General features: G+C 59.3%; 56 protein-coding genes and 1 tRNA gene (1 of these 57 only partly in view). 28 read left to right on the top strand and 29 right to left on the bottom strand.

The annotated features are described in order from the left end of the window. On the top strand, positions 1-422 hold the 3' portion of the coding sequence (locus E4662_RS19085; RefSeq protein WP_136443223.1) for a prephenate/arogenate dehydrogenase family protein. Its footprint begins 499 nt before the window's first position; the window shows 422 of its 921 coding nt (coding positions 500-921); the start codon falls outside the window, past its left edge; the stop codon is at positions 420-422. 104 nt (positions 423-526) lie between these two features. Further along, positions 527-1,090: an extensin-like domain-containing protein gene (locus E4662_RS19080; protein WP_240705252.1), complete on the top strand. Its 564-nt coding sequence runs from the start codon at positions 527-529 to the stop codon at positions 1,088-1,090. Between the two features lie 47 nt (positions 1,091-1,137). Here E4662_RS19080 and E4662_RS19075 read toward each other — a convergent pair whose 3' ends face one another. The 4 genes from E4662_RS19075 to E4662_RS19060 form a co-directional block, all read right to left on the bottom strand. Continuing rightward, positions 1,138-2,808, bottom strand: a complete 1,671-nt coding sequence (locus E4662_RS19075; protein ID WP_136443221.1) for a flotillin family protein — start codon at positions 2,806-2,808, stop codon at positions 1,138-1,140. Between the two features lie 18 nt (positions 2,809-2,826). Further along, positions 2,827-3,564 (bottom strand): OB-fold-containig protein, encoded by a 738-nt coding sequence (locus tag E4662_RS19070; protein WP_136443220.1) that lies wholly within the window; start codon positions 3,562-3,564, stop codon positions 2,827-2,829. A gap of 159 nt (positions 3,565-3,723) precedes the next feature. Beyond that, positions 3,724-4,623 carry a sterol desaturase family protein gene (locus E4662_RS19065; RefSeq protein ID WP_136443219.1) on the bottom strand — a complete coding sequence of 300 codons (900 nt, stop codon included), beginning with the start codon at positions 4,621-4,623 and terminating at the stop codon, positions 3,724-3,726. After that, on the bottom strand, positions 4,620-5,012 hold the full coding sequence (locus E4662_RS19060) for a hypothetical protein (protein ID WP_136443218.1): 393 nt from the start codon (positions 5,010-5,012) through the stop codon (positions 4,620-4,622). Before E4662_RS19060 ends, E4662_RS19065 begins: the two co-directional genes overlap by 4 nt. A 223-nt stretch (positions 5,013-5,235) precedes the next feature. On the opposite strand from E4662_RS19060, the gene E4662_RS19055 reads away from it, so the two are divergent. Beyond that, positions 5,236-5,427: a hypothetical protein gene (locus E4662_RS19055; protein WP_136443217.1), complete on the top strand. Its 192-nt coding sequence runs from the start codon at positions 5,236-5,238 to the stop codon at positions 5,425-5,427. Between the two features lie 103 nt (positions 5,428-5,530). Here E4662_RS19055 and E4662_RS19050 read toward each other — a convergent pair whose 3' ends face one another. Beyond that, positions 5,531-6,085, bottom strand: coding sequence for a TlpA family protein disulfide reductase (locus E4662_RS19050; protein ID WP_136443216.1), 555 nt, complete (start codon positions 6,083-6,085; stop codon positions 5,531-5,533). A 21-nt stretch (positions 6,086-6,106) separates the two neighbouring features. On the opposite strand from E4662_RS19050, the gene argH reads away from it, so the two are divergent. From argH to E4662_RS19030, 4 genes are all read left to right on the top strand, one after another. Continuing rightward, on the top strand, positions 6,107-7,498 hold the full coding sequence (argH, locus tag E4662_RS19045; protein WP_136443215.1) for an argininosuccinate lyase: 1,392 nt from the start codon (positions 6,107-6,109) through the stop codon (positions 7,496-7,498). 94 nt (positions 7,499-7,592) lie between these two features. After that, positions 7,593-7,898 carry a DUF2834 domain-containing protein gene (locus E4662_RS19040; RefSeq protein WP_420819280.1) on the top strand — a complete coding sequence of 102 codons (306 nt, stop codon included), beginning with the start codon at positions 7,593-7,595 and terminating at the stop codon, positions 7,896-7,898. 80 nt (positions 7,899-7,978) lie between these two features. Next, positions 7,979-9,247, top strand: a complete 1,269-nt coding sequence (lysA, locus tag E4662_RS19035; protein ID WP_136443213.1) for a diaminopimelate decarboxylase — start codon at positions 7,979-7,981, stop codon at positions 9,245-9,247. Positions 9,248-9,285: 38 nt separating this feature from the next. Beyond that, positions 9,286-11,898 carry a DUF4175 domain-containing protein gene (locus E4662_RS19030; RefSeq protein ID WP_136443212.1) on the top strand — a complete coding sequence of 871 codons (2,613 nt, stop codon included), beginning with the start codon at positions 9,286-9,288 and terminating at the stop codon, positions 11,896-11,898. 3 nt (positions 11,899-11,901) lie between these two features. On the opposite strand, the gene arfB is transcribed toward E4662_RS19030, so the two are convergent. From arfB to E4662_RS18990, 8 genes are all read right to left on the bottom strand, one after another. Next, a complete protein-coding gene (gene arfB / locus E4662_RS19025; protein ID WP_136443459.1) occupies positions 11,902-12,321 on the bottom strand; it encodes an alternative ribosome rescue aminoacyl-tRNA hydrolase ArfB in 420 nt (139 codons plus the stop codon). A gap of 310 nt (positions 12,322-12,631) precedes the next feature. After that, entirely contained in the window at positions 12,632-13,282 is a 651-nt protein-coding gene (locus tag E4662_RS19020; RefSeq protein ID WP_136443211.1) for a queuosine precursor transporter, read from the bottom strand. Positions 13,283-13,385: 103 nt separating this feature from the next. After that, on the bottom strand, positions 13,386-14,276 hold the full coding sequence (locus tag E4662_RS19015) for an esterase-like activity of phytase family protein (protein WP_136443210.1): 891 nt from the start codon (positions 14,274-14,276) through the stop codon (positions 13,386-13,388). Between the two features lie 11 nt (positions 14,277-14,287). Then, the gene (gene mepA, locus E4662_RS19010; RefSeq protein WP_136443209.1) at positions 14,288-15,208 is read right to left on the bottom strand and encodes a penicillin-insensitive murein endopeptidase; all 921 of its coding nucleotides are present in this window, start codon (positions 15,206-15,208) and stop codon (positions 14,288-14,290) included. Beyond that, positions 15,205-16,608, bottom strand: a complete 1,404-nt coding sequence (locus E4662_RS19005; RefSeq protein ID WP_136443208.1) for an MFS transporter — start codon at positions 16,606-16,608, stop codon at positions 15,205-15,207. Before E4662_RS19005 ends, mepA begins: the two co-directional genes overlap by 4 nt. 98 nt (positions 16,609-16,706) lie before the next feature. Further along, a complete protein-coding gene (locus tag E4662_RS19000) occupies positions 16,707-17,300 on the bottom strand; it encodes a DUF1523 family protein (protein ID WP_136443207.1) in 594 nt (197 codons plus the stop codon). Between the two features lie 10 nt (positions 17,301-17,310). After that, positions 17,311-17,577, bottom strand: a complete 267-nt coding sequence (locus E4662_RS18995) for a hypothetical protein (protein ID WP_136443206.1) — start codon at positions 17,575-17,577, stop codon at positions 17,311-17,313. Positions 17,578-17,643: 66 nt separating this feature from the next. Beyond that, the gene (locus E4662_RS18990; RefSeq protein WP_136443205.1) at positions 17,644-18,033 is read right to left on the bottom strand and encodes a hypothetical protein; all 390 of its coding nucleotides are present in this window, start codon (positions 18,031-18,033) and stop codon (positions 17,644-17,646) included. Between the two features lie 50 nt (positions 18,034-18,083). Here E4662_RS18990 and E4662_RS18985 point away from each other — a divergent pair, with 50 nt between their 5' ends. After that, positions 18,084-18,635, top strand: a complete 552-nt coding sequence (locus tag E4662_RS18985; RefSeq protein ID WP_136443204.1) for a hypothetical protein — start codon at positions 18,084-18,086, stop codon at positions 18,633-18,635. 67 nt (positions 18,636-18,702) lie between these two features. Here E4662_RS18985 and E4662_RS18980 read toward each other — a convergent pair whose 3' ends face one another. From E4662_RS18980 to E4662_RS18970, 3 genes are read right to left on the bottom strand one after another with little or no spacing between them, the layout of a single operon-like run. Then, positions 18,703-19,074 (bottom strand): hypothetical protein, encoded by a 372-nt coding sequence (locus E4662_RS18980; protein ID WP_240705251.1) that lies wholly within the window; start codon positions 19,072-19,074, stop codon positions 18,703-18,705. Next, entirely contained in the window at positions 19,071-19,979 is a 909-nt protein-coding gene (locus tag E4662_RS18975; protein WP_136443203.1) for a hypothetical protein, read from the bottom strand. The genes E4662_RS18980 and E4662_RS18975 overlap by 4 nt, the downstream gene beginning before the upstream one ends. 1 nt (position 19,980) lies before the next feature. Further along, positions 19,981-21,456, bottom strand: coding sequence for an NAD-dependent succinate-semialdehyde dehydrogenase (locus E4662_RS18970; RefSeq protein WP_136443202.1), 1,476 nt, complete (start codon positions 21,454-21,456; stop codon positions 19,981-19,983). A gap of 106 nt (positions 21,457-21,562) precedes the next feature. Here E4662_RS18970 and E4662_RS18965 point away from each other — a divergent pair, with 106 nt between their 5' ends. Further along, positions 21,563-22,351 (top strand): alpha/beta hydrolase, encoded by a 789-nt coding sequence (locus E4662_RS18965; RefSeq protein WP_136443201.1) that lies wholly within the window; start codon positions 21,563-21,565, stop codon positions 22,349-22,351. 36 nt (positions 22,352-22,387) lie between these two features. On the opposite strand, the gene E4662_RS18960 is transcribed toward E4662_RS18965, so the two are convergent. Beyond that, positions 22,388-23,566 carry an acetyl-CoA C-acyltransferase family protein gene (locus E4662_RS18960; protein WP_136443200.1) on the bottom strand — a complete coding sequence of 393 codons (1,179 nt, stop codon included), beginning with the start codon at positions 23,564-23,566 and terminating at the stop codon, positions 22,388-22,390. A 170-nt stretch (positions 23,567-23,736) separates the two neighbouring features. Here E4662_RS18960 and E4662_RS18955 point away from each other — a divergent pair, with 170 nt between their 5' ends. After that, on the top strand, positions 23,737-24,690 hold the full coding sequence (locus E4662_RS18955; protein WP_136443199.1) for a PLP-dependent cysteine synthase family protein: 954 nt from the start codon (positions 23,737-23,739) through the stop codon (positions 24,688-24,690). 260 nt (positions 24,691-24,950) lie between these two features. On the opposite strand, the gene E4662_RS18950 is transcribed toward E4662_RS18955, so the two are convergent. Next, positions 24,951-26,315, bottom strand: coding sequence for a mechanosensitive ion channel family protein (locus tag E4662_RS18950; protein ID WP_136443198.1), 1,365 nt, complete (start codon positions 26,313-26,315; stop codon positions 24,951-24,953). A gap of 761 nt (positions 26,316-27,076) precedes the next feature. Here E4662_RS18950 and leuC point away from each other — a divergent pair. Both leuC and leuD read left to right on the top strand, forming a co-directional pair. After that, complete coding sequence (leuC, locus tag E4662_RS18945) at positions 27,077-28,495, top strand: 3-isopropylmalate dehydratase large subunit (protein WP_136443197.1); 1,419 nt, start codon at positions 27,077-27,079, stop codon at positions 28,493-28,495. A gap of 12 nt (positions 28,496-28,507) precedes the next feature. Then, entirely contained in the window at positions 28,508-29,113 is a 606-nt protein-coding gene (gene leuD, locus E4662_RS18940; RefSeq protein ID WP_136443196.1) for a 3-isopropylmalate dehydratase small subunit, read from the top strand. 66 nt (positions 29,114-29,179) lie between these two features. Here the strand turns inward: leuD and E4662_RS18935 are convergent, their stop codons facing one another. Then, positions 29,180-29,812 carry an isopropylmalate isomerase gene (locus tag E4662_RS18935; RefSeq protein WP_206080314.1) on the bottom strand — a complete coding sequence of 211 codons (633 nt, stop codon included), beginning with the start codon at positions 29,810-29,812 and terminating at the stop codon, positions 29,180-29,182. Positions 29,813-30,370: 558 nt separating this feature from the next. Between E4662_RS18935 and E4662_RS18930 the strand changes: the two genes are divergently transcribed. Continuing rightward, a complete protein-coding gene (locus E4662_RS18930) occupies positions 30,371-31,204 on the top strand; it encodes a hypothetical protein (protein ID WP_136443195.1) in 834 nt (277 codons plus the stop codon). A gap of 98 nt (positions 31,205-31,302) precedes the next feature. After that, positions 31,303-32,151, top strand: a complete 849-nt coding sequence (locus E4662_RS18925) for an endonuclease/exonuclease/phosphatase family protein (protein WP_168798019.1) — start codon at positions 31,303-31,305, stop codon at positions 32,149-32,151. Here E4662_RS18925 and E4662_RS18920 read toward each other — a convergent pair. Beyond that, positions 32,084-33,010: a Rossmann-fold NAD(P)-binding domain-containing protein gene (locus tag E4662_RS18920; RefSeq protein WP_136443193.1), complete on the bottom strand. Its 927-nt coding sequence runs from the start codon at positions 33,008-33,010 to the stop codon at positions 32,084-32,086. The two genes, E4662_RS18925 and E4662_RS18920, sit on opposite strands and share 68 nt — an antisense overlap. 94 nt (positions 33,011-33,104) lie before the next feature. Here E4662_RS18920 and E4662_RS18915 point away from each other — a divergent pair, with 94 nt between their 5' ends. From E4662_RS18915 to E4662_RS18895, 5 genes are all read left to right on the top strand, one after another. After that, entirely contained in the window at positions 33,105-33,998 is an 894-nt protein-coding gene (locus E4662_RS18915; RefSeq protein WP_136443192.1) for a LysR family transcriptional regulator, read from the top strand. A gap of 60 nt (positions 33,999-34,058) precedes the next feature. Next, positions 34,059-35,162: a 3-isopropylmalate dehydrogenase gene (leuB, locus tag E4662_RS18910; protein WP_136443191.1), complete on the top strand. Its 1,104-nt coding sequence runs from the start codon at positions 34,059-34,061 to the stop codon at positions 35,160-35,162. Between the two features lie 3 nt (positions 35,163-35,165). Then, positions 35,166-35,738, top strand: a complete 573-nt coding sequence (locus tag E4662_RS18905; RefSeq protein WP_136443190.1) for a GNAT family N-acetyltransferase — start codon at positions 35,166-35,168, stop codon at positions 35,736-35,738. A gap of 77 nt (positions 35,739-35,815) precedes the next feature. Next, a complete protein-coding gene (locus E4662_RS18900; protein WP_136443189.1) occupies positions 35,816-36,766 on the top strand; it encodes a DMT family transporter in 951 nt (316 codons plus the stop codon). A 43-nt stretch (positions 36,767-36,809) separates the two neighbouring features. Beyond that, positions 36,810-36,886: transfer RNA gene (locus tag E4662_RS18895), tRNA-Pro, on the top strand. Positions 36,887-36,989: 103 nt separating this feature from the next. Here the strand turns inward: E4662_RS18895 and E4662_RS18890 are convergent. After that, positions 36,990-37,835, bottom strand: coding sequence for an enoyl-CoA hydratase/isomerase family protein (locus E4662_RS18890; RefSeq protein ID WP_136443188.1), 846 nt, complete (start codon positions 37,833-37,835; stop codon positions 36,990-36,992). 561 nt (positions 37,836-38,396) lie between these two features. Here E4662_RS18890 and E4662_RS18885 point away from each other — a divergent pair. Continuing rightward, the gene (locus E4662_RS18885) at positions 38,397-39,959 is read left to right on the top strand and encodes a sigma-54-dependent Fis family transcriptional regulator (RefSeq protein ID WP_168798021.1); all 1,563 of its coding nucleotides are present in this window, start codon (positions 38,397-38,399) and stop codon (positions 39,957-39,959) included. A 20-nt stretch (positions 39,960-39,979) separates the two neighbouring features. On the opposite strand, the gene E4662_RS18880 is transcribed toward E4662_RS18885, so the two are convergent. The 5 genes from E4662_RS18880 to E4662_RS18860 all read right to left on the bottom strand — a co-directional run bounded on the left by E4662_RS18880 (position 39,980) and on the right by E4662_RS18860 (position 43,503). Further along, entirely contained in the window at positions 39,980-40,342 is a 363-nt protein-coding gene (locus E4662_RS18880) for a putative quinol monooxygenase (protein ID WP_136443186.1), read from the bottom strand. A gap of 162 nt (positions 40,343-40,504) precedes the next feature. Then, positions 40,505-41,185: a 2-oxo acid dehydrogenase subunit E2 gene (locus E4662_RS18875; protein WP_136443185.1), complete on the bottom strand. Its 681-nt coding sequence runs from the start codon at positions 41,183-41,185 to the stop codon at positions 40,505-40,507. Then, positions 41,182-41,415, bottom strand: a complete 234-nt coding sequence (locus E4662_RS18870) for a lipoyl domain-containing protein (protein WP_136443184.1) — start codon at positions 41,413-41,415, stop codon at positions 41,182-41,184. The genes E4662_RS18875 and E4662_RS18870 overlap by 4 nt, the downstream gene beginning before the upstream one ends. A gap of 68 nt (positions 41,416-41,483) precedes the next feature. Further along, positions 41,484-42,503 carry an alpha-ketoacid dehydrogenase subunit beta gene (locus tag E4662_RS18865; protein WP_136443183.1) on the bottom strand — a complete coding sequence of 340 codons (1,020 nt, stop codon included), beginning with the start codon at positions 42,501-42,503 and terminating at the stop codon, positions 41,484-41,486. A 13-nt stretch (positions 42,504-42,516) separates the two neighbouring features. Further along, positions 42,517-43,503 (bottom strand): thiamine pyrophosphate-dependent dehydrogenase E1 component subunit alpha, encoded by a 987-nt coding sequence (locus E4662_RS18860; RefSeq protein WP_240705250.1) that lies wholly within the window; start codon positions 43,501-43,503, stop codon positions 42,517-42,519. A gap of 885 nt (positions 43,504-44,388) precedes the next feature. Between E4662_RS18860 and dctP the strand changes: the two genes are divergently transcribed. The 8 genes from dctP to E4662_RS18820 all read left to right on the top strand — a co-directional run bounded on the left by dctP (position 44,389) and on the right by E4662_RS18820 (position 54,504). Further along, a complete protein-coding gene (dctP, locus tag E4662_RS18855; RefSeq protein WP_168798020.1) occupies positions 44,389-45,390 on the top strand; it encodes a TRAP transporter substrate-binding protein DctP in 1,002 nt (333 codons plus the stop codon). Between the two features lie 8 nt (positions 45,391-45,398). Next, on the top strand, positions 45,399-47,411 hold the full coding sequence (locus E4662_RS18850) for a TRAP transporter large permease (RefSeq protein WP_136443181.1): 2,013 nt from the start codon (positions 45,399-45,401) through the stop codon (positions 47,409-47,411). 4 nt (positions 47,412-47,415) lie between these two features. After that, on the top strand, positions 47,416-48,618 hold the full coding sequence (locus E4662_RS18845; protein WP_136443180.1) for a serine hydrolase domain-containing protein: 1,203 nt from the start codon (positions 47,416-47,418) through the stop codon (positions 48,616-48,618). A 29-nt stretch (positions 48,619-48,647) separates the two neighbouring features. Further along, on the top strand, positions 48,648-50,138 hold the full coding sequence (locus E4662_RS18840; protein WP_136443179.1) for an amidohydrolase family protein: 1,491 nt from the start codon (positions 48,648-48,650) through the stop codon (positions 50,136-50,138). 90 nt (positions 50,139-50,228) lie between these two features. Next, positions 50,229-50,696, top strand: a complete 468-nt coding sequence (locus E4662_RS18835) for a c-type cytochrome (RefSeq protein WP_136443178.1) — start codon at positions 50,229-50,231, stop codon at positions 50,694-50,696. Between the two features lie 23 nt (positions 50,697-50,719). Beyond that, positions 50,720-51,286, top strand: a complete 567-nt coding sequence (locus E4662_RS18830; protein ID WP_136443177.1) for a peroxidase-related enzyme — start codon at positions 50,720-50,722, stop codon at positions 51,284-51,286. A gap of 48 nt (positions 51,287-51,334) precedes the next feature. After that, on the top strand, positions 51,335-52,828 hold the full coding sequence (locus E4662_RS18825) for a CoA-acylating methylmalonate-semialdehyde dehydrogenase (RefSeq protein WP_206080319.1): 1,494 nt from the start codon (positions 51,335-51,337) through the stop codon (positions 52,826-52,828). A gap of 14 nt (positions 52,829-52,842) precedes the next feature. Beyond that, positions 52,843-54,504 carry a GMC family oxidoreductase gene (locus tag E4662_RS18820; protein ID WP_136443175.1) on the top strand — a complete coding sequence of 554 codons (1,662 nt, stop codon included), beginning with the start codon at positions 52,843-52,845 and terminating at the stop codon, positions 54,502-54,504. 23 nt (positions 54,505-54,527) lie between these two features. On the opposite strand, the gene E4662_RS18815 is transcribed toward E4662_RS18820, so the two are convergent. The 3 genes from E4662_RS18815 to E4662_RS24540 all read right to left on the bottom strand — a co-directional run. Beyond that, the gene (locus E4662_RS18815) at positions 54,528-55,469 is read right to left on the bottom strand and encodes a helix-turn-helix transcriptional regulator (protein WP_136443174.1); all 942 of its coding nucleotides are present in this window, start codon (positions 55,467-55,469) and stop codon (positions 54,528-54,530) included. Between the two features lie 350 nt (positions 55,470-55,819). Beyond that, positions 55,820-56,194, bottom strand: a complete 375-nt coding sequence (locus E4662_RS18810) for a Fur family transcriptional regulator (protein ID WP_206080313.1) — start codon at positions 56,192-56,194, stop codon at positions 55,820-55,822. A gap of 357 nt (positions 56,195-56,551) precedes the next feature. After that, on the bottom strand, positions 56,552-56,685 hold a 134-nt coding region (locus E4662_RS24540; protein WP_168797845.1), incomplete at its 5' end, for a biotin/lipoyl-containing protein.

The raw sequence follows: 56,685 nt of genomic DNA, 5'->3' as shown, positions 1-56,685 counted from the left end.
AGGAGCTCGGGGCCAACACAGAACGCATGGAGGTCGCGCATCACGACCTGGTTTGCGCTGTTGTCAGCCATGTCCCGCACTTGATCGCTTACACGATGGTTGGGGTTGCGGACGATTTGCGCCGGGTTTCCGATCAGGAAGTGATCAAGTTTTCTGCGGCCGGTTTCCGCGATTTTACCCGCATCGCCGCGAGCGACCCGACCATGTGGCGCGATGTCTTTCTGACCAACAAGCAGGCGACGATCGAGATTTTGGGCCGGTTCACCGAGGAACTCATGGCGCTGCAGCGGGCCATTCGAACCGGCGACGGTGAGCAGCTTCACGCCTATTTCACCCACACGCGGGCCATCCGCCGTGGCATTCTGGATGCAGGTCAGGATACTGATGCTCCGGATTTTGGTCGCGCAAAGGTGGATCGGTGAAGGTTTATGGGTTTGGTCTTTGTTTGGTGATGGCTCTGGCCTCCTGTGGAGGCAGTCGTGACGAGCCAAAGGAACAGAGTGATCTGGAAGGGGTGCGAGGCTTCTTGCAGCAAGCTTTCGCATCCTCTCGAAACAGCACTGTCGAGGGCGGCGGCCTGTGTGGTGATCCGCTTCTGATCGGTGAGCCGATTGGCGATGTGCCCGGCAGCGGTGTTTGTGGTGTCGAAGACGCGGTTCGGCTGCGCGCGGTCGGGGATGTCGCCCTGAGCCAGCCAGCGACGATCAACTGCCGCACCGCCAGAGCGCTCTCCACCTGGGTTGAGACCGGAGCGAAACCAGCGGTTGGCAAACGCGGCGGCGGTTTGAGCCGGCTTCACGTCTCAGCGCATTACGTCTGCCGAACCCGAAACCATCAGCCCGGTGCCCGGATTTCAGAGCATGGCAAAGGCAACGCCATCGACATCAACGCGGTCTATTTGCAGGATGGAACGGAGATTTCAGTTCTGCGGGACTGGGGCGGCGGGAAGAATGGTAAAGCTCTGAAAGCCATGCATAAGTCCGCTTGCGGCACATTTGGCACGGTGCTGGGTCCGAACTCGGACCGCTTCCACAAGGACCATTTCCACTTCGACACGGCGCAATACCGCTCCGGATCGTACTGCCGCTGACCAACAAAAGACGCCCCGGCCTTCGCACAAGCCCGGGGCGGTTTGGTTCAGTTGTCGCTCGGCGGCGGGGTGCCGTCCGCCGGGGCTGATTTCGACGCGGGGACATCGCCCAGCACGCCGTTGACCATCCCTTCGATGGTGCCATCCATCGACACGCCAAGCTCTTCGCCCAGTTTCTTCAGGGCAGGCATCTGGACGGCCATGCCCATGACGGAGTCGAGCGCCTGATTGACCACGGGTTTTTCACCGCCTTCGCCCGAGCCGCCGCCATTCGCGCCACCGAGACCTCCAACCTGATGGATGCGAATCGAATCGATCTTCTCCACCGGCTTCATGGTCTGGGCGAGGATTTCCGGCATGGCCTCGAGACGGGCCAGCGCGATCTTCATGGCGATAATGCCTTCGGACAGTGCGTTCTCGGCATCCGTGATGGCACGTGTACCCTCGGCCTCGGCCAGCATGTCCTTCTTCTTGGCTTCCGCGCGAATGGTGATTGCGTCCGCGTCGGCCTGTGCTTCCTCGCGGCGGGCATCGGCGCGGTCTTGCGCGGCGTCTTTTTCAGCCTGAGCGGAAAGCCGGACCTTGGTGGCCTCACGCTCTGCCTCACGGGCGGCTTCGATCAGGGCAATCTGCTTGAGACGCTCGGCCTCGGCCACCTGCTTGGCGGTCAAAACAGCTTCTTCTGCCTTGGTTGCCTCAGCGCGGGCGAGATCAGCCGAAGCGCGGGCGCGGCTTTCTTCCTCGGATTTCTGCGCGATGATCACCTGACGTTCCTGATCGGCGACCTCAAGTTCGCGCTCTTTGGCGATCTCGGCTTCGCGGATGTTCTTTTCGCGCAGGATTTCCGCGCTGCGGATCGCCTCTTCACGGGCGATGCGGGAGCGTTCGGTTTCGCGCAGCGAATCCTCGCGGCGGGCCGCGATTTCAGCCTCTTGAGCAGCCTGCATGGTTTGAACCTGCTGGATTTGCTCAATGCTGGCCTGTTTTTCGTCGCGTTCAATCGCGAGGCGCTGGCGCTCTGCTTCCATCCCGGCGCGGCGCACGGACACCTCGGCTTCCGCATCGATCTGGGCACGTTCTTTTTTGGACGTGGCGATCACCTCGGCCAAGCGGCGCATACCTACCGCGTTAAACGCGTTGTTCTCATCGAGCGCCTCAAACGGGGTCTGGTCGAGTGCAGTCAGCGAGACGGATTCCAAGGACAGGCCGTTTTTCAGAAGGTCCTCGGACACGGTGTTTTGCACTTCCTGAACAAAATCCGCGCGGTTTTCATGCAGGCTGTCCATGGTCATCTGAGCGGCCACGGCGCGCAGGCCGTCAATCAGCTTGCCTTCGATCATTTCGCGAAGTTGTTCGACGTCAAAGGTGCGGTCGCCAAGCGTCTGGGCGGCGCGGGCGATGCCTTCGTCGGTGGGCTGAACGGAAACGTAGAATTCCACGCCCACGTCCACGCGCATGCGGTCCTGGGTGATCAAGGCTCCGTCGCCATCGCGCTTCACTTCAAGACGAAGGGTCTTCATGTTGACCGGCGAGACTTCGTGCAGCAGCGGAACCACGAGCGTGCCGCCATCCATGATGACTTTCTTGCCGCCCGCACCGGTGCGGACAAGGCTCACTTCTCGGGTGGCGCGGCGGTAGAGGCGGGCCAGAACAAGGCCGATAAGAAGGAGAAAGGCGAGGGCGGCAACGACGATGATGCCGAGGGTAACAAGATCCATGTCTTTGAAACTCCTATATTATTGATTGAGAGGAATGATGCGGTAGCCGCCGTCGCGCTTGTGGCGCAGGACGAGGACTTCGCTTCCCTGGGAAATCTGCGCATCGTCGCGAAGCGGTTCGGCGCGCAGGTAATGGGTGTTGCCGTAGCGGTCCGTGACGCGCACCTCGGCCGGTTTGCCACGTGCGGCAGTGCCTTGCGTGACGGTGCCGGGGCGGCGTCCCAAATGACGCTCGGACAGGCTTTGAGTTTCGGTTTTCGGCAAAAGCCGGGCGAAAAGCGCGCCAAAATGGCGGGCAAAGAGAATGGCTATGATCCCGGCAGGGACGGCTGCGATGAGCGCGGGAACAGCAGTGCCAAGCACTAGTGTTACAATGGACTGAATGACCAGACCGGTCGCGCCGAAGGCAAGCAGGATGGAGGCTAGCCAGATCAGTGCCGGCATTTTTCCAAAGCCGAGCCATGCGGCAATCCCGCCCGTTGCAGCGGCGCCATCCGGCGTTTCGATCTCCGGGTCGATGTCGAGATCGGGCAGCTCGAAATCGCCGGCGTCCACGTCGAGCGCGTCGAAATCAATGTCCAGATCGCCAATATCCATGTCAGGGCCATCGACATCGAAATCGGGCCCATCGCCGCCAGCGCCCAGAAGTGTCCCTCCCAGAATGGCAAAAACGAGCTCGAGAGCGAGCAGCCCAAAAAGCAAGGCAAGCGCGACGGTGAATGGGACGTAAGGTCCTGTCAGATATAATTCAAACATGGCTATCTATAGCTGTGTGTACTGTTGTATACATTTGATATGGGGTCATCACGGGTTTGTTACAAGGCGCTGCGCCGAAATTCGCATGGCACTGCAACGGTTTGGTCGCAGGATGGATGAAAACCCAAGCTCAGGGTAGTCAGGTTTTCCGCGTCTCGATCAGCCGCGTTTCGTGGCACGTGTCTTTATCTGGTCCGAGGTCTCGCGAGAGCCATCATGCGACCAGCCGGGCGGGGCGACGGCGTAGAGCAAACGCTGTTTCAAGCTAAGGCCAGGTTGCCGAATGTCGCGCCAGATCCCGACCCATTCGTGAAAGGCAACACGGATCGGATTGAAAGTACCAATGTTATGAACGAGGCCATAATCGGGTTTTTCTTGCGGGTCTTCGGGTACAAAGCTGCCGAACATCTTGTCCCAGACAATGAAAACCCCGGCGTAATTGGCATCAAGGTAACGCGGATTGCGGCCGTGGTGGACGCGATGGTGAGAAGGCGTGTTCATAACCGCCTCGAACCATTTCGGCATTTTTCCAATGGCTTCGGTATGGATCCAGAACTGGTAGATCAGGTTCAACCCGCCACAGAACAGCACCATCGCCGGATGAAACCCGAGCAGAATTAGCGGAGCGCGAACAACCATCATGAAGGTGAACGTGTAGGTCCACGTCTGACGCAGCGCGGTGCTCAGATTGTAGTGTTGAGATGAGTGATGGTTGACGTGACTGGCCCAGACCCAACGGATGCGGTGCCCAAAGCGGTGCACCCAGTAATACCGCAGATCGTCGAGCACAAAGCACAGGACGACAATCGGGATCGAGGCGCCAAGATCAAGCGGGGTCAGGTTCCACAGAACCATGAAGAAACCCCAGGCGACAAACCCAAGAGCGATCCCGGCGGCAACATTGCCCGCGCCCATGATCAGGGATGTCACCGTATCCCGTGTCTCGTAACGACCGCCCCGCCCGGTCATTCGGATCCAGAACAACTCGGCAAAAATGGCCGCGATGAAGAACGGAACAGCGAAGGAGACAACATCAGGGTAGGTCAGCGCGTCCGTCATCCAATCTCACCAATCTGAGCCGCCCAGTCGCGGGCTTCGTCTGGTTCGAGCTCCAGCTGAACACCCGGCGCGGCATAATCGGGCAGTTCGAGCGTGAGCCCCGTAACCGTTTGCGAAACGACTGCCCCGGCGAGGAACCGCGCCGTGCTGTCCGCGCCAATGGCCCAGACGAGGCCAAGACCCTCTTCGCTTCGGATCAGCGCAGCAGACTTGTTGGCGGCGAGAGACGTTTGGAGGACGGACGCGCGCGGGTATTCGCGGGACCAGGCGTAGACGGCTTCTTTGTCCGTTTCGAACCGGCGCGGTTTGTTCATACCCATCAGGACCGTCGCGATCATGATGGCGAAAATGCCACCGACGACCAAAGGAACAAGTAGATGTAACGGCATGCACGCCCTCCCTGCTCGCATTGTGCGCAGAGTGGCAGAACTGTCAAAACTGGCGTTGCGTCAGGTTTGTTGTTGTCATGAGGGGGACAATCGCTCTGTTGCGGCGGGATTGTGTATAACTATATGGTAAATATGGGAAATATGGCGAAATGGGGTTGCGCGGCGTCACATTTTCGTCCAATTCTCCTAACTGTGGGTGGGGGCCCGCGACCCGGAGAAACAAATGCGTATCTCGATCTTTGTCCTCATCCTGGCTTCCCAGAGTTTAGCCTTGGTGAGTGTTCCCTCAGAGATTGGTGTCCGTATGGATGTCTCCGGGTCGGACCACCTTGCGCATGACAGCAAAGACAAAGCTGACGACAGCAAGAAAAAGAAAAAGATCTGGATCCGGCGCAAACGCACTGTGATCGTCTGAAGTCTCTCTCTCTCTCTCTCTCTCTCTCTCTCTCTCTCTTCAATGCTTACGACAAAGGGCGGTCCGTGTGGCCGCCCTTTGTGTTGCTGAAGCCAAACCTCAATCAGCCGCCGGTAAGCGTTGCCAAAACAGCCTTTGCATGATCGGAAGACCAGTCCGCGTCACCGGTCAGCCTCGCCACTTCTTTGCCTTCAGGATTCAGAATCACAGTAACCGGCAAACCTAGCACGCCCATTTGACGCGCCAATTTTGATTTTGGATCGCGGTGCAGCGGCAGGTTATCCACGCCAATTTCTTCGAAAAAAGCCTTCATCTTGGCGGGTGGATTGCGAGAGGTTGCGATGGTGACCACTTCAAATGTCTCCCCGCCCATCTCGGCCTGCAGTTCTGACAACATTGGCATTTCATGGCGACAAGGAGCGCACCAGGTTGCCCAGAAGTTCACAACCGTCCATTTTCCTTGCCATTCAGCGAGCGTCAGGGGATTGCCCTCAAAGGTCATGAATTCCGCCGTTCCGGCCTCTTTGGCTTCGCTGTGGAAGGTCAGTTTTTTCATATCGCCCGCGCGCATGGCTTCGGCGGCGGCGACGTCGGCGACCGCCGGATTTGCAAGCGCCATCGTGGCGGTATAGAGCAGCGCAAGACCAAGAGTTTTCATTATCCCTCCGAAGGACGCGAAATGTCGGACAAGACCTCGAACCAGATGTGGGGCGGCCGCTTTGCCGCTGGACCGGATGCGATCATGGAGGCGATCAACGCCTCGATCGGATACGATCAACGGATGGCGGCACAGGATATTGCCGGATCGAGGGCCCACGCTGCGATGCTCGCCGCGCAGGGCATTATTAGTGATAGCGACGCAGAGGCCATTCGGAAAGGATTGCTCACGGTCTTGTCAGAAATCGAAGGCGGAACCTTCGAATTTTCCACGGCTTTGGAAGACATTCACATGAATGTTGAGGCCCGTCTGAAAGAGATCATTGGCGAGCCGGCGGGCCGATTGCATACCGGTCGGTCGCGCAACGATCAGGTGGCGACGGATTTCCGGCTTTGGGTTCGGGATCAGCTCGACGCCGCCGAAAGTGGACTTCTGGCCCTGATCAAGGAGCTTCTGTCGCAGGCGGAGGCGGGGGCCGATTGGGTCATGCCCGGTTTTACCCACCTGCAAACCGCGCAGCCGGTTACATGGGGGCATCACATGATGGCCTATGTGGAGATGTTTGGCCGCGATCTGTCCCGCGTACGCGATGCCCGCGCCCGCATGAACGAATCCCCCTTGGGCGCGGCGGCACTGGCTGGCACGGGCTTCCCGATTGACCGGCACATGACCGCTGAGGCGCTCGGCTTTGACCGTCCGATGGCAAACTCGCTGGATGCCGTGTCTGCGCGGGACTTTGCTCTGGAATTCCTGAGCGTCGCCAGCATCAGCGCCATGCACCTCAGCCGTTTCGCCGAGGAGCTGGTGATCTGGTCCTCCGCGCAATTCCGCTTTGTCACGCTCTCGGACCGGTTCAGCACCGGCTCCAGCATCATGCCGCAGAAGAAGAACCCCGACGCTGCCGAATTGATCCGCGCCAAGATTGGTCGGATTTTCGGGGCGAACGTCGCGCTGATGATGGTGATGAAGGGGCTGCCGCTGGCCTATTCCAAGGACATGCAGGAAGACAAAGAGCAGGTTTTTGACGCCGCCGACAACTGGATGCTGGCACTCGCCGCGATGGAGGGCATGGTCAAGGACATGACCGGCAACAAACCGTCTTTGGAGGCGGCGGCGTCCAGTGGCTTTTCCACGGCGACCGATCTTGCCGATTGGCTGGTGCGCGAAACCGGGCTACCTTTCCGTGACGCGCATCATGTCACGGGGGCCTTGGTGGCGATGGCAGAGCGACAGGGCTGCGATTTGCCGGATCTGTCCCTTGAGGACATGCAGGGCGTGAACGGCGCAATCACCGAAGGGATCTTCGACGTGCTGACAGTGCAGAAATCGGTGGCTTCCCGGATGAGCTATGGCGGCACAGCGCCGGAACAGGTGCGCGCCCAGGTCAAACGCTGGCGCGAGGTCTTGGCATGAGGGCTTTGGCAGTTCTGTTGATGTTGGCCTTGGCCGGATGCGGCGCCGATGGCGAACCCATCCCGCCGGGCAGCGAAGAGAGCGCAGAGTGAGCCTGCGGCACCTTTGGCTTGCTCTGGCCCTTTGGGGCACGGTGCATCCGATGTACTATTTCCTGACGTATCTGTCGGAAAACGCATGGAGCCTTGGTGCCCTTATCGACGCATGGTACGTCAACGCCTCAACCGCTGGTCTGACTTGGGATCTGACCATTGCCGCCGTCACGCTGACGCTCTGGATTCTGGCAGAGGTGGCTGTGCGCCGGAACTTCATTGCTCTGCTGGCTATCCCGGCGACCTTCTGCATCGGGGTCAGCTGCGGGCTGCCTCTTTATCTGTATTTCCGGTCCAAACCGGTCTGACGACAGCTTAGAGGCAGAGGCCCCTTTCCCCTCTCCGCCCACTGCGCTACATCGGCGAAGGTTTGGCTCAGGAGGCGGCTTTGGATCATTTTCTTTATCGCGACGGCGCACTCTACGCCGAAGACGTGCCGATCTCTGAGATCGCAGCGCAAGTCGGCACGCCTTTCTACGTCTATTCGACAGCGACGTTGCAGCGTCATTTCCGTCTGTTTGACGAGGCTCTGTCCTGGGCACCCAGCCATCTGATCTGCTACGCAATGAAGGCGGCCTCCAATCAGGCGATCCTGAAAACCCTGGCCGCAGAGGGCGCAGGCATGGATGTGGTGTCCGGCGGCGAATATGCTCGGGCCAAGGCGGCGGGTGTGCCGGGCGAGAAAATCGTCTTTTCCGGGGTCGGCAAAACCAAGGAAGAAATCCGCGCGGCGCTGGAAGGCGGTATTCGGCAATTCAACGTCGAGAGCGAACCGGAGATGCGCGCGATCTCGGAAGTGGCAACCGCGATGGGCGTGGTCGCGCCAATTACCATTCGGGTGAACCCGGACGTCGATGCAAAAACCCACGCTAAAATCGCCACGGGCAAGTCCGAGAACAAGTTTGGCATTCCGCTGAGCTGGGCGCGGCAGGTCTATGCAGAGGCGGCGGCACTGCCGGGGCTTAAGGTCGTCGGGATCGACGTACACATTGGCTCGCAGCTAACGGAACTTGAGCCATATGAGTTGGCCTACAAGAAAGTGGCGGAGTTCACCGAAGCTCTGCGCGCTGATGGCCATGAGATTACCCGCCTCGATCTCGGCGGCGGTTTGGGGATTCCCTACACGCGGTCCAACGAGGCCCCGCCGCTGCCCACCGATTACGGCGCGCTGATTGAACGCACCGTCGGGCATCTGGGGTGCGAGATCGAGATTGAGCCGGGGCGCTTCATTGCCGGGAACGCGGGCCTTTTGGTGAGCGGAATCATCTACGTCAAACAGGGCGACGGGCGCAGCTTTCTGATCCTGGATGCGGCGATGAATGACCTCATCCGCCCCGCCATGTACGAGGCTCACCACGAGATTGTGCCCGTTCAGGAGGCAGATGCAGGGGTTGATCTGCTGCCATACGACATTGTCGGCCCGGTTTGCGAAAGCGGCGATACCTTTGCCAAAGGCCGACTGATGCCACCGCTCAAGGCCGGTGATTTGCTGGCTTTCCGCAGCGCCGGGGCCTATGGCGCTGTAATGTCGAGCGAGTACAACACCCGCCCCCTGATCCCCGAGGTTCTGGTGAATGGCGATCAATTCGCTGTCATTCGGCAACGTCCAACCTTTGACGAAATCATAAACCGCGATACCATTCCTTCATGGTTATGATGCACCGACAGGGGTGCGCCCCCTGATCGGAGCAATGGATGACCGAAAACGAACAGCCGCTTAAAGACGTGATGCGCCGCACCCGCGGTGCGGTTTCGTTGACTTGGGTCGGCATTCTGGCGGAACGGGCCGTACGCGCGTTCTGGCCGTTGTGGACATTGGTCATCGTCGTGCTGTCCGTTTTGATGCTGGGCGGGCAAGACGTACTGACCAGCACGACGCTGCTATGGCTTGGTGTGCTGATCGTCGCCGCTGGCCTTTTCCTCGCGGTTTGGGGCGGTCGCCGTTTCCAATTTCCGTCCCGGAAAGATGCGCTTGACCGGATCGACGCGCAGATGCCCGGCCGGCCGATCTTTTCTTTGCTCGACAGGCAGGCCACGGGGCAAGCGGACGACGCTTCACGGGCGGTCTGGGCGGCACACCGCAAGCGGATGGAACGCGCTCTGGATGGGGTGCGAGCCGAAGCGCCGGACTTGAAACTGTCCCGGCAGGATCCCTTTGCGTTGCGATACGTGGGCTTGCTTTTCCTGTCCGTTGCAATCCTGTTCGGATCGCTGGTGCGCGTGGGTTCCGTGACCGGCATGGGTGCTGGCGGGCCGGATTTGGCACAGGGGCCGAGTTGGGAAGGCTGGATGGCTCCGCCACCTTACACGCGGCTTCCGTCGGTTTACCTCAACGACATCACCGCACCGCATATGGATGTGCCCGAAGGCGCGCAGATTACCCTGCGGATGTATGGCGAAGTTGGTGCGCTTCGTGTGCAGGAAAGCATTTCCGGGCGCCCGTTGCCGGAAGAGGGCAACGTGGAAACTGCGCAGGACTTTGAAGTGGTGCGCTCCGGAGAACTGGCCATCGACGGGCCGGGCGGACGCCTTTGGCAGATTGCTATGATCCCCGACGCGCCCCCCACCGTGGCCCGTGACGGCGACGTGGTAGTCAGTTTCGACGGCGAAGCGCAAATCCCGTTCACGGCATCAGACGATCATGGAATCGAAGGCGGCTTTGCGACGTTTACGCTGGCGCTGGGCGAGGTTGACCGGCGCTTTGGGCGCGCCATTGATCCGGAGACGCGTCCCGCGATCGAGGTGCCCTTGCCAATGCCAATCTCCGGAAACCGGGCAGAGTTCACGCAGGATCTGGTGGAGAACTTTTCCCTTCATCCCTGGGCCAACCTGCCGGTGAAGCTGGAGCTTTCCGTGCGCGACGCACGCGGACAACAGGGTCTTTCAGAGCCGGTTCTGATGACACTCCCGGGCCGACGTTTTTTTGATCCTGTTGCGGCGGCTGTCATCGAACAGCGGCAAGCGCTTTTGTGGAATCGAGAAAACTCTGGCGACATCTCCATGATCCTGCGCGCCGTGGCCAACAAGCCGGGTCCTTTGTTCCGCACCGAAGTCCTGCGCCTGAAGTTGCGGGACACTCTGGAGCGTCTGGAAACCACGTCGCTGCAAGGCTTGACCGCCGAGCAACAAGACGAACTTGCGCAAGAGCTTTGGGATCTGGCTTTGGAGTTCGAAGAAGGCGATCTGGAAGACGCGCGCAAACGTCTTCAACGTGCTCAGGACCGTCTGGAAGAGGCGATGCGAAACGGCGCGTCGGATCAGGAAATCGCCGAGTTGATGCAGGAACTGCGCGAAGCCACGCAGGATTACATGCGGCAACTAGCGCAGGAACAGCGCCGGGAACAGCAACAGGATCCGAACGGCCAGCCGATGGATCCGAACAACATGATCGAGATGTCTCAGGACGACATTCAGCGCATGATGGACCGGATTCAGGAATTGATGGAACAGGGCCGTATGGCTGAAGCGCAAGAGGCGATGCGTCAGTTGCAGGAAATGCTCGAGAACATGCAGATCACCCAAGGTCAGGGGCAAGGCGGCCAATCGCCCGGTGAGCAGGCGATGGAGGGCCTTTCGGAGACCTTGCGTGATCAGCAGGAACTGTCGGACGATTCTTTTCAGGACTTGCAGGATCAGTTCAACCGCGGCCAGCGCCAGGACGGACAGGAGCCCGGTCAGGAAGGGCAAGGCCAGCAGGGTCAACAAGGGCAGCAAGGTCAGGGGCAACAGGGACGCGGCCAGCAAGGGCAGGGTGAACAACCGGGCCAACAGCCCGGCCAGCAATCCGGTCAGGGTGACGGCGGCCAGTCCATGGAAGACAGTCTTGCCGGCCGTCAGCGCGCTCTGCGCAACGAGTTGAACCGCCAGCGTCAGAACCTGCCGGAACAGGGGACCGAAGCGGGAGATCGGGCCGCTGAGGCTTTGGGCCGTGCCGAAGGCGCCATGGACGAAGCTGAAGATGCGCTGCGGGGCGGCGATCTCGCAGAGGCCATTGACCAGCAATCCGAAGCGATGGAGGCCTTGCGCGAAGGGCTGCGGAACCTCGGCGAGGCTTTGGCAGAGCAACAGCAGCAGAACCAGGGTCAGCAGGGGTTTGCCGAAGGCGGCGATCCGCAACAGCAGCGCGATCCTCTCGGACGCAATCCCGGCAACACCGGACAGACCGGGACAGATGAAGGGATGCTGCAAGGCGAAGATGTTTACCGCCGCGCTCAGGAACTTCTGGATCAGTTGCGTGAACGCTCAGGCGAGGCAGAACGGCCTCAGGCAGAACTCGATTATCTGGACCGCCTGCTGGATCGGTTCTGAGCCTCAGGCGGAAGGGTCGACCTTCCCGCGCAGGGCTTTGAGCTCGCCCCGTTCTTTCTTGGCCTTGAGCCTTCGTTTCTTGGAGCCGAGCGTGGGTTTGGTCGCGATGCGCCGTTTCGGTTTGACTAGGGCTTTGCGGATCAATTCTGCCAAACGCTCGCGCGCAATCTCGCGGTTTCGAGCCTGACTGCGGGTCTCCTCGACCTGAATGATCAATGCACCTTCTTTCGTCCAGCGTCGTCCGGCAAGGCGGCGCAGCCGCGACTTCACCGGGCCGGGTAGGTTGGGGGAACGCTCCGCCTCGAAGCGCAATTCCACCGCTGTCGAAACCTTGTTGACGTTTTGACCGCCGGGCCCCGAGGACCGGACAAATTGCTCCGTCAGTTCCCAATCCTCGATGGTTATGTCGTCCGAAATGCGCATGGGTTCTTTGGTAGTATGGATTGAAAAAATCGAAAAGGGCCGCCTTCTGCGGGCGACCCTTCGAGAAGTATAGGAGGCGGTGCCGGTTAGGCTGCTCGCCAGTTTCGGGGAAAACACGCCCCAGGGGCTGCCCTAGGTTGCTTTTCCTCGCACTGTTCCGACACCTTTCTCCAATGTTTCTCTGACCACTGGATCACCTCCTTTCAGCTGTTAAAACGCATGAGGCACAGCCGATGTTGGGGTGTCCCGTATCGCCGCCCTCAAGATGATGGTGACACGGGATTTTAAATCCGCAAAGTGTTTTTTTCGTTTATGCGGCCGGAACCGGCGAAGATGCTCTCGAAACGATCATCCGGAAGGGGATCAGTGCGATGAGCGCAAGGCTCAGTTTGACGAGCCAATCGGCAAAGGCGAGCGTCACCCAGAGCGGGGCTTCCGCGCCAACGTTCATGAACGGCACACCACCCCATGCCCAGTTGATCGCAGCATCTGCATCGGCACCGAAGACGGTGATCGATGCGGAAAAGGCCACGGTGAAGAAGATCGCCGTATCCAGCGCAGAGCCGATCAGGGTTGAAACCAGAGGCGCTCGCCACCAAAGGCCGCTCCGGAAGCGGTTGAAAACGGTGATGTCGGTGAGCTGCGCGATTAGGAAAGCCAGACCGGAGGCCACGGCAATCCGAAGCGGCACGGCGGCATATTCATAGCCATCGCCCTGTAGCATAATCTGCGAGCCGATCAGCGAACAGATGACCCCGGTGACAAAGCCTGCGAGCACAACTTTGCGCGCTGGCCCGGCACCATAGATGCGGTTCATCACGTCGGTGACAAGGAAAGCGAGCGGATAGGTAAACGCGCCCCAGGTCAGGAGGCCGTCTAGGATCAGAAACTGAACAAGGATGTTCGAGGCCACAACGATGGCGGCCATGGCAAGAATGCCGGGAATATGCGTGCGTGTCATGTTTGGACCCGTTTTTGCAAGGTTGCGGGGACTTGGCCCGGAAACGTGCCGGACGGGCGGCGTTTAACGACTGAATCGCGCTCTGGCAAGAGGGTCCATCAGATCAATCGACTACGCGATACTCGACCAGATGGGTTTGCAGAACGGACCGAAAGTTATCATCGGAGATCATTGTCAGGCGAATGTCGCCCGAACTGTCCTGCCACACAGCAATGCCCTCAAGGTTGTCGTGCTGCCAAAGCGCGCTTTCGAGCAGCGTCAGGTCTTCGGTCACCTGATCCCCTTCGAAAGTGATGCGCCGGATGCGGCTGCGAAATCCCCAACCGCTGAACACACGTTCGAGCGTGTAGAGTTTCCCATCAGGGCCAAAATCTGCCCCGACCATGAGGAACCCGCCAGATCGGGCCAGATCAAACCGGTGGTGCCACGTGCCGTTTTCCAATCGCCAGAGCGGGAAAGGGCGGGTCAGCTTGCCGGAGCGTTCGGGAATAGCAACGAGTCGCCCGGCGTTGTCGATGGCCAGCGCTTCCAGACCGGAGTTGGTTTGCAGGCGCTTGAACGCTCGGGAGGTGAAGCTTTCTTCGACACGTCCGGGGCTGTCGTAGCCGTGGATGACGTTGGCCTGTTCGAAAGACACAAATGCGCGGCCCGTGGTGTCAACGGCGAGTCCCTCCGCATCAAAACGGTCGGCGTCTTTCCGCGTGCCCCGGGCGTTCTGCAATCCACGAACTGGGGTGGACGCCACATCGGTGATTCGGTCTGTGTTGGCGTCGCGTTCGAACTCTCCTGTCAACAGGGTTCCATGATCGGAAATCGCGGTGAATGCCTTGCCGTCCGGGCTGACTTCGATCCCCGAAAAGCCGCCTGCGCCGTGGTCCTCGGTTGGCCAGTGATAACTTCCAACGAACTCAAGACGCGCATCCGCCGCAACACCAAGCGAAGGCCAGCACAGGAGAACGGCGGCCAAAAGGCCGCCAAGTTTTTCATAAGTCATGGAAGGTCAGGTCACTTCGCTGTCAGAACGGCGGCGCACTGATTGGGAAGATCCTCCATGGTCAGTTCGCGGCGCGGTACGGGCGGTTTGGCGTTCGGATCGGGCGGCGGCGGGTTCAGGATGTTGTTCACCCATTGCTGCGCATCCGCACAGCCATCGCCAGCGGGGGGCGGGTTTTGATTGACGCAGCCCTTCGCGCCCTTGGGACAGGTCAGGCGCACATGGAAGTGGTAGTGATGTCCCCACCAGGGCCGGATCTTGCGCAGCCAGGCGCGGTCGCCCTTTTCGTCGTTGCACATTTTCACCTTTGCACCGGGGAAGACAAAGATGCGCGCCACGCGCGGATCGGACGCGGCCGCCTTCAGGATTTCATGGTGTGCGCGGGTCCAGTTGTTGTTCGTGTACGCGCCCGAAGACCGACGCAACGAAATCGAAGAGATGTTTTCACGCTGCTGGACGGTGAGGTTCAGATTGTCCGCAGGCAGCATCCAGATATCAACATCCAGCCCGATCTGGTGGCTGCGGTGACCGGTGAGCATCGGACCGCCGCGTGGCTGGCTCATGTCACCGATATACAGACCGTTCCATCCGGGCTGGCGTGCAGCCTTGCGACTGAGATCCTCGATATAATCCACCAGTTCCGGCTGTCCCCAATTCCGATTGCGCGACAGGCGCATGGCCTGCCATGTGGGGCCGGTTTCCGGCAATTCCGCGCCACCGGCCTGACAGCCCCGCGCATAAGAGCCGAAGGGTGCCGGATTCTGTGGGGAGCCGGTGGCCTTGGCGCCGAACAGCTGCTTGGCTTGCTTGGAGGACAGGACCGGGTCGAGTTTGACCGGTTTGATGCGTTCACCGGAAATGTCGCGACCGCTGCCAGTCGAGCAGGAACACAAAACGAGTACAAGAAGTGCCGAAACAACAGTGCGTATCATGCGGATCGTTCTCCGTCTGGGTGAACCCAGCGTAGCAGAAAAAGCCCGATCAGGAAAAGAATGATCACGGGTACGAAGGCCAGCTGGTTGGAATTGGTCAAAACACCGAAGAGGGTGATCAAAGCCGGGGCAAGGAATGCCGTGGCTTTGCCGGCAAATGCGAACAGGCCGAAGGCCTCTGCCGGGTGATCCGGGTCCGCATGGCGCACCATCATGCTGCGAGAGGCGCTATAGAGCGCCCCGCCCGCCCCGCCAATGGCCGCGCCGCAGATGTAGAAGAGGATGTCTGGCACAAGGGAGCCTTCGGCGAGAGGAATGCCAAAGACATGCTCGCGCGACATGCCCACGATGATGCTGCCAACCGCAATCAGAACCCAGATGCAGACGGCAATGACCGGTTTTGGTCCGAATTTTTGATCTGCAATGCCGCCGATCCAGCTGATCACGGCGGCGGCAATGGCGGCGATTATGCCGAACACGCCAATCTGAATGGTCTCCCAATCCAGAACCTGCCGTGCGTAAATCCCGCCGTAGGCATAAAGCGCGGTCAAAGCGTCCCGATAGAACAGTGAAGACAGCAAGAAAGAGCGCGTCGAGGGTTGTTTGCCAACGCGGCGGATCGTGGTCCAAAGCTCATGCAGGACCTCTCTGAAGCCGGGGCGCGTGCGTTTGACCGAAGGATTGTCCCGGCTCCACAGGACAAAGGGGATCAGGAAAACCGCAAACCAGAGCGCAATGAAAGGCCCGACAAACCGCGTACCCTCGCGGGTTTCGGGATCAAGGCCAAGGGCAGGGGCCAGGCCGATCAGGGTTTTCCCGGTTTCATTCTCGGCAAAGAACAGCAGCATGAGGAACAGCGAAATCACGCCGCCCCAATAGCCGAAAGCCGTCGCTGTGCCGGATATGCGCCCGACCTCTTCGTCGGTTCCGAGGTCTGGCAAAAACCCGTTGTTCAGGTTGAAAGCCATTTCCGAAAACACAAAGCCGGTCCAGAACGCGGCCAGCATCAGCATCAGGCTCGCGCCATCCGGCGTGAGGTTCCAAAGCAAGGCGGCACAGAGAATGGCGAGGACGGAAAACAGCAAGATCCAAGGCCGTTTGCGTCCGGCCGCATCCGCCCAGGCGCCCAAAAATGGCGCAGTGAAGGCGATGACAAGGCCCGCGACCGTCTGGGCAGAGGACCAAAGCGTTTGCGCCTCAACCTTTGCGCTGGCCAGATCGCTGCCCTGGGCGAGCATGTAATCCGTTGCCACGGCGGCGAAATACGGGGCGAAGATGAAGGTCAGGCCAAGCGTTGCATAGGGTTGCTGCGCCCAGTCGAAGAACATCCAGCCCAAGACCCGTTTAGGAATTGTCAGGATAAGTCTTCCGATCCGGATCGTGACGATGAGACTGTCCATGAAACCCCCTTGTTTCCCACCGCGATAGAACAGTGGGGCGGCGCAAAGGGCAAGGTATGGTTTTCGATGAGGCCCCGGATCAGGTCCGGGACCATACGTCACTTGCCGTAACGCGCCTCATCAATCCGATCACCCACGCGGGACAAAGCCGGGTCTACCCGGTTCGCCCAAAACCGCTTCCACCGCACCCGAATGGCCCAGTAGACGGCAAAAAGCGATATAAGGATCACGATATTCAGCCAGGGAATGATCCGCACATCCGGGCTGTCCACCGGTCGAACCGAAATCGCATTGGGGAATACCGTCATGAACTCGTTGCGCCAGCCGTAATGCTTGATCACAACCCATTGGGGATCTTCCGCACCAGAACGCAGATCGGCCGCTTCGGCCTGCAGGTTCGATGTGTCGAATTTGAAATAGGGCGGCCAACCCCAACCAGTGTCTTCGTTGCGATAGACCATCACGTCATCACCGGCGCGCCGGGTCTGGATGAAGAACACATCGCGCGTGGCCAGGGTGCCGTCCGAACCCACATCCGCCTGTGCCCAGAACAGGCTGTTCTCGCCCGGGTCGACCCGTTTTTCATAGGTGTCGGTGATGCGCGCAATGTCGTGCTGCGGCAGCGTGTAGTGCAGGAACGCCAGAACCAGCAGCCAGAAGGCGGCGATGAACACCCATTTCACATAGACCATCCCGGCCCCCTTAGTGGAAATTCGTCAGATAGATGATAATCCCGATCACGAGGATTGGAACCACGTAGACGCCAAGGATCAGCTTGCGGCGCAATGAGCCATCATAGTCTTGCAGGCCGTCCTCCACGAACTTGTCCCGGTCCCCTTCATGGCCTTCGTCATGCCATTCGTTGATCAGCTTGGCCCGCCGAACGCGGCGCGACCAAATGGAGAGGACGACGTAGACCACGGTTAACACCGCAAAGCCGATCACGATAAGCTGTAGAAGCGCAAACATGCTCTGGCCGTCTCCTTTCCCCTTCACCTGACGGTTTGGCGGGCGAAAATCAAGAGGGGCTGGTCCTTACCAGACGTTGTGCCGCCATCTGCGGGGTGCTGTTGCGACGGTCAAAGCCAGCAGCGGCGCCCAGATCACGGCGGCCTTGAGGCCAAGCCCGGCCATGTGCCGCCATCCCTCTGCCTCGCCAAGTGTTGTGGCAAGGGATGCGCCGCGCCAGTAGTACAGCAGCGCGAAAAGTCCGGAGGCCAAAGCCCAAGTGAGCACCGCCGAGAGAACGAAAGTCAAAGCCAAACCCAGAAGGCTCTCCGGCATCAGGCGTTCCAGGGCGCGTGCTGCAGCGACGGCGGCGATCATCAGAATAATCGCGGGGAGAGCGAGGCTGACCAGCATGGGATCACATTGGCCCGTTCCGAGGTTCCGAACAAGGGGTTGCCGGAAAACCCCACTTGTCATGACACACCATCCGCAGCAGATTCCCCGAAAATATTGTTACCGGAGGTTCCATGACACGCATTCTCGCTCTTATCGCCGCTCTCGCGGCAGCGACCCCTGCTTTGGCGGATGAGGTTACCGAGACATTGCAATCGGCTTTGCAGGCCTACGAGGATGGCGACATCCAATATGCGCTGGATGAAATCGAGTTTGCCAAGCAAAAGCTGATGGAGATGAAAACAAGCAGCCTCGGTGCGTTTCTGCCAGCTGCACCGGATGGATGGAGCGTCGAGATCAATTCGGACATGAACACCGGCCTTGCCATGATGGGCGGCGGTGTCGGGGCCGAGGCCAACTACAAGGGGCCGGACGGTCAGGATGTGAAGCTGACTCTGATGGCCGACAATCCGATGGTGGCTTCCATGGGCGCAATGGTCGCGAATGCCGCTGTCATGGGCATGAAGGTTGAACGGATCGGGCGTCAGCGGTTTGCGGTTCAGGACGAGCAGATCTTGGGTCTGATCGGAAATCGCGTTCTGGTCCAGACCGAAGGCGATCTGGACTCCGCCAAAATGCTGTTGGGCGAGATGGACTTCAAAGGGCTCGGGAATTTCGGGCTATAACGCCCGTAGCCTGATCTAACCCTGCGTCGCACATTGGTGCGACGCCAACGCTCGGTAGGGCGGGGTTCTACCCCGCCGCTCCCGCCGGTTTCAGCCAGATCTTGTAGAGCAAACGCACGCCGTTGCGCCGCGCCATCTGGATTTTGCGGCGCAGCAGGTCCATCGCCCGTGATGGGTCGGCATGATCGGCCCAGTTATCTCCGGGATCATCGGCTCCGACAATTTCCCAACCAATCTCGTCGACAGGCTCGCGAAATTGTTTGGTCACCGCTTCCATGAGCGCCACACCTTCATGCGTAACCAGAGCGTGTCTGGCCAAAGCCTCGGCCTCATGCGCCTCAAGCCAGGGCGAGCCCGCCCCGCTGCGCGCGAGGTCGGCCCAACTGTCTAACACCTGACGGGGCAAAAGCGGCTCGGGGGCGAGGAAATCGTCACTCATACGGGCCATCCTCCGGCTTTCAACGCCGCCTGGATGCGCGCCGGGGCGTCAGGGCGGCTGTCGTCGATGGCCATATCGCGGAAGAACCACCAAAGATAGGCCGCATAGTCGGGCGTCTGCTGCGCTGCGCGGGAAATGGCTTCCGCCGCACCAAGCTCCGACACGTTTGACGCGATGTGGTGAAAGTCGATCTTGCCGAAAAGCACGGCTGGTTTTTCAAGGAAGTACCCGTGCAAGGCGGTCGCAGAGTTCATCGTCGCTACGTAATCGCAGGCAGGTAGCAAGCGGTCCGTCTCGCCAGTGCCATAGCTGAAGCGGGGAGAGGCTGCGAGGCGGTCAAGAGCGCCGATTTCCTGCGGCGTGTAGCGTTCCTTCGGGTGCAACGTTGCGTGAACTTGTCGCGACGGTTCATGCTCAAGCAGCGTTTGCAGCATTTGTATGGGAGAGCAGCTTTGGAAGCTGCGCCGTTCCAGCAATCGCCCTTGCAAAGGAACAAGAGCAAACCCATCACGAGACAGCCTCGCGCCGTGAAAGTGCCTGTGACGCATGGTGTTCAGGAAACGCAGGGCCTTGTGCGGCTGTACGGTTTTGGGATCAAAGGGCGTCTTTGCAACGGGCCAGTCCCAACGTTCCGCCACCCGTTCGATGTGCCAGAAAGGCGCGAAGTAGGTTCGGCGGAATGTCAGGCCGCGTCGATTGGGCGGCGTGATCATACGAACAAGGCTGTAGCCCGAACGGGTGCGGGCTTCGTGCAGTTCTTCGGGCGTGTCGTTCCGAAGGTAAACTTCCCAGCCGTCCCCACGCAGCAGATCAACAAGCGATGTGAGGAACCCGCGCCGCCCGGCTTCCACCCGGCGGCGCAGGTCTGGATAAAGGTAGAGCCGGGCAATGCGCGGCTCTGCCATGTCAGACGCTCATGCAGAGGTACTTGAGTTCGAGATAGTCATCGATCCCATGGTGCGAGCCTTCGCGGCCAAGACCGGATTGCTTCACGCCACCAAAGGGCGCGACCTCGGTCGAGATGATGCCCGTGTTGATGCCAACGATGCCGTACTCAAGCGCTTCGGCGACCTTGTACACGCGGCTGAGGTCTTTTGCGTAAAAGTAGGAGGCGAGGCCAAAGATGGTGTCGTTGGCCATTTGGATCACGTCGTCCTCGTTTTCGAACTTGAACAGCGGCGCGAGCGGACCAAAGGTTTCTTCGGTGGCAAATGCCATGTCCTGAGTAGCGCCCGTCACAATTGTCGGCGGGAGGAAATAGCCGGGCTGGTCCAGAGGTGTGCCGCCCCCGAGGATAACCTTGCCGCCCTTTGCGGTGGCGTCGGCGACATGCTCCTGAACCTTATCGATAGCATCGCTGTTGATCAGCGGCCCAAGGTCCGTACCGGTCTCCAGACCGTCGCCCACCTTCATCTGGCCGACGCGCGCGGCCAGTTTCTCGGCAAAGGCGTCATAGACTCCGGCCTGCACGTAAATCCGGTTCGCACAAACACAGGTTTGTCCGTTGTTGCGGAACTTGCACAGGATCGCGCCTTCGACAGCGGCATCAAGATCGGCATCGTCAAAGACGATAAACGGCGCGTTGCCGCCCAGTTCCATGGAGCATTTCATCACGTTGTCGGCCGCTTGCTTCAACAGGATACGCCCCACTTCGGTCGAACCGGTGAAAGTCAGTTTGCGCACCTTCGGATTCTCGCAGAACTCCTTGCCGATGTCGGACGAGCGCGACGAGCACACGACGTTGAAGACACCCGCCGGAATCCCCGCGCGCTCTGCCAGTACGGCCAGAGCGGTCGCAGAAAGCGGCGTTTCCGCCGCCGGGCGGGCGACAAAGGCGCAACCCGCGGCAAGGGCAGGCGCGGCTTTGCGTGTGATCATGGCGTTGGGGAAATTCCAAGGTGTGATCGAGGCTGCTACGCCGATGGGCTGCTTGAGAACCGTGATCCGCTTGTCGCGCTGATGGCCAGGGATCGTCTCGCCATAGATGCGTTTGGCCTCTTCACCGAAGAACTCTACAAAGGATGCACCATAGGCAATCTCGCCCTTCGCCTCGGTCAGCGGTTTGCCCTGCTCGGCGGTCATGATGGTGCCCAGATCGTCCTGATTTTCCATCATCAGATCGAACCACTTGCGCAGAACGACGGCGCGTTCCTTGCCGGTCCAGGATGCCCAGTCCTTTTGCGCTGCATAGGCCGCGCCGATCGCTGCCTTAGCATCGTCACGAGACAGATCGGCCATTTGGGCAATCACATCGCCCCGTGCGGGATTGGTCACATCGAAGGTGGTGCCGGTTTCAACCCAAACACCGTTCACATAGGAACGCGGCTCCAGAAGGCTCGGGTCCTTCAGCAGGGATTTTAGGTCTGTTGCCTGATTGGGCATGGGTGTGTCCTCCCGCAGAATTTTTGAGGTGTGGCCGCATTCACGGTCTTGGCAAAAGGCAGAGCATTTGTTGTGGTGAATGTATAGGGGTTCTAGAGGGAATTTCATGGAACTGGACGATGCCTACGCCAACGCGCCGTATATCACTGGCGCAGCCGAGTTTCCGAAACGCTGGGCAACAGAGGCGGATGCCTTTCGCAAACGCATGTCCGTGACGGGGCGCGCGCGGTTGGGTGTCATGTATGGTCACGGCTCAAGACAGGCGATGGACCTGTTTTTGCCCGATGGTCCGATTGCCGGGTTGGTGGTCTTCGTCCATGGCGGCTACTGGATGAAATTTGATCGCTCCGATTGGTCTCATTTGGCGAACGGGGCACGGGCGAAGGGCTTTGCGGTTGCGATGCCGTCTTATGATCTGTGCCCGCGCGTGCGGATCAGCGATATCACTCGTCAGATTGCCGATGCGGTGACAGTTGTGGCGCATGAAATCAACGGGCCGATCCATCTCGCAGGACATTCCGCCGGGGGGCATCTGGTGGCGCGTCTGGCGGAGCCGGGCGTTTTGCCGGAAGATGTCCGTGCGCGGCTCAAACGTGTTTTGCCGATCTCGCCCGTGGCCGATTTGCGGCCCCTGATGAAGACCTCGATGAACCGGGATCTGAAGATCGACGAGGCCGAAGCCGAAGCCGAAAGCCCGATGCTGCACCCAGCGCCGGGTGTGCCGGTGACAGTTTGGGTGGGCGCAGACGAGCGGCCAGCCTTTGTCGAGCAGGCAAATGGGTTGGCAAAAGCGTGGGGGTGCGCCTGTGTGATCGAACCGGATCGGCACCACTTTGATGTGATCGACGGTCTGGGCGCGCCGGACAGCGCCATGGTTACGCGGCTTTTGGAGTAGGCCGGGCCGCTCTAGAAGGCCCGGCCAAAAATCAGATCAGAGACGTTCCAGCGCCAGCGCAATGCCCTGTCCGCCGCCAATGCACATCGTGATCAGCGCGCGCTTGCCGCCGATACGCTCCAATTCATAGAGCGCCTTCACCGTGATGATGGCCCCTGTCGCCCCAACCGGGTGACCAAGCGCAATCGCGCCGCCGTTCGGGTTCACCAGCGCCGGATCAAGGCCGAGCTGCTTGTTCACGGCCAGCGCTTGCGCGGCGAATGCCTCGTTGCTCTCGATGACATCAAAGTCGCCTGCCGAGAGGCCCGTCCGTTCGAAAAGCGCGCGGCAGGCCGGGATCGGGCCGATGCCCATGATGTCCGGACGCACACCCGCAAGGGCGTAGCCAAGAATACGGGCGCGCGGCGTTAGGCCAGCCTTTTCCGCGGCAGACGCGCGGGCAAGCACCAGCGCAGCGGCGCCGTCGTTGATGCCGGAGGCGTTCCCTGCGGTGACGCTGCCGTCTTTCTGGAATGCAGGGCGCAGACCGCCGAGGGCCTCAAGGGTGGTGGCCTTGGGGTGTTCATCAGTGTCGAACGCAACCATTTCGCGTCTGCGCTTCACTTCGACAGGGACGATCTGATCGGCAAAGCGGCCTTCCGCGATGGCCTTCGCTGCACGTGTCTGGCTTTCCAGGGCAAAGGCGTCCTGCGCTTCGCGGCTGATCTCGTTCTCGGCAGCGACGTTTTCCGCTGTCACACCCATGTGGCCGGTGCCAAAGGGGCAGGTCAGCGCGCCGACCATCATGTCCAGTGTGCGGATATCGCCCATCTTGGCACCCCAACGCTGATCGGGGTTGATGAACGGGCTGCGCGACATGTTCTCCGCACCGCCGACCAGTGCGAAATCCGCATCGCCCAGCATCAGGGACTGTGTGCCGGACACAATGGCTTGCGCGCCCGAACCGCAGAGGCGATTGACGTTCAGAGCCGGGGCGCTGTCGGGAATGCCCGCATCCATCGCAGCCACGCGGCTCAGGTACATGTCCTTTGGTTCGGTGTTGATCACCGTGCCAAAAACCACGTTTCCGATTTGCCCGCCTTCGACACCGGCCCGTTCCAGCGCCGCCTTTGCCGCGATTGCGCCAAGCGCTGTTGGCGGCGTAGACGCCAGTGATCCGCCGAATGTCCCAATGGCAGTTCGGGCGCCGCTCAGGATAACGATGTCGTCGCTCATGAAATTTCCCCTCTTTGATTGCCTGTGAACTATGCGTCAGCCAAATCCGGTTGTCAGCCCGGAACACCCGCAACAAAAGCGCGCGGTTTGCGATAACGCTCCGCCTGAAAGGGGGCGGTCCGGTGCGGCACAGCTTGACTCGCAAGGTCGGCGCGCGCATGGCTTGAGGCATGATTTTGCCGGATATTTCACACGCCATCGGGGGCACGCCGCTTGTTGAGCTTTCCCGAGTTGGCCAATCCCTGGGGCTTGAGGGCCGTATCCTCGCCAAGCTGGATTATCTCTTGCCGGGTTTTTCCAAGAAGGATCGGGCCGCAAAAGCAATCGTCGAGGCGGCGCGCGCGGATGGCAGCCTGCAGCCGGGCCAATGCGTAGTCGAACTGACGTCCGGCAATATGGGCACCGGGCTTGCAATTGTTTGCGGCGTTCTGGGGCATCCTTTTGTTGCGGTCATGAGCGCGGGAAACTCGGTCGAACGGGCCCGAATGATGCGCGCGTTGGGTGCAGAGGTTGTGATTGTTCCGCAGGCGGACGGTGGTGTGCCGGGGCAGGTGTCCGGTGCCGACCTCGCCCTGGTCGAAGCCGAAGCGCAAAAGATCACCCTGGAGCGGGAGGCGTTCCGGGCGGATCAGTTCGGGCATCCCGGCAATCCGGCGGCGCATGAAGCGGGAACCGCACCGGAGATTTGGGAGCAATCCGAAGGGGCGGTCACGGCGTTCTGCGATTTCGCCGGATCCGGCGGCACGCTGGGCGGCGCGGCGCGGTTTTTTGCGCGGTACGAGGTGAAATGCTACGCGGTTGAGCCTTTCGGGGCAGAAGCGATCGGAGGCGGACCCACCCATTGCCCTGATCACCCCATCCAGGGGGGCGGCTACCTGATGTCCGATCTCGTTCACTTGCGAGATGTGCCGCTTGCAGGCTGTTTGACGGTTAGCGGCGAAGACGCCCGAGCGCATGCGCGGTTGCTGGCTCAGAAAGAAGGCATCTTCGGGGGCTATTCCGCCGGGGCCAATCTTGCCGCGGCTGTCACCCTTTTGCGGGGGCCGGAACGCGGTGGCTGTGTGGCCATTGTCATCTGTGACAGTGGGCTGAAGTATCTTTCCACCGATCTCTGGCCCGGATGAAACCGCTTACTGACGTGGCAAGCTTCTGCTGTTGCGCGGCAGAGGCGCTGTATCGCGATGTCTTGGCCGGTGAAAAAATCTCTTGAACCAATCGGACAGGGAGAGCGTGTTCGTCGCGTTCGAGGACCCGCCTCTGGCCGGGACATGTGGACCCGGCGCTTGGTCAAAGCGACGTGTTGCCGGGTCCTGCCATTCCGTTTGTGAGCGATTTACGGTTCGAGCCATGCCGCGATCTTTGCAGCCTATGCCTTACCAATAGCTTAACGGATCTCGGGTTCAGACAGTTTTTCCGATGCTGCAACCGTGCCGCTATCCGGAAGAACCCGAACTTCCCGCTGCGGGAAGGGAATCGAGATGCCGTTTTCCTGAAATGCATCCCATAGCGCCAGATACACGTTTCCACGAATGTTGGTCAGACCACCCGTCGGATCGCTGATCCAGAAGCGCAGGATATAGTCCACCGAACTGTCCCCGAAGCCGACGATATGACAAACCGGCGGTTTGAAACTGAGCACCCGGTCCACACTCTTGGCGGCTTCGATTGCGATCCTGCGCACCGCATGTGGATCGTCGCCGTAAGCGGTGCCAAAGAAAATATCGAGGCGCACAAAGTCGTTGGAATGAGACCAGTTGACCACTTGCCCGGTGATCAGGTCTTCGTTCGGGATCAGGAATTCCTTGCCGTCGCGGGTGACGACGGACACGTAGCGCGCGCCAAGGCTTTGGATCCACCCGAAGGTCTCTCCGAGGCTGATAACGTCGCCGGGTTTGATCGACTTGTCGAGCAGGATGATGATCCCGGAGACCAGGTTGGACACGACTTTTTGCAAGCCAAAGCCAAGCCCGACACCGATGGCGCCGGACAGGACGGCAAGGCCGGTCAGATCCACGCCAACCAGTTTGAGGCCGATGAAGAAGGCGCTTCCGAACAGAACGACCTGAAGGAACTTAACCGCCAGCACCTGCATCGAAGGGCTGATGTCCTCGTTTCGCCGAATGCTGGCGGCACTGGAGCTTGCGACAAGGCGGGCCACGGTGATCAACAGGCCCACCAGAACGAACGCCTTGAGCAAGACCCAGAGCGACAGGCGTGACTCGCCGATGGTCAGAGCCAGACTGTCGAGAAGTGCCTGCACTTCGTCGGTCAATCCTAGGATGGACAAGGTGACCCAGATCCATGCCCCGTATCTGACCAACCCACGCGCAAAGGGATTGACGATCAACCGGGTTGCGAAGGCGATGAACAACCAGGCCGTGGCGAGGTTGCCTGCGATGGTCAAAAGGTAAGAGCGCGATGGCCAGGTGATTTCCCGCATGATCCAGACGATCGTCCAGATGCCGAGGACAAAGAGGATCATGCGGACCCGGCGTTGAACGATCAGGCCGATCCGGAGTTTCCACTTGGGCCAGCCTTCGCGAGAACGCAGCCAGTTCCCGACTTGAGGCCGCAGCCACAGCGCAAGCAGATGCACGCACAGGAACAAAACGGCGATGATGGCGATCTGATAGGCAATCCACGGACGGAACAGGCTGCCAATTGCGGCTTCGCCCTGACCGATCAGATCGGCGATTTGCTGGTTCAGTGGGCCAAGGGCCTCATCTACAGGTGCCTGTTCTGTTTCCATGCCGCCCCCTTACCCGTGATGGTACACTGCAAGAGCAGTAGGGCAAGAGATCCTGTGCAACAGGGGCTTAGGTCATTTCATGACCAGTGCAGGCGCGGTAATTGCTGTCCCATGGTCCGCCTGAATGGTCAGGGCGGCCACAGCGAGGATGGCAATCAAAACCACATTCACGATGTTCAGTGGGCTCGGCATAGCCGCTTTCACCTATTGGATGACGAAACTGTTAATGACTAAAGCTCTGTTTCCCGTTTGCGCAAGTGGACAAAACCGCCGCACCCTGCAGAACCATACTCCGAAATGGCGTAACATGCATACCTGTGCAAAAGGGGAGGAAAGGACAAATCTTTAAGCGGTTTTTCAAGAATCAAAGCTAACCCGTATTGTTCGCAAGGCAAAAAGGGTTTGTTCACACGCCGAAGAGGAGGCGTCCGAAGCTTTCCCATTGCATCTCAGGTCTCCCGTATGGCCACAGTGACCCGGAACGATGGCCGCCGGTAACGTTGGAAATCAGATCAGGGCCATTTGCTTTCTGGCGAGCGGCGCATACCAGACGTCAGCCCGCTCTTGCGAGACTCAGACAAAGCGCGTAAACGGCAACCTATGAGCAAGATCATCAATCTCGGTGACCGCGTCCGCCTCCGCGAGCGCTTTCATGGTGCTACGCACACCGTGCTCGCCCGCCTATGAGGCGCGCGGATGTGTCCGCGTGACCGTCCAGCCTGCCTGACAGCCAGCCTATTTTCAAAAACGGGAGAGGACCCATGTCCCCCAAAACGCTCTATGATAAAATCTGGGATGCGCATGTCGTATCCGAAGACGCAGACGGCACCTGCCTTCTCTATATTGACCGTCACCTCGTTCACGAAGTGACCTCGCCGCAAGCCTTTGAAGGGCTGCGCATGGCGGGCCGCAAGGTGCGCGCACCGGAGAAGACGATTGCCGTTCCGGATCACAACGTCCCGACAACAGCGGGCCGTGAAGATCCCAAGAACATGACCGAGGACAGCGCCATTCAGGTGGCCGCACTCGACAAGAACGCCAAGGATTTTGGCATTCACTACTACCCGGTGTCTGACATCCGTCAGGGAATCGTGCACATTGTCGGCCCGGAACAGGGCTGGACCCTGCCGGGCATGACCGTTGTCTGCGGCGACAGTCACACCGCGACCCACGGCGCATTCGGCGCGCTGGCGCATGGTATCGGCACCTCTGAGGTGGAGCACGTTCTGGCGACGCAGACGCTGATCCAGAAGAAGTCTAAAAACATGAAGGTCGAGATCACCGGCAAGCTGCGCCCCGGTGTGACCGCCAAGGACATCACCCTTGCCGTCATCGGCGCAACCGGCACCGCCGGCGGCACTGGTTATGTCATCGAATACTGCGGTGAAGCAATCCGTGATCTGTCGATGGAAGGCCGTATGACCGTCTGCAACATGGCCATCGAAGGCGGCGCACGCGCGGGCCTGATCGCGCCGGACGAGAAGACCTATGAATACGTCCAGGGCCGTCCGCATGCGCCGAAGGGTGCGCAGTTTGAGGCCGCCCTGAGCTGGTGGAAAACGCTCTTCACCGACGAAGGCGCGCATTTCGACAAGGTCGTCACGCTCAAGGGCGAAGAGATCGAGCCGGTTGTGACCTGGGGCACCTCGCCCGAGGACGTTCTGCCGATCTCTGCTGTTGTGCCGTCTCCGGAGGATTTCACTGGCGGCAAGGTCGACGCGGCCAAGCGCTCCATCGAGTACATGGGTCTGACCTCCGGCCAAAAGCTGACCGATATCGAGATCGACACGGTCTTTATCGGCTCCTGCACCAACGGCCGCATCGAAGATCTCCGCGCCGCGGCTCAGATCGTCGAAGGCAAGAAAATCAAGGTTGGCCGTGCCATGGTTGTGCCGGGCTCCGGCCTTGTGCGCGCTCAGGCCGAAGAGGAAGGTCTCGACAAGATCTTTACCGATGCTGGCTTTGAATGGCGTCTTGCGGGCTGCTCCATGTGCCTTGCGATGAACCCCGATCAGCTGTCCGAGAACGAGCGGTGTGCGTCCACGTCCAACCGCAACTTCGAAGGTCGTCAGGGCTACAAAGGCCGTACGCACCTTGTGTCCCCGGGCATGGCCGCAGCGGCAGCGCTGACCGGCAAACTGACGGACGTGCGCACCCTGATGTCCGAAACCGCAGCGTAAGGAGCCACGAGAATGGACAAGTTCGAAAAACTCACGGGGATCGCGGCCCCCATGCCGCTGGTCAACATCGACACCGATATGATCATCCCCAAGGTCTTTCTGAAGACCATCAAGCGCTCCGGCCTTGGCGTGAATCTCTTTGACGAGATGCGGTTTGACCGGGAAGGCAACGAAATCCCCGATTTCGTGCTGAACCAGCCGCAATATCGTGAGGCGGAAATCCTCGTGGCGGGCGACAACTTCGGTTGTGGCTCTTCGCGGGAACACGCCCCGTGGGCGCTCAAGGATTTCGGCATCAAGTCGGTCATCTCGACCAGTTTCGCTGATATTTTCTACAACAACTGCTTCAAGAACGGCATCCTGCCGATCGTTCTGCCGCAGGAAGCTGTCGACGTTTTGATGAAAGACGCTGAAAAAGGCTCCAACGCGCGCATGATCGTGGATCTGGAGAACCAGACGGTGAGCAGCTCCGAAGGCGAAAGTTTCTCCTTCGAGGTGGACCCGTTCAAGAAGCATTGCCTGCTTGAAGGGCTCGACGACATTGGTCTGTCGCTTGAGAAGGCTCCGGCGATTGACGCCTTTGAAGAAAAGGCGGCGCAGGCGCGTCCTTGGGTCTAAGCGAAGCCGGATCGAACAGAACGCCCGCCCCATCCTGGTGGCGGGCGTTTTCTTTTGTCGAACGGATCAGTGCCCGTTGCGATTGAACGGCATGTTCGGATCAGCCGCGCCGCGCGAATGCTTTCGCCGTTTCCGGCGTCCTCTGATCGCATAGATCGCGTTGACGAGGATCAGAAGGATCCCGGACAACTCCAAAATCCAGTTCATCCGCATGCCGCCCAACTCCATCCGGATCACCGCATCGAAATGGTGCATACCCACGGCGCGGATCGCGACAAAGGTGAGCAAAACGGCAAACCCGATCAAGGCCAGCCCAACGCGATGGAACGCACGCCGCATGCGGTATAGTGCGATGGACAGCACAAGCGTGCTTATCCCGAGTAGGGCGATGATGAACTTCGCCTGAAACGCGCGGCGTTCGTCATACCACCCCTGCAGCTTCGAGATGCAGCGGCCTGTTGCGGTGAGCGCGGATTGAAGGTCCAGCTGTTTGTTGATGCACAAAGCCAACAGCAGGACGCCAAGGAACAACCAGAAACGCCGATCCCGCCGCCGCACCCGCGACGCATACAAGGCAAGGCAGCCCGCAAGAGCATAGGCCGCCACCGTCGCCCATCCCATAATGCTCGGGTCGCCGATGACAGGCGACCAGCGTTTCTCGACGCACGCCAAAAGTTCAGGAAGTGTCAATGAGTCCAAGGAAGCCTCTCGCTCGATCTGCCGCGACCTTATTGGGCCAAAAGTGTTGGGTAAATCAGAAATACCTGAGCCATTGGAAGCTCAAGAACGGGGTGGTGACAAGACCGCCCGCTTCGCGCGCGCCTTTCAGTTGGAGTGTTTGCGCATAGGCCACCACGATTTTCCTTGCGAACCCAAGCTGGTTATCGCGGGAGTTGGCGTCACGCGTGTAAGCGATGCGGGTGAGTCTCTTATAACGTGTTGTGCGTTAATGATAAATTAACGAATTGACGCCAGATAGCGTTATCACGTCGTGCCTCCTGCGGGCGAGTGCTCAACATCTAGTAGGAGGCCATAGCCGTGCCGCAAACTGGTCTTGGGATTGATGCATTCAGGCACCAGTGACCTCGCGAAATCGCCTCAAATTTGGTGATCCTGAAAAGCCTGTATTGTCGATCCTTGGGAAAAGGGGCAAAACTTGGGCAATAATGAGGCGAACCGCCTTAATCGGCGGAAACATCAGTCAGGAACAAGGGTGCGGCATCGAATCGCGCTCGTCCGAACTGAAGGGGCAGGTCAGTGATCAGACGCATGATCAGTGCGGGCGCGAGAGCGTTCCTTGTGGCATTGGTAATTGCCATGCCAGCAGCGATGCTTCCGGGCGTCTCTGCAGATACGGCACAAATGGTGGCCCTGCTGGCCTTGGTTGCGGCGGCACTGACCTTCGTTGAATACTTCTCCGAATTCCCGTCGCTTCTCGAATTCCGTGACGCACCGCCATACAATCGCATGCGCTTTCTGGCGCTGTTTTTCACTGTTCTGGTTCTTTGCGTCATTCATCGCGGGGCAGTGCATCCGACAGTGTTCAGCGATTTTCTGGCATCGATTGGCGCGGTCCTTGGAAATGCGATTGATTTCCCGTTCTCGCCTGTGCGCCTGATGGTGCTTTTGGCTCCAAGCAACGCGGCGCTGGAAGACATCAGCCTGCTTCGCACCTCTGCTGGTCTTGCTTACATCGTCTCCATGGTGGCCTTGGTGCTGTTCGTTTTTGCCGTCCGCATCATGAATTGGCCGATCCGGCATGGCGCGTTCAATTTCTGGGTCAACCTGCCGCTGTTTGATCCGACAGCTGGCGGCGACATCCTGAATCGGCTCAAGCGAGACGCTGCCGTTAACGTTGTATTAGGGTTTCTTCTGCCATTCCTGATCCCGGCGGTTCTCAAGAGCGCCTCGGTCTTTGCCTATGAAATCAATCTGACCGACCAACAGACAGTGATCTGGACAATGAGCGCATGGGCCTTTCTGCCTGTCAGCCTGATCATGCGGGGAGTCGCGCTGCTGCGCATCGCCGAGTTGATCGAAGAAAAGCGTCGGCGGGCCTATGCGCAGGCGGACTTGCACGCGCCTGCCTGACATTTCTGGTTTTTCTGCTGGCTTTGCCCGCTACGGCGGAGACCTTTCGCGTTGCCACATACGCCGGGGATTTCAGCCGGAAAGGGCCGGGACTTCTATTGAGGGATTTGTCCAAAGAGGGCTCGGTTCCGGGGCTGGAGACACTTGTTTCGGCCAATCCTGACATCGTGCTCCTAACTCATGTTGATTTCGACGCTGGCTTGGCCGCGTTGAGTGGGATGCAGACCCGTTTGAAAAAGGACGGGCTTGATTTGCCTCATAGCTTTGCAGCGCGGCCAAACACCGGCATGCCGACGGAGTTGGATCTGGACGGGGATGGCAGGCTTGGTGGCCCGCGGGATGCGCAAGGGTACGGCTGGTTTTCGGGACAGGGCGGGCAAGCGATCCTGTCGCGTTGGCCGATGCGGCTCGTCGCGGATCAATCCACGTTGCTATGGGAAAATGCCCCCGAAACGCTGATGCGCCGCGAAGACACGGGGGCAGGCATACAACGTCTGTCGACCAGTGCCCATTGGGCCATAGAGGTTGCACATCCAGACGGGCCGATCATGCTGTTGACCGTTTCCGCGACGCCGCCCGTCTTCGATGGCCCCGAAGACCGGAACGGGCGGCGCAACCGGGATGAGGTGCTGTTGTGGCTCCATGCCCTGAACGGTGCTCTGCCCCCCGATTTGCCCAGCTCAGTGATCCTGCTTGGCAATCTCAACCTCGATCCAGAGCGCGGACAGGGCTTGCGCGCCACCATGGATGACGTGCTCGCGCATCCGCGCCTACAGGATCCGCTGCCTGGTCAGGCGACCGTACGCTGGGAGCGGGCCGGTGAGATGCGGGTGTCCTATGTTCTTCCGGATCGCCGGTTCTTGGTCCGGGACGCCGGGGTCAGCCCGCCGGAGCCGGACGCGGGGCCGCACCGTTTGGTTTGGGTCGATCTGGACCTTTCGCCCTAAGGACCGGCTCAATGGCGCGCGCGAGTGCTTCTGCCGGGGGCGTTGGGGCAAACGTGGGCAGCAGATCATGTAGCGTCGAGCCATCCAGCCTGTGGGGCTTGTTCCACAGATACCGCATCTCCTGCAGACACCGGGCCATAGGCCAGAATGGGCTGAGCAGACGCAAGGGCAACCAGTTCATGGGTTTGGCGCGAACGGGCTTCCCGAGAGCTTCGCCACACAATTGCGCCATCTCTTCACCGGTCAGGGTATAGCCGGGGAAGGGAATGTCGTTGAACTGCGGAAGCGCATGACGCTGCTCGGCAAGCATGACGGCTGCCTGGGCCATATCAGGCAGATACGCCCAGGCATGGGGGCGATCCAGGGCACCGGGGTAGGTTAGAACGCCCTTGGAAAGCGTCGGAGCCATGATCTTGTCGAACCAGTTGCCGGAGGCTTCCGTGTCCAGAAAATCCCCTGCGCGCAGCACGATGGTTTGAACGCTGGAGGCTTTGTAGGCGGCCTCAAGATCAATGCGCAGGCGGCCTAGCGGGTTTAGCGCGCGATGCGGGGTGCTCTCGTCCCACTGCTCGGGTGCATCTTCTCCGAAGACATAGACATTTCCGGGAATCAGAACGGTGGCCCCAGAGGCTTGCGCGGCGGAGATGACCTGTGCCGTCAAGGCCGGCAGATCTCTCGCCCAATCGGTGTAAGCCGGGTTCCAGCCGTTGACGATCACGTCCACGCCCCTGGCCGCCTCCTTTAAGGTGTCGCTGGAGCGATCGAATAGTGTCACGCGCCAGCCGGCATTCCAGAATGCCTCGGCGGCATTGCGTCCAAACCGGCCGGAGCCACCGAGGATCAAGACTCTTCCACTCATGGCCATCTCCATGTTCCTAACAGCGAGAACAGAATGCGCTATGCGCGTGTGGTTTGAAATTGTCAGGATTTGCATATCGTGTATTCATCCGTGAATGGCTGATCTGTCTAAACTCGACTGGTCTCTGGTTCAGACCTTCCTGTCCGTGGCGAACCATGGCTCGCTCTCGGAGGCGGCGCGGACGCTGGGGATTTCGCAACCCACCGCAGGACGGCAGATCGCGCGGATTGAAGAGGCGTTGGATCTGGAGCTTTTCACCCGGCAACCGCGCGGCCTGGCTCTGACCGAAGGCGGACGCGCTTTGCTGCCCCACGCAGAGGCCATGGCGGAAGGGATGCGCGGTATGTCCCTCGCAGCGGCGGGCCGGTCGGCCTCTCTTTCCGGTCCGGTTCGGATTACGGCCAGTGTCTTCATGGCGCATCACCACCTGCCGCCGATCCTTGCAACGCTGCGGGCCGAGGAGCCGGAAATCAGCATTGATCTGGTGCCAACGGACTCGCCGGAAAACCTGCTCTATCGCGAGGCAGACATTGCCGTGCGGATGTATGAGACCGAACAGCTTGATATCGTGACAAAAAAGCTGGGCACTCTGAAGCTGGGTCTTTTTGCAGCCAAGAGTTATCTAGAGCGAACCGGGCGTCCGGAACACTTTGGCGATGTCTGGTCGCGCGATCTGGTCGGGTATGACCGGTCTGATTTGCTGGTGCGCGGAATGCGGGAGTTCGGGCTTGCGGCCACGAGGGATTGGTTCGCGACACGCTGTGATCATCACGGGGTGTGCTGGGAGCTGATCCGCGCCGGGTGCGGTATTGGCATTGCTCAGGTTTCCGTCGGCGACACGGACACCACGGTCGAGCGGTTGTTTCCCGAAGTGCCTCTGCCCGGCCTGCCGGTCTGGCTGGCCGCGCATGAAGCCGTGCGCACCACACCGCGGATCAGGCGGGTCTGGGATGCGCTTGAGACCGGTCTGAGGCCCTTGCTTTCTTGACCATTCCACGCAGCTTGGGTAGGCGATGCGCAAGAGATTTTCCGCACAAGGACAGCCCCCATGACCAACCCTTCGCTCCTCATCCTGCCCGGCGACGGCATCGGCCCCGAAGTCATGACCGAAGTTCGCAAGGTCATCGACTGGTTCGGTGCCAAGCGCGACCTGACGTTTGACGTGAGCGAGGACCTTGTTGGCGGCTGCGCTTACGACAAGCACGGCACACCGTTGCACGACGATACGATGGCCAAGGCTCAGGAAGTCGATGCGGTTCTGCTCGGCGCCGTGGGTGGCCCGCAGTACGACGACCTTGATTTCTCGGTCAAACCGGAGCGTGGCCTGCTGCGACTGCGCAAGGAGATGGACCTTTTCGCCAACCTGCGCCCGGCGCAGTGCTTTGACGCTCTGGCGGATTTTTCTTCGCTGAAGAAAGACGTTGTGGCCGGTCTCGACATCATGATCGTGCGCGAGCTGACCTCCGGCATCTACTTCGGTGAGCCGCGCGGCATCATCGAAGAGGGCAACGAGCGCGTCGGCATCAACACCCAGCGCTACACCGAGAGCGAGATCGACCGTGTTGCGCGCTCGGCCTTTGAGCTGGCCATGCGCCGCGACAAGAAGCTGTGCTCCATGGAGAAAGCCAACGTCATGGAATCCGGCGTCCTGTGGCGCGAGGTTGTGACCGAGGTGGCGAAGGATTACCCCGAGGTCGAGCTGTCCCACATGTACGCTGACGCTGGCGCGATGCAGCTCTGCCGCTGGCCCAAGCAGTTCGACGTGATCGTGACGGACAACCTCTTTGGCGATCTGCTGTCGGACGCGGCGGCGATGCTGACCGGATCGCTTGGCATGTTGCCGTCCGCCTCGCTTGGTGCGCCGATGGAAAACGGGCGTCCCAAGGCGCTGTATGAGCCGGTGCACGGCTCCGCGCCGGACATTGCTGGTCAGGGCAAAGCCAACCCGATCGCCTGTGTTCTCAGCTTCGCCATGGCGCTGCGCTACTCTTTCGATCAGGGCGCAGAAGCGACCCGCCTTGAAGACGCCGTTGAGAAGGTTCTGGCGGACGGCTACCGCACTGCGGACCTGCTGGGCGAAGAAGGCAAGCAGCCGGTCAGCACCTCCGAGATGGGTGACGCCATCGTCGCAGCGCTGGACGCCAGCCTGTAACCGATGCAGATCTCCGAAGGTCTCAAACCAGAACACGCGGCCCAAGCGGCCGCGCTCTATTGGGAGGCTTTCGGCGGCAAGCTGGGAAAACTCATGGGTCCGGGCGAACGCGCCCGGGCCTTTTTTGCGGATACGGTCAATACTCGGGCTGTCATCTCGGCCACAGACGGGGGAACCTTGCTCGGAATTGCGGCTTTCAAAGCAGGCGGGCAGGGGTTCAGTTCCAGCGGGCTTGCCGATCTATGGCGTCACTACGGAATGAGTGCGCTCTGGCGCGTGGTGCCATTGGCTATGTTGGAACGAAACGCGCCTGACGGCGTTTTGCAGATGGATGGCATTTGCGTCGCCGCTGCCGCCCGTGGTCAGGGTGTTGGTAGCGCACTTTTTGATGCGCTTTTTGCCATGGCGCAAAGAGAAGGATTCGACGCGGTCACGCTCGATGTGATCGACACGAATCCCCGGGCAAAAGCGCTCTATGAGCGGCTCGGCTTTGAAACCACGGGGACGGAGAGCGCCAGTGTCCTGCGCGGCGTGCTTGGATTTGACTACGCAACGCGCATGGTGCGCAAACTCTAGCTTGCTCCTGTACGATGGCTCTTTACATGGCGCGCCTGTCGTAGTTTGACATTGCAGACCCACGACAGGATCGGACCATGACTCCAAACGCACAAGGCGCAGGCTTTGGCCTGTTCGCCTTCGCCCTCTTTGCCACGCATGATGTCGTCATCAAGTTCCTCGGCGCGCACTATTCGCCGTTCCAGTTGATCTTCTTCTCGACGCTCATGTCCTTTCCGCTTGTGACGTTCATGTTGATGCGCGACGCGACCCACGGGAACCTGCGTCCGGTGCACCCATGGTGGACAGCCCTGCGAACGGCTTGTGTTGTGGTCGCCGGCATGTGCGCATTTTATGCCTTCACGGTGCTGCCGCTGGCGCAGACTTACGCCATCCTGTTCGCCGCGCCCCTGATCATCACCATCCTGTCCATTCCTGTCCTTGGGGAACGAGTGGGCTTGCATCGGGGCGCTGCCGTGCTGGTTGGGCTGATTGGGGTTCTGGTTGTTCTGAGACCCGGAACCGCGCCGATGTCCGCTGGCCATTTTGCGGCCATGGGCTCCGCTGTGTTTGGAGCGACGGCCTCTATCATCGTGCGCAAGATCGGGCGGGACGAGCGTGCGGTTGTGCTGTTGCTTTACCCCATGGCCGTCAATTTTGTTTTGGTTGGAGGATTGATGGTCACTGTCTACCAGCCAATGCCTCTAACGCATCTGGGCGGCGCGGCGCTGATCTCGTTTCTGGGATTTCTGGCGGGGCTCTCGCTGATCGCGGCCTACAAGCGCGGAGAAGCGGCCATTGTGGCGCCCATGCAGTATTCCCAGATCATTTGGGCGTCCATCTTCGGCTATTTCATCTTCAGCGAAACGATCGACACGCAGACCTTTGTCGGTGCGGGAATCATCATTGCGTCGGGGCTTTACATCGTGACTCGCGAAGCTGCGAAGGGTGCCACGTCTCAAACCCCGGTTTTGCGGACCCGTTCGCGCGGATATGGTTCGTCTTTCCGCATTTCTCCGTTCCTGCGGTCAAGAAAACAGGAAAAGTGATCTTGCCAAAGCCGCGCGGCTGGTCTACTCCGCGCCTCACGGTCGGAGCGTAGCTCAGCCTGGTAGAGCACTGTCTTCGGGAGGCAGGGGCCGGAGGTTCGAATCCTCTCGCTCCGACCAAATCACAAACATTATATCGGTTTCCCCTATGCGGGGCGTATGCCAGCTGTGCGCGGTTACGGGTGCCGCGCCGGTGTCCCCGGCGCGACATTGCTTTTCAACGTCAGTTGATCTCTTGTACCTTCATCACGAGATCACCCCAGTTGCGCTGGTTCTCGATGTCGTGTTCGAGCCCCTGCTCATCCGCGATTGTAAACCGTTTGATAGCGGGCGTTTTGCTGGTTGCCTGATACAGCCAGTAGGCCTCGGCCTTTAGCGCTTCATCAATGGGCTTGTCGATCGACTCGTAGACCATCTGTTTGCAAGCGTTGATCGACTCCGCCGGGAATTGCGCGATGCGCTGTGCCAGCGCATCTACAAAAGGGCCGATCTCTTCCGGCTCGAGTGCCTTGTTGATCGTGCCCAAACGCTCTGCATCATCCGCGTCGTAGTCTTGTGCGCTCAGGATGATCTCCAAGGCTTTGCCGAGACCGGTCTGCCGCGCCATGCGCGAAGCGCCGCCACCGCAGGGCAAGATGCCCATGCCAACTTCCATTTGCATGAACTTGAACTTGCCGCGTGCGGCGAAGCGCATGTCCAGCGCCAGCGCCAGTTCGTGGCCGCCGCCACGGGCGAAGCCTTCAAGTTTCGCGATGGTGGCCTGGGGTACCTTGCTGATCCGTTCGCAGACTGCTTGCAGGTCAAGAAGCTGCACTTCGTCACGGGACACCGCCTCTTCGGACATGTCCTTGAGCAGTTCGGTGTCATAGTGGCAAACCCAGACTTCCGGGTTGGCGGATTGGAACACCACCACTTTGACGGAACGGTCCCGTTCCAGCCGCATGGCGAGGCTGTTCAGGTCGGCCAGCATTTCCTGACCCTGAACATTCACCGATCCAAAGTCGAAGGTGACTGTTGCGATGGCGTCTTTGACGTCGACGGTGAATGTTTGGAAATTTTCGTATTTCATCGTTGTCCTCTTGGAGCGAAGCCCGATCGGAACGGCCCGACCGGATGATCTGCGTCGGGGAAAAGCGCCGCCATGCCCCGCACCGGGCAGATCTATTGATCGGAAAAAACATATAAAGCCGACATAATAGAATTCAGTTTTCGCGTTTTGAGGTATTTTTTGATGTGATCCTATGGCCCATAAAGCGTGTAAGTCCCGAAGGTCGGGGCGCGTTCTGTAAGCCTGAATGCGAAGCGGTAGGGTCATGGTGCGCGGGGCGCGCGCCTATCTCAGAAGTGGACAGAACCCGGCTTTTGGTTCAGGCTTGCTTAGAAGGCTCTTTGGGAGGAGGCTTTCATGCCAGCGACGATCTTTGAAACGCATGCCAGCAATGCGGTTAAATCATCATGGGACCGGTGTGAGTATGCGCACAAGTTGAACCGTGATGCGGGAAACCCGATCCTCAGATTGCAGTCGTCAGAGGTGGCGCCTCGACTTGAAGCTTTGGTTGAGCAGGTTGGTGGCCGTCACGGGATCTTTCGTAAACTCGGGGGGATCGCGTCCGGCGCCGGACATTGTCTGGTGGTAACCGACAAGGATGGCGTGCTGGTCCGTCTCGAAGGCCAGGGCGATGACACCGAGTGGAACGGCATTGCCCTCGGGTCGATCTGGGATGAACGGGTGGCGGGCACAAACGGCGTTTCGATGGCCCTCTCAGTGGGTCAGGAAGTCACCGTTCGCGGAAAGGAACACTTCTACGCCCGCCTGCAGCGGTATTCCTGTTCCGGAGTGCCGCTTCGGAATGCGTCGAACGAGGTCATCGGCGTTGCCAGTCTGTCTTCGCTTGACCGCGGGCTTCCGGGGGATGGCCTGTTTGCGCAACAACTGCTGAGCGCAGCGGCGAGCAGGGTGCAGCAAACCCTGTTTCTCCGGGACTTCAAGGATGCGGCCATTGTCTCGGTCGCGATGCCGGGACGCCGCGAACTCATCAAGGGGGCAGAACTGGTCGCCGTCGATGATCAAGGCGTGATCCTTGGCGCGACGTCTGCCGCGCATCTTTTGTCTGGTGTCGAGGCGCACTCTGACTTGACGGGACAGTCCTTTGCGCAGGTCTTCGGAACGGACCTCGGCAGTTTGGATCGCGTCCCTGGGCGTGTGGTCTCCGTGCGGCGTGACAAAGGTCCGCTTTTGGATCTCTGGACGCGTACGCCGATGGAGAACGCAAAATCCTTCCCCGGATTCCGTCCCAAGTCCGACCCGCCCAAACGCCGCAATCTCCCGTCGACTTACAAGGATCTTGCCGTCGGATCACAAACAATGGCCGCTCTTTGTGAGCGCGCGCAAAACAGTTTTGATCACGGCGTTCCTATGCTCATCGAAGGGGAGACCGGGACAGGGAAGTCCATGCTGGTCAAGCTTTTGCTGGCGTCCTGCCGCAATACCGTCACCGTGGATTGCGCTTCCTTATCAGACACCTACGATGATCGCGGCTATATTCATTCCCTGATCGAACAGGCCCATATCGCGGGCGGGCTGGATCAGGCCACGGCCTTGGTTTTCGACAATGTGAACGAGATGCCGAGTTATGCGCAGAACGCGTTTCGAAGCCTTTTGGAAGAAGCGGAACGCGGAACGGACCATCCCGTCAGAATTCTGAGCACCAGCCGGAAGCCGCTGCGAGAGGCGGTTTTGTCAGGGGCGTTTCGGGATGATGTCTACTATCTGCTGAGCGGGATGAGCCTTGTCCTGCCGCCTGTTCGTGCGCGGGAAAAGCCGGACGTTCTGGCCCGGGCGGTTGCTGCTGTATTGGCGGAGCAATCCGTGGACTTTCACGCCGATGCGTTGCAGGCGATTGCGGATTACGATTGGCCGGGCAACGTGCGCGAGATGCGCAATGTTCTGCGGCAAGCGCTTTTGCAAGGCGACGGAAAGCACATTTCCGCTTTGGATCTTGCCATTGTTCACACAGAATCCACCGGTCCACGCAAACTCGCCAAACTGCATGCCTGTGATGAAGAAGCTCTGATCCTTGACGCGTTGCAGAGCGCAAGTTGGAACGTGTCCAGGGCCGCCAGAACGCTGGGTATGGGCCGTGCGACCATCCACCGAAAGATGAAGGCATTCGGCATATCCCGCCCGACGTAACCCGGGCGGGATTGGCTCGATCAGAACCGGTTGAAGCCGCCTTTTTGAACGATATACAGCGGCGAGATACCTTCCAGAACAGCCTTGATGTAGGGCGTGGCATTGTCAGAGACGATACCGGTGCAGCTGTCGACGAGCTCGAAGAAACGGCCAGCGTAGTTCTCTGCAAAGCCTTTGACATGCAGATCACCGCGTTCGGCGTCAGCATAGCGCTCCAGAATATGCCAAACGCCCGTATCCCCCACTTCGTACCACTCATAGACAAGCGTTCCGTCTTCTGACTGAGTGTGCACGACAAGCTCGTTCATCAACTCGATGAAGCCTGATCGGTTCGCAGCGGGAACGCTGACCTCCAGGTGAATGTGGATTGTGTCATTGGACATGATTTCCTCCCTGTTCTCTTGTCCGAATCGAGGATCTCGGAATGCAGCGCCCGGTTCGTTCTCTGAGCGGTTCCGAGGCAGTTTCAGGCGCGAAGCGCTTCGGAGGGAGCCGGTTTCGGCCCCCTCCGAGCCACGATTTCGGGCGCCTGTGCGCAGACGGCTTCAAACCGCCATTGCTTCGATTTCTTCGCAGATCGACGTCAGCAAGTCCCCCGCAGGCGCGCCGTCCAGTGCTCGGTGATCAAACGTCAGCGACAGGCCGACATGCGGCTTGAGTTCGATGCCCCCGTCATCTGCACGCACAGCCCGATCCGTCATCTTGCCAATGCCCAAAATGCAGATCTGCCCTTGGTTCAAAATGGGGGTAAAGTGTTCGACCCGCGTCAGCCCAAGGTTCGACACCGTGAAGGTCCCACCTGTCATTTCTGTAACGGAAAGCTTGTTCACCTTGGCCCGTGCCGCAAGATCCTGACGAGCGGCCCGGAGTGCGCCGACATCCATCTCGTCCGCGCCAAAGATGGCTGGCGCGACAAGCAGGTTCCCCGGCAGGGCGATTGCAACGCAAAGATCGACAGAGGCGTGCAATTGGATGTCGCGCGCCTCGACTTTGCCATTGGCCTCAGGGTGCTTTGCCAATGCGCGCACCACGGCGAGCATCAGCAAATCTTCTACGGACACCTTTTGATCGCCTTCGGCAAGGCGTGCCTTCTCGGCCAACAAGGCGGAGGCATCCGCGCTGCCATGGTGCGTGAGCTGCGCCGCGATGGTGAGGCTTTCCACCATGGCATCCGCGATCATGCCGCGCACACCCTTGAGCGGAACGGTCTTGATTGCACCGCTCATGTAATCGACCCGATGACCGCCCCTTTGGCCACAACCGCATCGGCCTCTTCGGCTATGGAAACCACACCCGAGGCCGGTGCGTGAATTTCGTACTGGACTTTCGCGGTCATGATTTCGGCAATCAATGCGCCTTCCTCGACCGACGCCCCATCGTTTACCAGCCAGCTGGTGATAACGGTCTCTTCGTCCTCTTCCCAAAGATCCGTCGGGATTTTGATATCAGTTGCCATGTCTTTGTCCTGTGTGAAGTCGGCGCCGCGCAGGTGACGCGGCGCTTTGTTTTCGGAATTGGGCCGTCTCAGGCGGCGTTCATTTCTTGATAAGCGGCGATGATCTTTTCGGGGTTTGGCAAACAGAATTGCTCCATCACCCGCGCGTAAGGGATAGGGACATCCGGGTAAGCGACGCGCTTTGGCGCGGCCTTGAGCACGGAAATGTCGTGCTCGGTCACGCTTGCGATGACCTCGCCGGAAACGCCGTAGGACATGTAGTCCTCGTCCACGACAATCAGCCGCCCTGTCTTGGCCACGCTGGCCCGGATCGTGTCGCGATCCAGCGGCACGAGGCTCACCAGGTCAATCACCTCGGCGCTGACGCCATCGGCCTCTAGCTGCGCAGCCGCATTCAGCGCATGATGCACACCCATGCCGACGCTGACGATTGTGACATCACGGCCTTCGCGGGCGACCTTTGCCTTGCCGATCTCGACCGTATAACTCTCCTCCGGCGTGTGCACCGTGGCGCCGGGTTCCGTCGCGAGCCAACCCATTCCCTGAAGGCTTTTATGGTACATGTAGACCACAGGGCTGTCGTCCCGCATCGCGGCGGTCATCAGGCCTTTCGCGTCATAAGCATTTGACGGGCAAACAACTTTCATGCCGGGCAGGTGAGCGAATGTTCCGTACAAGCATTGCGAATGCTGTCCCGCGTCCGAATAGCCGCCCCCTGTGGAAGTCATCAGGACCATCGGCACCTTGAAGTTGCCGCCGGAGAAATAGGTGTTTTTGGCCATCAGGTTGTAGATCGCGTCAAAACAGACGCCGAAGAAGTCGACAAACATCAACTCGACAACCGGACGCATCCCGTCCTGTGCCGCGCCCACGGCTGCGCCGATGAAGGCCGTTTCAGAGATCGGCGTGTCGCGGATGCGCTCCGAGCCAAACTCGTCAAGCAGACCTCTTGTGTTGCCATACACCCCGCCAAGGGCGGCGATGTCCTCGCCCATCACAAAGACGCCATCGTCGACGCGCATTTCCTGGGCCACCGCCTCGGCCATGGCGCGCGCGATGGTGAGTTTTCTCTCGTTGGGTACGTTCATTGTCTTCCTCCCCTTATGCGAACACAGCTGTCAGCGCGTCTTCTGGCGCAGGATCAGCACTTTCGCGGGCAAACGTGATCGCGGCCTCGACGCGGGCTGTGGACTCGGCTTCGATGGCGTCCAGTTCCGCCTCTGTGGCGACACCGCTCGCAAGCATCGTTGCGCGCATTTTCGGGATCGGATCCTTGGCAAACAAAGCGTCCTTCTCCCCTTCGGGCCGATAGCCTTCGGCATCGCCCATGAAGTGACCAGCAAGACGATAGGTTTCGACCTCGATCAAAGACGGACCTTCCCCCGCCCGGGCGCGCCGAATGGCTTCACCTGCCGCTTCGTAGATCGCAAAAGGATCGTTGTCGGCCACCCGAATGCCGGGGATGCCGTAGGCAGCCGCGCGGTCGGCGTTGTTGGAAATGGCTGTCGAGTCTTCCTTCGGGACCGAGATCCCCCAGGCATTGTCTTCGATCACGCAGACAAATGGCAGGTTCCAGGTTGCTGCAAGGTTCATCGCCTCGTGCCATCCCCCCTGGTTCACCGCGCCTTCCCCGACAAAGGCCACGCCGACGCCAGGTTTCTTTTGCATGTGCCGACTCAATGCCGCCCCAACGGCGGGACCCATGCCTTGGGCGATGATGCCGGAGCAGGCAAAGTTAACGTCTGCATCAAACAGGTGCATGTGTCCGCCGCGACCACCGGACAGACCGGTCGCCTTCCCGAAGATTTCGGCGGCCATCTTGTTCAGTTCGACTCCTTTGGCAATCGCCTGGTGATGGGGCCGGTGCGTGGCCGTAACCACGTCATCTGCGTTGAGATGCGCGCAAACGCCGACTGCAACGGGCTCTTGTCCGTCACTGAGATGCATCTCCCCCGGAATCGGCCCATCGGCCATACTGAAAACCGGTGTTTTGCCCTCGAAGTAGATGCCCGCGATGGTCTCCTCGAACTTTCTGCTCGTGACCATGTTGCGATACATCCAGTGCTGTTCATCGCGTGTTGGTGCCATAAGGCTGTCCTCCCGTTTCGCTGGTTTCGCGTTTCCAACTCGGGAGCACCCTGTTTCGAAGGGAACGGTGGAGCAACGGAAGACGCGATGAGCCTCGGCGGGCGGCATGGAACCGTCTCAGATTGAGACAGTCTGAGACAGGTTGGCTCGAGATTTTATGGATTTAACCCAAGTTTTGAAGGCTTGGGGTGCCCCTGAAGGGCGCGCGCCTTTGGCACGATCCATTCTCGGCAGCGAAGTCCTGAACGCTTCCGATGACGTGGACGGATTCTGAAAGCTTAGTGCTGCGATTCACAAGAAACGGGATCAGAAATATCGAAATGATTGGAAGCCGGCACCGAAAAGCAGGGTCTCTTGATCGAAACCCGGAGGGAGGAACGGATGCCAAATCGCGTCATAAAAATGGAAAACAAAGCGTCGAAGGCGGAAAAAGCATGTGATTGCTCGGCTGACTGTCGGGGATGTATCGTAGATTTTTTCTCTTCAAAATCAGAAAGTAAGGCGTCTCAAATTGTCCGGGGCCGGGCAAGTGCCTTGCTGCATGATATCCGCAGATCCAGGTGTGGGTATTTTAGCGAAATCACAAGCGATCTGAAATAGCCAGCGCGCCATATTTAGGTAGTCCTGGGAAAAGGAAATAACCGTAAATCTCAGCTTCCTGAGGACGAGTGCCGTATCGCATTCAAATTGGAGCGACGGGCCCCACGAAAGTCGACTGCTCCAAGACCCCCAACACTTCGGTGGATGGAAACACAAAACAAAGTGGTGCGGATCACAAGAAGCGGAGAGGCGCTTCGGCAAACCTGATGTCACAGCCCGGTGGCCGCATTCGAAACGGAGCGGATACCGCAAACAACTCGAACAATGCGAAGACAGGAGGAGAAATTGAAACATTTTGCAATCACGGGGACCGTTCTGGCGTCCTTTGCATCAGCGCCCATGGCCCATGCCGACACAACCGAATGGACCATGGCCTATCTCGGTTTGGCGGGCACGATCTATCAGGATGTTGCTTTGGCCGTGCCGGACAGAATAGCGGCGGCGACGGATGGAAAGCTCATCATCACCCCAAACTCGTCTATCCTGAAGGGCAATCGCTACCTTGAAGGGGTACGTGACGGCGCAGTGCAGATGGCAATGACCATCCCCGCCTATTACACCGGTTCCGAGCCGCATTTTACGGTGCCTTCGATCCCCGGGATTTCCGAAAGTTTTGATGATCTCGAAGCGCTTTCGGAATCGCAGTGGGGCGAAGAATTCCGCGCCATTTTCGAGAATGAGTACAACTCGATCCAGGTTCTGCAATCGGCGTTCTGCCCGCAGACTCTCTTTTCCACAGTGCCGATCACGACGCTGGAAGAATGGAACGGTCGCAAACTCCGCGTGAACAACCGTGGCATGGGCCTTGTCGGTGCCGAGCTTGGCGCGACGACCGTTTCGCTGAGTGCCGGTGAGGTGCTGCCCGCGCTTGAGCGGGGCGTGATCGAAGGTGTGATCACCGATAGCTGCTGGGCGCTGGGAGCCGGGTTCAACTCGGTGATTACGAATGCGTCGAACTGGCGCCTCGGCAGCGTTCTCCCCGCTCCGATGATCGTCAACAAGGACGCATGGGCAGCCCTGCCTGACGATGTTCGCGAAGCTGCTGCTGCAGAATTCGCCGCCATCGAAGCAGACTTCGAGCAGAAATGGCGCGAACGCGCGGACGCGCTTCCCGACATGTGGCGCGAAGCGGGTGTGACGTTCGATGAAATCGGCGATGCGGAAATGGAGCGCGCCTACGACGAGCGCCTTGTTGGCAAGGTCATCGAAGCGTGGCGGGAAGACATGGACCGTGTCGGACTGGACGCCGATGCAACGCTCGCAATTGCACGCGAAGCTGTGAAGTGAGCGCCTAGATGACCGATCACGTCATAAACAACGAGCTTGAGGCGGAAGCGCCTCAAGCAAGTTTGACCGCCCTGGTGAGCGTCAGCCGGTTCTTGGCGATTGCCTGCCTGTTTGCCATGCTGATCAGCGTGAATATTGAAGTGATCGGTCGGAGCTTTTTCGGGCAGGCCACGATTTGGGTCACCGAGGTGTCGACCTATCTTGTGATTGCAATCACGTTCCTTGGCGCTGCCTTTGTTGTCGGACGGGACGCAAACGTCCGTGTCGACATGGTGGTCAACGCACTACCCAAGAGATTTCTGCCGGACATCATGCGCGGCCAAGCCTGGCTCGCCGCCTTTGTTACTTTGCTTATTCTCTGGAAGGCGGCCGGATTCTGGTTCGAGAACTACGCGTCTGACACGCGGAGCTGGAGCCTGCTCAACACGCCGCTTTGGATGCCGCAAACCTCCGTTGTGATCGGCATGGCCGCCCTGAGTCTGGTCCTCGCGGTTGTGGGAACAGTTCGGAACCACGCCGTATGCCTGATATTGGCGGCTCTGCCAGTAGTGCTGGTGATCTGCCTCGCGACTGAGCTTGTGCATCTGCCTCTGTCGCAAGGCCAGCTGGTGTTGGTGTTCGCCTGCATCATGCTCGCAGGGGCTTTCATCGGCTCCGGGCTGGGTTCGTTCCTTGTGGCTCTTGGCACCGGCGCCGCCTTGTTTCTCGCCTTTTATGTCACTGCAACCCTTGGGCTTTCGGCGAAATCCATCGCCCTGATCGTCATGTTGTTTGCATTGCTTCTGAGCGGTTTGCCTGTCGTATTTTGCCTGATGGCCCTGGGGGTCGCCGCGATGCTGATCTGGCTGCCGCCGGTCACGCTGAACTTCTCCGGCGAACGGGCCTGGGATGCGACCAATACTTTTGAGCTGACCGCGATTCCAATGTTTGTCCTGATGGGTTCGATCCTCGTCCGCAGTAATGCATCGACAGAGATGTTCGCCGCAGCGCGCTACTGGATGGGCCGGGTGCGTGGCGGTCTGGCGTATGCCTCGATCCTGGCGTCTGGCGTCTTTGCAGCTGTATCGGGCTCCAGCCTTGCTACGGCGGCAACGATGGGGCGTGTGGCCGGTCCCGAGATGATGGACGAAGGCTATAAACCGCAACTCGCGTTTGGCGTACTTGCAGCCGGTGGAACGCTTGGCATCCTGATCCCGCCGAGCATCGCAATGATCATCTACGGCCCGCTTGCCGGCGTGCCGGTGACGCAGCTCTTTGTTGCGGGGATCATTCCGGGGCTGATGATGATCGCGGCTTTCGCTCTGGTCACCTTCATCTGGGCCACGATCGACAAATCCGCAGCGCCAGAGGGTCAAAAATACCCGCTCTGGGAACGGATCCGCGCGCTGAAAGGTGTCATTCCATTCCTCGTACTGATGGGAATGGTGCTTGGATCCCTCTATGCCGGGATTGCCACCCCAACAGAGGCGGGCGCTGTAGGTGTACTTGGCGCGATCATCATCAGTCTGTTTCGCGGCACGTTGAATTTCCAGGAACTGATGGGGGCCTGCGAAGAAGCCGCGATCGCCACCTCGTTCCTGCTGATGATTGCCGTCGGCGCCGCCGTGATGAGCTTTGCGGTGGATTACCTTCAGATGCCGCAGGCACTGGTACGCTACCTTGGGGGGCTGAACCTGTCCGACATCTGGCTCTTTGTGGCCATTGTCATCCTCTACTTCATTCTTGGCATGTTCGTGGAGCCGATCAGCATGGTTCTGATCACGCTCCCGATCATCCTGCCTGTCATCAACGCTGCCGGCTGGGATCCGCTGTGGTTCGGCATCATTCTGGTGATGCTGGTTGAAATCGGCCTGATCACGCCGCCGATTGGTATGATCCTGTATGTCCTTGCGGGGGTTTCAGAAAAGCGCGCGACCTTGGGAGAAATCGCGACCGGTGCGCTGCCGTTTGTTCTGATCTACCTCGTGATGGTGTTCTTTTTCTTCGCCTTCCCGGCCTTTGTCACGGTCTTGGTGGAGTAGGGCGATGGAAACGAAGGCCGCAGTAGAATTTGACGCCAGCCATCTGAACCGCTGGGTCGATCTGGAAATCGCTGAAGGGCGGATGGCGGGATGTGCCGTGGAAGTCGTCTCGCAAGGCATCTCGATACACCGGAACAGTCATGGGTGCAGGACGTCCACGGGAGATCCCGCAACGTTGGAGACCCAGTTCTGGATCGCGTCAATGACAAAGCCGGTCGTTTCGATCACAGCCATGCATCTGGTGGAGGCAGGTTGGCTGAACCTTCAGGATCCGGTTTCAGAGTTTGTTCCGGGGTTTGGTGAGGCCGGTGTCCTTCTGGAGGACGGCAGCACGGAACCTGCCTCGCGTCCGGTCACGGTGCATGATCTGCTCATTCACACGGCGGGGATAACCTATGGTCAGTTCGGCGACGGGCCACTCCACCGGACATACAAAGACGCCAAGGTCTATGATTTTTCGGTCGCCAATGAAGTGATCTGCCAGCGCCTCGCGGCGGTTCCGCTGATGCAACAGCCCGGAACAATTTTCGAATACGGCATGTCAACCGATGTGCTGGGTCGTGTGATCGAGGTTATCACAGGGGCTTCGCTTGATGAGGCGCTGCGGTCCATTGTTTTCGGACCGCTCAAGATGCGTGACACCGGATTCAAACCTGAGATGTCACGCGTTGCGGACTTTCCCGACAGCAGCATCAAAAAGAAGCTACCCCCGGATTTCTCATCATCGCCCGTTTGGTTTTCCGGAGGGGCAGGGCTGTTTTCAACCGTCCACGACTATGTCCGGTTCACCCGGTTGCTGCGAGAAAAAGGGGCGTTCGACGGCGCGCGCGTTGTCTCTCCCGACACCTTTGACCTGATGGTGCAACAGCACTTGCCCTCGAATGTGTCGTTTGGCGAGTACACACCGGCGCTTGGGATCACGGCGCCCTGGCCTCCGAATGGTTTGGGTTTTGGCTTGGGCTTTGCCGTGCGTCTGGAAGAGGTCGAGGAAACACCCGGTGGGGTCGGCGAGTTTTTCTGGCCCGGCGTGTCCGGATGCAATTTCTGGGTCGATCCCGAAAACGACCTGATCGTCGTCTTTTTGACCCACGCTCCCGACTACCGAACCGAGCATCGGGTCGGTTTGAAACGGGCAATCTATGCGGGGCTGCCGACGGCAGGACCTGCGCTTAGTGGCAATCAAGCCGCTGATTTAAAACTGAATTAACCCACAGAAAAGGCACAGAGGAGGACACAATGCCAGACCTGCTAGACGTAAACAAACTGAACATGGCCGAGGATCTCGAGTTCGAAGCTCCGGTTCCGACGCAAATGATTTCCAATGGTGAATTCACGCCATTGCCGCAGTCCAAAAAGCAAAAGCAAGTCGAGGAGCGGATCAAGGAGCTCGCCGACGAAAACGCGAAACGCCACGGGGTCAGCCGCCGACAGTTCCTGAACTCGACGGCCGGGATGGCTGCCGGTTTCATGGCCATGAATGAAGTCTTTGGCGGTGTGTTCGGTGTCAGTGCCGCAGAAGCCCAGGAAGCGGGCGCGGCGGACGAACGCGCCAACATGTACAAGGACCAGTTCGTTTTCGATGCCCAGACCCATATGGTGCACGATGGCTTTGACCAGGAAGGGCTGCTGGGCCTTGGTCTGTTCGCAGCCGAGAACTGGAACCCCGCGCTGCAACAGGAAGAGCTGACCCTCGCATCCTACAAGTTCGACAACTACATGCGTCAGATGTTCGTGAATTCGGACACCAAGGTTGCTGTCCTGTCGGGTGCTCCGTTTGATGACCCGTCCTGGACGTTCATTTCAAACGACGCGATCATCGAAACCCGCGACATGGTCAACAAGCTCGCGGGTACGCAGCGCATGTATGGTCACCATGTGATCACGCCCGGCCAGGATGGCTGGATGGACAAGGTCGATGAGGCGCTGGAAAACGGAGCTCCGATGGATGGGTGGAAAGCCTACACGATCGGGGATCCCCTGTCGGCCACCACGGAACATCCCTACCGTCTCGATGACGAAGAGCTGATGTACCCGTTCTTCGAGAAGGCCATCAAACACGGCAAGACCAAGTTCGCCTGCCACAAGGGTTTGATGCCGGCCGATTACGAGACGTCCTGGGCCGACAAATGGCAGTACAACACGGTGTGGGATGTCGAAAAGGTCGCCAAGGATTTCCCGGAGATGGATTTCATCATCTACCATTCGGGGATGCGGCCGTTCCTGGAAGACCCGACGGAGTTCCTGGAGGAGTTCGAGCGCACCGGTGAGCTGAAATGGGCCAGCGATCTGTGTCGCGCGGTGTCCGACAACGGGCTTACAAATGTCTATGCGGAACTTGGCACAACGTTCGCCAATGCCTGCGTGACCCATCCGCGTTTGGCTGCTGCTCTGCTCGGCACGCTCATCAAACATATGGGCGCCGATCACGTTGTTTGGGGGACGGACTCCGTCTTCTACGGCTCGCCGCAATGGCAGATCGAAGCGTTGCGCCGGATCGAGATCCCTGAAGACATGCAGGAAAAGCATGGCTTTGCCCCGCTGGGTGCTGCGGATGGCCTCGTGAAGAGCGCGATCCTTGGGTACAACTCGGCCCGTATGTTCAACATCGACTTGCGCGCGGACTTCGAGCCGATGCTCAACGATGGCGTGCAGCAGCTGAAGACCGACTTCGCGCTGCTCGACGGGATCCGGGATAACACCCGCTACGGCTACATCTCCCCGACCTGAACAATGACGAGTGCGGGCCGGTCTGTCCGGCCCGCGCTTCTGACCGTCATTCACTTCAAGACAGCTTATACACGGACGAAGGAGAATCCCGTGCAATCATTGTCTGCAAAACTCCGCCAGATCTGCGGCGGCACCGTCGCTGTGATGATGTCAGTCGGGGCACCAACCGCCGTGCTTTCCCAGGAATTCGGAAACACCGGCGAAGAGATCTACGAGGAAACCTGCAACAAGTGCCATGGCCTGATCTCGCAGGAGTCTTCGTGGTACGACTTTGCGCCGGAGGACGGCTCCGACGTGCAGCTTGCCGTGATCCTGGCGCGGGGTCCCACCCTGAACGGGATCGTCAACCGTCCCGTCGGGATCATCAAGGGTTACAAATACTCCAAAGCCATGAAGGCCTTTGCGGAGACGGGGGCGGTTTGGGACCGCGAAACGCTGGACCGCTACATCACGGACTCTCGGGCGATGGTGAAAGGCTACATGGTGCTCAAGCTGGGCGAAGCTGATCGAAAGCTGGTTCTGGATTACCTGACAAGCGTGGCTCTCTACCAACCATAAGCTTTGAAAGGAGCCCGTGTCTGATGTCCCAAATCAGCAGATTTCCGGTGCCTGACGTCATCGATTTGCCCGACGATCTTCGCACAACAATTTTGGCAGTTCAGGAAAAAGTCGGGTTCATTCCCAATGTGTTTCTGACCCTGGCGCACCGCCCGGACGAGTTGAGAGCCTTTCTCGCATACCATGATGCGCTCATGGACCGGGATGGTGGCCTGAGCCACGCCGAGAAGGAAATGATCGTCGTTGCAACGTCCAACGCGAACGAATGCCAGTACTGCGTGATCGCGCATGGGGCCATCCTGCGTGTGCGAGCCAAGAACGCTCTGATCGCCGATCAGGTTGCCGTGAACTACCGCAAGGCAGACATCACTCCGAAACAGAAAGCGATGCTCGACTTCGCAATGAAAGTGATGAGCGCGGCTGGGCACATCTCGGATACAGATTTCGAGGCGCTCAGAGAACACGGTTTCAGCAACGAGGATGCCTGGGACATTGCCGCGATTACAGCGTTCTTCGGGATGTCAAATCGGTTGGCCAACATCACGTCGATGCGCCCCAACGATGAATTCTACGAGATGGGCCGGAGCTGACCCGAGACCCTCGAAACTCTTCTGCCAAACAGGGAGAAAGCCATGACGATTCAAGATATTGGCCACTACATCAACGGCCAGACCACATTTGCCGGAACAAGCCGGACGCAAGAGGTGTTCAACCCTGCAACCGGGGACGTTACAGGACAGGTCGCGCTTGCAGATGTTGACGAGGTGAACAAGGCGGTCGCGGCCGCGAGCGCTGCTTTCCCAGCGTGGTCGGCCATGCCGCCGATCCGCCGGGCGCGCTTGATGAACCGTTTCCTCAATTTGCTCCACGAGCGGAAAGACGATCTGGCGCGCGCAATCACGTCAGAACATGGCAAGGTCTTTACCGATGCGCGCGGCGAAGTGGAACGCGGCATCGATATTGTCGAGTTTGCCTGCGGCATCCCGCAGTTGCTCAAAGGCGATTACACTGAACAGGTCTCCCGCGGGATCGACAATTGGACGACCCGCCAACCGCTGGGCGTGGTTGCGGGCGTCACGCCTTTCAATTTCCCGGTCATGGTGCCGATGTGGATGTTTCCCGTGGCCATCGCAGCCGGAAACACCTTTGTTCTGAAACCGTCACCAACCGATCCGACGCCGTCCTTGCTCTACGCGGAGCTGATGAAGGAAGCGGGTTTCCCGGATGGCGTCTTCAACGTTGTGCAAGGGGACAAGGTGGCTGTTGATGCTCTGCTGGAGCATCCGGACGTCAAGGCGATCTCCTTTGTCGGCTCCACACCCATTGCCAACTACATTTATGAAACGGGCGCGCACCACGGCAAACGGGTTCAGGCGCTGGGCGGGGCAAAAAACCATATGATGGTGATGCCGGACGCAGACCTTGAGAAAGCCGCGGATGCGCTCATGGGCGCGGCCTTTGGCTCGGCGGGCGAGCGCTGCATGGCGATTTCCGTGGCAACCCTGGTGGGCGATGTCGCCGACAAGATCGTACCGATGTTGGTCGAACGGCTCAAAACGCTGAAGGTCAAGGACGGGCGTGAAATGGACGCCGAAATGGGCCCGATTGTCACCGCCGCCGCGCGCGACCGGATCGCGGGATATATCCAATCCGGCGTGGATCAGGGCGCTGATCTTGTCGTGGATGGCCGCACACATGAACTGGCGCAAAATGATCCGGGCTTTTGGCTTGGAGGGACTTTGTTTGACCATGTGACGCCGGACATGACGATCTACAAAGAAGAGATTTTTGGGCCGGTGCTGTCCTGCGTTCGGGTGCCGGACTTCGCGGCAGGCATGGATCTGATCAACTCACATGAGTATGGCAACGGCGTCAGCCTCTTTACGCGCGATGGCAATATCGCCCGCGAGTTTGGCCGCCACATCCAGGTGGGGATGGTTGGGATCAATGTTCCGATCCCGGTTCCCATGGCTTGGCACGGGTTCGGCGGCTGGAAGAAGAGCCTCTTTGGCGACACGCATGCTTACGGCGAGGAAGGCGTGCGCTTCTACACCAAGCAGAAATCGATCATGCAACGATGGCCTGAGAGCATCAGCAAGGGCGCTGAGTTCGATATGCCTGTCGCGCAATAGCGCAGGAGCGGACCATGTCAGGGGGACTCTTTGATTACATTGTCATAGGCGCCGGTACGGCCGGCTGCCTCTTGGCCAACCGGCTGAGCGCCGATCCAAAAAACCAGGTCCTGCTCTTGGAGGCGGGCAAGAAGGACACGTATCCCTGGATCCATATTCCCGTCGGCTACCTGTACTGCATCGGGAACCCGCGCGCGGATTGGATGTACAAGACGGAGCCGGACAAGGGTCTCAATGGACGCAGCCTGATCTACCCGCGCGGCAAGACGCTGGGCGGCTGCTCTTCGATCAACGGCATGATCTACATGCGCGGCCAGGCGCGGGATTATGACAACTGGGCCGAGTTGACGGGTGATGAAGAGTGGAACTGGAAGCACTCTCTGAAAGACTTCAAAGCCCACGAAAACCATTACCGGCTGGACGATGGCGCAGACCCCGAAACCGGCCACAACAGCCGGTTTTCAGACCTGCACGGTCATGGCGGTGAATGGCGCATCGAGAAGCAGCGTTTGCGGTGGGACGTGCTGGACAGTTTTTCCGATGCCATGGCCGAGTATGGGGTTGAGAAGACAGACGATTTCAATGGGGGTGACAATGCCGGGGTTGGTTACTTCGACGTCAATCAGCGTTCCGGTTGGCGGTGGAACACGTCAAAGGCTTTCTTGCGCCCCGCGAAGTCGCGAAAAAATCTGACCATCCTGACGGAAGCGCAGGTCAAGAAACTGACGTTTGACAAGGTGCTGGGCAAGGGCTTGCGCTGCACCGGGGCCAAAATCAGGTACAAGGGGCGCACGGCAACCGTCAAAGCGCGGGGCGAGGTGATCTTGTCCGCAGGCGCCGTGAACTCACCACAGATCCTGCAGCTTTCGGGTATCGGACCGGCAGAACTGCTGAAATCTCTGGGTATTGATGTTCTTGTTGATGCGCCTGCGGTTGGTGAAAACCTGCAGGATCACCTACAAATCCGGACCGTTTTCAAGGTCGAGCAAACCCGGACACTGAACACGCTTGCGAATTCGATGATGGGCAAGGCGTTTATTGGTCTGGAGTATGCTCTGAAACGGTCCGGACCGATGAGCATGTCCCCAAGCCAGCTTGGGGCGTTCACACGGTCAGACAGCGCGCGCACCCATGCGAACCTGCAATACCATGTGCAACCGCTCAGCCTCGAGGCCTTTGGCGATGATCTTCACGAATTTCCCGCCATCACTGTAAGCGTTTGCAATCTCAATCCAACCAGTCGTGGCCACGTGCGCATACAGTCGGCCGACTACCGCGACGCGCCGCATATCGTTCCGAACTACCTGGACACGGATGAGGATCGGAAAATTGCGGCAGACAGCCTGCGCCAGGTTCGCGAGGTCATGCGGCAACCGTCGATGAAACCTTATGGCCCGACAGAGTACAAACCCGGCGAGCAATATCAGACGGACGAGGAACTGGCCAAGCTGGCCGGGGACATCGCCACGACAATTTTCCACCCTGCCGGAACTGTCAAAATGGGTCATGTCCAAGACAAGACAGCCGTGTTGGATCCGCATCTGCGGGTCAAGGGTGTGTCGGGTCTGCGGGTCGTCGATGCCAGCGTTATGCCGGAAATCACAAGCGGGAACACCAACTCGCCGACCTTGATGATCGCCGAAAAGGCCGCGCGTTGGGTGCTCAATCAAGCGTGAACCACCCACGCCAGCACGGGCGCTCAGAACTGGCTTGGGCTGGCGCCGAAGTGTTTCTTGAACAGCCTCGAGAACTCACTCGAGCTGGAAAATCCGCAGGTCATCGCGACCGACGTCATGGAATGCTTGACGAGGCTGCGCTCCAGCATGTCGCGCGCGGCCTCCAATCGCCGATGGCGCAGGTGCTCCATGACCGAAGGGCCGTTCGCGAACACCTTGTAAAGGTAGCTCCTTGATATGCCACAATCCTTCGCGATCATCGCGGGATTGAGCGCTTCGTTGTGGAAGCTTTCGTCCAGATAGGCGAGCACGCGCGCGCGCACGCATTGCACGGCCAGCGTTTCTTCGGACTCGCTGTTTCCTGCCGTCAGAAAGAAGGCAACCGTGTCCAGCATCTGGTTCGAAAGAAACCCCAACGTGTCTTCGCCCATCTGATTGGCTTCTGATGTGAGCTCCGAAATCAGGTGCTGCATATGATGGTAAATCGTGTCTGGCTGCAGGACGCTTCGTGGCAAAATACCTACGCGCCGACCCAAGCGATACTCCAAGGCAGAGACCGGGATCTGGATATTGAACGTCGAATAGCTTTTGCTGACCTCGAGCCGCGCGGAAAGATCCACGTTGATCAGATACGCGTGCTTTGGAATAAGCCGCATGGCTTGGTCACCGACGTGACATTTGGCGGCGCCGCTTTCCGGGAAAGTCAGCGAAAAGAAAGGCTCACCTCGCTGCGCGTTGTTGCCCTTGACGCATTTGAAGATCTGGTGCCCGAATTCCAACTGGTTGAAGGTAAGCGCGCCGACCTTTCGGCTATGCAGGCTTCCCGACAATCTGCCGTCACCAATTTCGACGAGATCAACGGGCCCCCATACCCCGCCAAACACATGGCGCCAGAGCTCCATGCTTTCACGCTCATTGACGTCTGATGTTCTGCCGACAAGCGGCATTTTGCTGACAACACTCATGGTTGTTGGCTCCTCCCTTGGGCAAAACAGCGTGGCACGTTGCCGACGGTCTGCTTTGCAATATCGGCGTTCTGCCCGACACCTCCTGTCTGAAACTCGATAACTGGATTGATTGATTTACGCGTTCGGGCCGCTGACCAAGGCGCCCTCATTGAGCTCAGGTTAACAGGATTTCTGGTTTCAGCTATCGAAGGTCTGGCTGTCATCCCGAGCGGGGCGAGAACTGTCTCGAAATGAGACAGATCACGATACACCTTCGCCCGGGGAAGTTTGTCGAAGGTCGTTTTGACCTCGGTGCTGCGATATTCATTTGGCGGTTTCTGGGTCCAGATTGATCCACTGCGCGTCTTTCAATCCGCTTCGATCTTCTGCAAGTGAACCACCGTGTCGACATGGGTAATCCGGTAACCGGGCGGCGGCGTTACGGCCGCGTCGTTTTTCACGTCAAGCACACGGTTTTCGCTTTGGATGTAGAAGTGCCTGTGCGGGCCGGTATCTGTATCAAACCAAGCCCGTTCACTCGGGACGGCAACGCGCCGCAGCAAACCGGCCTGCTCGAACTCGCGCAATCCGTTGTAAACAGTGGCGAGGGACAGGCGTTCGTTCTCTTTGTAAGCCTCGTTGTGAAGAATTTGCGCGTCGATGTGTCGGCCCGAAGAAAAAAACAGAAGCCGAGCCATTAGCCTGCGCTGTTTTGTCGGACGCAGCCCGTGCGCGATCAGCAAATCGCTTTCCTGATTTTGAGACTCCTCTGACACCTACGCTGGCCTTTGGTTTGAATTGCTTGCGCCATTGATTGATCGCGGTTTGCCCGGCTTCAGAGCACAGCAGAGCGCATCGCCTAAAACGGCTTTGCCAAAGCTGTGTTGTGATATGTTGCTGCGTGCTGCCATGTCTCCTCCAGGCTGGCTACTCAGGGACTGGCGTGGATTGTCACGCCAAATCCTGAGGTTGCAGTTTCATGGATCGTAAGCGTATTCAGATCAGACAGTGCGCTCTTGTGATCCAACCTCCGGTTTCTTGTGTATGCGTCCACCGGTGCGGCACCAAAGCCTCGCGCAGTCCATTGGATTCGCTCCCCGTTATTCCAGCTCGATGAGTAGGTCTTTTGCGTCGATTTGAGCGCCTGGTGTGACGTTTAGGGCTTTGACGGTTGCGTCGCGTTCGGCGTGGAGGCCGGTTTCCATTTTCATCGCTTCGATGGTGAGCAGCAGGT

The organism is Pacificoceanicola onchidii (genome assembly GCF_004804335.1).
Classification (GTDB): Bacteria; Pseudomonadota; Alphaproteobacteria; order Rhodobacterales; family Rhodobacteraceae; genus Pacificoceanicola; species Pacificoceanicola onchidii.
This window is presented reverse-complemented; position numbering and strand designations above follow the sequence as displayed.

Coding starts and splice junctions, on each gene's coding strand:
- E4662_RS19075 (WP_136443221.1), bottom strand. CDS start 2,808: ATGGATCTTGTTACCCTCGGCATCATCGTCGTTGCCGCCCTCGCCTTT.
- E4662_RS19070 (WP_136443220.1), bottom strand. CDS start 3,564: ATGTTTGAATTATATCTGACAGGACCTTACGTCCCATTCACCGTCGCG.
- E4662_RS19065 (WP_136443219.1), bottom strand. CDS start 4,623: ATGACGGACGCGCTGACCTACCCTGATGTTGTCTCCTTCGCTGTTCCG.
- E4662_RS19060 (WP_136443218.1), bottom strand. CDS start 5,012: ATGCCGTTACATCTACTTGTTCCTTTGGTCGTCGGTGGCATTTTCGCC.
- E4662_RS19055 (WP_136443217.1), top strand. CDS start 5,236: ATGCGTATCTCGATCTTTGTCCTCATCCTGGCTTCCCAGAGTTTAGCC.
- E4662_RS19050 (WP_136443216.1), bottom strand. CDS start 6,085: ATGAAAACTCTTGGTCTTGCGCTGCTCTATACCGCCACGATGGCGCTT.
- argH (WP_136443215.1), top strand. CDS start 6,107: ATGTCGGACAAGACCTCGAACCAGATGTGGGGCGGCCGCTTTGCCGCT.
- E4662_RS19030 (WP_136443212.1), top strand. CDS start 9,286: ATGACCGAAAACGAACAGCCGCTTAAAGACGTGATGCGCCGCACCCGC.
- arfB (WP_136443459.1), bottom strand. CDS start 12,321: ATGCGCATTTCGGACGACATAACCATCGAGGATTGGGAACTGACGGAG.
- E4662_RS19020 (WP_136443211.1), bottom strand. CDS start 13,282: ATGACACGCACGCATATTCCCGGCATTCTTGCCATGGCCGCCATCGTT.
- E4662_RS19015 (WP_136443210.1), bottom strand. CDS start 14,276: ATGACTTATGAAAAACTTGGCGGCCTTTTGGCCGCCGTTCTCCTGTGC.
- mepA (WP_136443209.1), bottom strand. CDS start 15,208: ATGATACGCACTGTTGTTTCGGCACTTCTTGTACTCGTTTTGTGTTCC.
- E4662_RS19005 (WP_136443208.1), bottom strand. CDS start 16,608: ATGGACAGTCTCATCGTCACGATCCGGATCGGAAGACTTATCCTGACA.
- E4662_RS19000 (WP_136443207.1), bottom strand. CDS start 17,300: ATGGTCTATGTGAAATGGGTGTTCATCGCCGCCTTCTGGCTGCTGGTT.
- E4662_RS18995 (WP_136443206.1), bottom strand. CDS start 17,577: ATGTTTGCGCTTCTACAGCTTATCGTGATCGGCTTTGCGGTGTTAACC.
- E4662_RS18990 (WP_136443205.1), bottom strand. CDS start 18,033: ATGACAAGTGGGGTTTTCCGGCAACCCCTTGTTCGGAACCTCGGAACG.
- E4662_RS18985 (WP_136443204.1), top strand. CDS start 18,084: ATGACACGCATTCTCGCTCTTATCGCCGCTCTCGCGGCAGCGACCCCT.
- E4662_RS18980 (WP_240705251.1), bottom strand. CDS start 19,074: ATGAGTGACGATTTCCTCGCCCCCGAGCCGCTTTTGCCCCGTCAGGTG.
- E4662_RS18975 (WP_136443203.1), bottom strand. CDS start 19,979: ATGGCAGAGCCGCGCATTGCCCGGCTCTACCTTTATCCAGACCTGCGC.
- E4662_RS18970 (WP_136443202.1), bottom strand. CDS start 21,456: ATGCCCAATCAGGCAACAGACCTAAAATCCCTGCTGAAGGACCCGAGC.
- E4662_RS18965 (WP_136443201.1), top strand. CDS start 21,563: ATGGAACTGGACGATGCCTACGCCAACGCGCCGTATATCACTGGCGCA.
- E4662_RS18960 (WP_136443200.1), bottom strand. CDS start 23,566: ATGAGCGACGACATCGTTATCCTGAGCGGCGCCCGAACTGCCATTGGG.
- E4662_RS18955 (WP_136443199.1), top strand. CDS start 23,737: ATGATTTTGCCGGATATTTCACACGCCATCGGGGGCACGCCGCTTGTT.
- E4662_RS18950 (WP_136443198.1), bottom strand. CDS start 26,315: ATGGAAACAGAACAGGCACCTGTAGATGAGGCCCTTGGCCCACTGAAC.
- leuC (WP_136443197.1), top strand. CDS start 27,077: ATGTCCCCCAAAACGCTCTATGATAAAATCTGGGATGCGCATGTCGTA.
- leuD (WP_136443196.1), top strand. CDS start 28,508: ATGGACAAGTTCGAAAAACTCACGGGGATCGCGGCCCCCATGCCGCTG.
- E4662_RS18920 (WP_136443193.1), bottom strand. CDS start 33,010: ATGAGTGGAAGAGTCTTGATCCTCGGTGGCTCCGGCCGGTTTGGACGC.
- E4662_RS18915 (WP_136443192.1), top strand. CDS start 33,105: ATGGCTGATCTGTCTAAACTCGACTGGTCTCTGGTTCAGACCTTCCTG.
- leuB (WP_136443191.1), top strand. CDS start 34,059: ATGACCAACCCTTCGCTCCTCATCCTGCCCGGCGACGGCATCGGCCCC.
- E4662_RS18905 (WP_136443190.1), top strand. CDS start 35,166: ATGCAGATCTCCGAAGGTCTCAAACCAGAACACGCGGCCCAAGCGGCC.
- E4662_RS18900 (WP_136443189.1), top strand. CDS start 35,816: ATGACTCCAAACGCACAAGGCGCAGGCTTTGGCCTGTTCGCCTTCGCC.
- E4662_RS18890 (WP_136443188.1), bottom strand. CDS start 37,835: ATGAAATACGAAAATTTCCAAACATTCACCGTCGACGTCAAAGACGCC.
- E4662_RS18880 (WP_136443186.1), bottom strand. CDS start 40,342: ATGTCCAATGACACAATCCACATTCACCTGGAGGTCAGCGTTCCCGCT.
- E4662_RS18875 (WP_136443185.1), bottom strand. CDS start 41,185: ATGAGCGGTGCAATCAAGACCGTTCCGCTCAAGGGTGTGCGCGGCATG.
- E4662_RS18870 (WP_136443184.1), bottom strand. CDS start 41,415: ATGGCAACTGATATCAAAATCCCGACGGATCTTTGGGAAGAGGACGAA.
- E4662_RS18865 (WP_136443183.1), bottom strand. CDS start 42,503: ATGAACGTACCCAACGAGAGAAAACTCACCATCGCGCGCGCCATGGCC.
- E4662_RS18860 (WP_240705250.1), bottom strand. CDS start 43,503: ATGGCACCAACACGCGATGAACAGCACTGGATGTATCGCAACATGGTC.
- E4662_RS18850 (WP_136443181.1), top strand. CDS start 45,399: ATGACCGATCACGTCATAAACAACGAGCTTGAGGCGGAAGCGCCTCAA.
- E4662_RS18845 (WP_136443180.1), top strand. CDS start 47,416: ATGGAAACGAAGGCCGCAGTAGAATTTGACGCCAGCCATCTGAACCGC.
- E4662_RS18840 (WP_136443179.1), top strand. CDS start 48,648: ATGCCAGACCTGCTAGACGTAAACAAACTGAACATGGCCGAGGATCTC.
- E4662_RS18830 (WP_136443177.1), top strand. CDS start 50,720: ATGTCCCAAATCAGCAGATTTCCGGTGCCTGACGTCATCGATTTGCCC.
- E4662_RS18820 (WP_136443175.1), top strand. CDS start 52,843: ATGTCAGGGGGACTCTTTGATTACATTGTCATAGGCGCCGGTACGGCC.
- E4662_RS18815 (WP_136443174.1), bottom strand. CDS start 55,469: ATGAGTGTTGTCAGCAAAATGCCGCTTGTCGGCAGAACATCAGACGTC.